65 protein-coding genes, 2 pseudogenes and 2 riboswitches (1 of these 69 running past the window's edge) are annotated in these 57,671 nt (G+C 40.3%); of the genes and pseudogenes, 56 read left to right on the top strand and 11 right to left on the bottom strand.

What is annotated here, in order from left to right; genetic code table 11:
• A protein-coding gene (locus V7201_RS14580; protein ID WP_335377470.1) for a hypothetical protein crosses the window boundary here: on the top strand, positions 1–213 show its 3' portion. 165 nt of this gene lie to the left of the window's left edge; only the last 213 of its 378 coding nucleotides appear in the window; the start codon falls outside the window, past its left edge; the stop codon is at positions 211–213.
• A 96-nt stretch (positions 214–309) separates the two neighbouring features.
• Positions 310–774, top strand: a complete 465-nt coding sequence (locus V7201_RS14575; RefSeq protein ID WP_335377469.1) for a GyrI-like domain-containing protein — start codon at positions 310–312, stop codon at positions 772–774.
• A gap of 44 nt (positions 775–818) precedes the next feature.
• Here V7201_RS14575 and V7201_RS14570 read toward each other — a convergent pair whose 3' ends face one another.
• On the bottom strand, positions 819–1,337 hold the full coding sequence (locus tag V7201_RS14570) for a gamma carbonic anhydrase family protein (protein ID WP_335377468.1): 519 nt from the start codon (positions 1,335–1,337) through the stop codon (positions 819–821).
• 312 nt (positions 1,338–1,649) lie between these two features.
• Between V7201_RS14570 and V7201_RS14565 the strand changes: the two genes are divergently transcribed.
• The 24 genes and pseudogenes from V7201_RS14565 (at position 1,650) to V7201_RS14455 (ending at position 26,704) form a co-directional block, all read left to right on the top strand.
• A complete protein-coding gene (locus tag V7201_RS14565; protein WP_335377467.1) occupies positions 1,650–2,597 on the top strand; it encodes an NAD(P)H-dependent flavin oxidoreductase in 948 nt (315 codons plus the stop codon).
• Between the two features lie 349 nt (positions 2,598–2,946).
• A complete protein-coding gene (locus tag V7201_RS14560; RefSeq protein ID WP_335377466.1) occupies positions 2,947–3,945 on the top strand; it encodes an ABC transporter substrate-binding protein in 999 nt (332 codons plus the stop codon).
• An 18-nt stretch (positions 3,946–3,963) separates the two neighbouring features.
• Positions 3,964–4,995: an ABC transporter permease gene (locus tag V7201_RS14555; protein ID WP_335377465.1), complete on the top strand. Its 1,032-nt coding sequence runs from the start codon at positions 3,964–3,966 to the stop codon at positions 4,993–4,995.
• Entirely contained in the window at positions 4,970–5,764 is a 795-nt protein-coding gene (locus V7201_RS14550; protein WP_335377464.1) for an ABC transporter ATP-binding protein, read from the top strand. The genes V7201_RS14555 and V7201_RS14550 overlap by 26 nt, the downstream gene beginning before the upstream one ends.
• Before the next feature lie 198 nt (positions 5,765–5,962).
• Positions 5,963–6,346, top strand: coding sequence for a thioesterase family protein (locus V7201_RS14545; protein WP_335377514.1), 384 nt, complete (start codon positions 5,963–5,965; stop codon positions 6,344–6,346).
• A gap of 67 nt (positions 6,347–6,413) precedes the next feature.
• Complete coding sequence (locus tag V7201_RS14540) at positions 6,414–7,520, top strand: Leu/Phe/Val dehydrogenase (protein ID WP_335377463.1); 1,107 nt, start codon at positions 6,414–6,416, stop codon at positions 7,518–7,520.
• Positions 7,521–7,566: 46 nt separating this feature from the next.
• Positions 7,567–8,637, top strand: coding sequence for a pyruvate dehydrogenase (acetyl-transferring) E1 component subunit alpha (pdhA, locus tag V7201_RS14535; RefSeq protein WP_335377462.1), 1,071 nt, complete (start codon positions 7,567–7,569; stop codon positions 8,635–8,637).
• Positions 8,634–9,629 carry an alpha-ketoacid dehydrogenase subunit beta gene (locus V7201_RS14530; protein ID WP_335377461.1) on the top strand — a complete coding sequence of 332 codons (996 nt, stop codon included), beginning with the start codon at positions 8,634–8,636 and terminating at the stop codon, positions 9,627–9,629. The genes pdhA and V7201_RS14530 overlap by 4 nt, the downstream gene beginning before the upstream one ends.
• Positions 9,630–9,640: 11 nt before the next feature.
• The gene (locus V7201_RS14525) at positions 9,641–10,996 is read left to right on the top strand and encodes a dihydrolipoamide acetyltransferase family protein (protein ID WP_335377460.1); all 1,356 of its coding nucleotides are present in this window, start codon (positions 9,641–9,643) and stop codon (positions 10,994–10,996) included.
• Positions 10,997–12,430, top strand: coding sequence for a dihydrolipoyl dehydrogenase (gene lpdA / locus V7201_RS14520; RefSeq protein ID WP_335377459.1), 1,434 nt, complete (start codon positions 10,997–10,999; stop codon positions 12,428–12,430). It begins immediately after the preceding gene.
• Between the two features lie 491 nt (positions 12,431–12,921).
• Positions 12,922–14,037: a 4-hydroxyphenylpyruvate dioxygenase gene (gene hppD / locus V7201_RS14515; RefSeq protein WP_335377458.1), complete on the top strand. Its 1,116-nt coding sequence runs from the start codon at positions 12,922–12,924 to the stop codon at positions 14,035–14,037.
• Positions 14,038–14,109: 72 nt separating this feature from the next.
• A complete protein-coding gene (gene hisC, locus V7201_RS14510; protein ID WP_335377457.1) occupies positions 14,110–15,201 on the top strand; it encodes a histidinol-phosphate transaminase in 1,092 nt (363 codons plus the stop codon).
• A gap of 3 nt (positions 15,202–15,204) precedes the next feature.
• On the top strand, positions 15,205–15,816 hold the full coding sequence (locus V7201_RS14505; RefSeq protein WP_335377456.1) for a flavin reductase family protein: 612 nt from the start codon (positions 15,205–15,207) through the stop codon (positions 15,814–15,816).
• Positions 15,817–15,824: 8 nt separating this feature from the next.
• Positions 15,825–16,748, top strand: a complete 924-nt coding sequence (locus V7201_RS14500) for a fumarylacetoacetate hydrolase family protein (RefSeq protein WP_335377455.1) — start codon at positions 15,825–15,827, stop codon at positions 16,746–16,748.
• Between the two features lie 15 nt (positions 16,749–16,763).
• Positions 16,764–17,921: a homogentisate 1,2-dioxygenase gene (locus V7201_RS14495; protein WP_335377454.1), complete on the top strand. Its 1,158-nt coding sequence runs from the start codon at positions 16,764–16,766 to the stop codon at positions 17,919–17,921.
• Between the two features lie 197 nt (positions 17,922–18,118).
• Complete coding sequence (locus V7201_RS14490; protein WP_438825055.1) at positions 18,119–19,726, top strand: ribonuclease J; 1,608 nt, start codon at positions 18,119–18,121, stop codon at positions 19,724–19,726.
• Positions 19,727–19,933: 207 nt separating this feature from the next.
• Entirely contained in the window at positions 19,934–20,485 is a 552-nt protein-coding gene (locus V7201_RS14485; protein ID WP_335377452.1) for a cysteine hydrolase, read from the top strand.
• Positions 20,486–20,614: 129 nt separating this feature from the next.
• Positions 20,615–21,028, top strand: a complete 414-nt coding sequence (locus V7201_RS14480; RefSeq protein ID WP_335377451.1) for an SRPBCC family protein — start codon at positions 20,615–20,617, stop codon at positions 21,026–21,028.
• 1 nt (position 21,029) lies between these two features.
• A complete protein-coding gene (locus V7201_RS14475) occupies positions 21,030–21,353 on the top strand; it encodes an ArsR/SmtB family transcription factor (protein WP_335377450.1) in 324 nt (107 codons plus the stop codon).
• Between the two features lie 22 nt (positions 21,354–21,375).
• The gene (locus V7201_RS14470; RefSeq protein WP_335377449.1) at positions 21,376–21,771 is read left to right on the top strand and encodes a VOC family protein; all 396 of its coding nucleotides are present in this window, start codon (positions 21,376–21,378) and stop codon (positions 21,769–21,771) included.
• Between the two features lie 320 nt (positions 21,772–22,091).
• A complete protein-coding gene (locus tag V7201_RS14465) occupies positions 22,092–25,274 on the top strand; it encodes a DEAD/DEAH box helicase (protein ID WP_335377448.1) in 3,183 nt (1,060 codons plus the stop codon).
• Positions 25,275–25,393: 119 nt separating this feature from the next.
• Positions 25,394–25,804: pseudogene (locus V7201_RS23235) on the top strand (peroxiredoxin family protein); the annotation flags it as partial.
• 75 nt (positions 25,805–25,879) lie between these two features.
• Positions 25,880–26,332 (top strand): annotated as a pseudogene (locus V7201_RS23230) (methyl-accepting chemotaxis protein); the annotation flags it as partial.
• A 114-nt stretch (positions 26,333–26,446) separates the two neighbouring features.
• Complete coding sequence (locus V7201_RS14455; RefSeq protein ID WP_335377447.1) at positions 26,447–26,704, top strand: hypothetical protein; 258 nt, start codon at positions 26,447–26,449, stop codon at positions 26,702–26,704.
• Positions 26,705–26,806: 102 nt separating this feature from the next.
• On the opposite strand, the gene V7201_RS14450 is transcribed toward V7201_RS14455, so the two are convergent.
• The gene (locus V7201_RS14450) at positions 26,807–27,652 is read right to left on the bottom strand and encodes an STAS domain-containing protein (protein WP_335377446.1); all 846 of its coding nucleotides are present in this window, start codon (positions 27,650–27,652) and stop codon (positions 26,807–26,809) included.
• A 224-nt stretch (positions 27,653–27,876) separates the two neighbouring features.
• On the opposite strand from V7201_RS14450, the gene V7201_RS14445 reads away from it, so the two are divergent.
• Complete coding sequence (locus V7201_RS14445; protein WP_335377445.1) at positions 27,877–28,317, top strand: SRPBCC domain-containing protein; 441 nt, start codon at positions 27,877–27,879, stop codon at positions 28,315–28,317.
• Between the two features lie 143 nt (positions 28,318–28,460).
• Positions 28,461–28,928, top strand: a complete 468-nt coding sequence (locus tag V7201_RS14440) for a GNAT family N-acetyltransferase (RefSeq protein WP_335377444.1) — start codon at positions 28,461–28,463, stop codon at positions 28,926–28,928.
• A gap of 59 nt (positions 28,929–28,987) precedes the next feature.
• Here the strand turns inward: V7201_RS14440 and V7201_RS14435 are convergent, their stop codons facing one another.
• Positions 28,988–30,244, bottom strand: coding sequence for a cation:dicarboxylate symporter family transporter (locus V7201_RS14435; RefSeq protein ID WP_335377512.1), 1,257 nt, complete (start codon positions 30,242–30,244; stop codon positions 28,988–28,990).
• A 114-nt stretch (positions 30,245–30,358) separates the two neighbouring features.
• Positions 30,359–30,499, bottom strand: a riboswitch (cyclic di-AMP (ydaO/yuaA leader).
• Positions 30,500–30,830: 331 nt separating this feature from the next.
• Between V7201_RS14435 and V7201_RS14430 the strand changes: the two genes are divergently transcribed.
• Both V7201_RS14430 and V7201_RS14425 read left to right on the top strand, forming a co-directional pair.
• Positions 30,831–31,355 carry a GNAT family N-acetyltransferase gene (locus tag V7201_RS14430; protein ID WP_335377443.1) on the top strand — a complete coding sequence of 175 codons (525 nt, stop codon included), beginning with the start codon at positions 30,831–30,833 and terminating at the stop codon, positions 31,353–31,355.
• A 227-nt stretch (positions 31,356–31,582) separates the two neighbouring features.
• The gene (locus tag V7201_RS14425; protein WP_335377442.1) at positions 31,583–32,125 is read left to right on the top strand and encodes a GNAT family N-acetyltransferase; all 543 of its coding nucleotides are present in this window, start codon (positions 31,583–31,585) and stop codon (positions 32,123–32,125) included.
• Here the strand turns inward: V7201_RS14425 and V7201_RS14420 are convergent.
• Positions 32,122–32,634 carry a phosphatase PAP2 family protein gene (locus tag V7201_RS14420; protein WP_335377441.1) on the bottom strand — a complete coding sequence of 171 codons (513 nt, stop codon included), beginning with the start codon at positions 32,632–32,634 and terminating at the stop codon, positions 32,122–32,124. The two genes, V7201_RS14425 and V7201_RS14420, sit on opposite strands and share 4 nt — an antisense overlap.
• Before the next feature lie 122 nt (positions 32,635–32,756).
• On the opposite strand from V7201_RS14420, the gene V7201_RS14415 reads away from it, so the two are divergent.
• On the top strand, positions 32,757–32,897 hold the full coding sequence (locus V7201_RS14415; RefSeq protein WP_335377440.1) for a hypothetical protein: 141 nt from the start codon (positions 32,757–32,759) through the stop codon (positions 32,895–32,897).
• 121 nt (positions 32,898–33,018) lie between these two features.
• On the opposite strand, the gene V7201_RS14410 is transcribed toward V7201_RS14415, so the two are convergent.
• Positions 33,019–33,348, bottom strand: coding sequence for a DUF4257 domain-containing protein (locus V7201_RS14410; RefSeq protein ID WP_335377439.1), 330 nt, complete (start codon positions 33,346–33,348; stop codon positions 33,019–33,021).
• 279 nt (positions 33,349–33,627) lie between these two features.
• On the opposite strand from V7201_RS14410, the gene V7201_RS14405 reads away from it, so the two are divergent.
• The 14 genes from V7201_RS14405 (at position 33,628) to V7201_RS14340 (ending at position 43,458) form a co-directional block, all read left to right on the top strand.
• Complete coding sequence (locus tag V7201_RS14405; RefSeq protein WP_335377438.1) at positions 33,628–34,071, top strand: NUDIX hydrolase; 444 nt, start codon at positions 33,628–33,630, stop codon at positions 34,069–34,071.
• A 135-nt stretch (positions 34,072–34,206) separates the two neighbouring features.
• Positions 34,207–34,806 (top strand): kinase, encoded by a 600-nt coding sequence (locus V7201_RS14400; RefSeq protein WP_335377511.1) that lies wholly within the window; start codon positions 34,207–34,209, stop codon positions 34,804–34,806.
• 79 nt (positions 34,807–34,885) lie between these two features.
• Complete coding sequence (locus V7201_RS14395; protein ID WP_335377437.1) at positions 34,886–35,446, top strand: chloramphenicol phosphotransferase CPT family protein; 561 nt, start codon at positions 34,886–34,888, stop codon at positions 35,444–35,446.
• 19 nt (positions 35,447–35,465) lie between these two features.
• Positions 35,466–36,089, top strand: coding sequence for a DUF4253 domain-containing protein (locus V7201_RS14390; RefSeq protein WP_335377436.1), 624 nt, complete (start codon positions 35,466–35,468; stop codon positions 36,087–36,089).
• A 4-nt stretch (positions 36,090–36,093) separates the two neighbouring features.
• Entirely contained in the window at positions 36,094–36,438 is a 345-nt protein-coding gene (locus tag V7201_RS14385; RefSeq protein WP_335377435.1) for a hypothetical protein, read from the top strand.
• Positions 36,439–36,473: 35 nt separating this feature from the next.
• Positions 36,474–37,502 (top strand): DUF2332 domain-containing protein, encoded by a 1,029-nt coding sequence (locus V7201_RS14380; RefSeq protein ID WP_335377434.1) that lies wholly within the window; start codon positions 36,474–36,476, stop codon positions 37,500–37,502.
• Positions 37,503–37,534: 32 nt separating this feature from the next.
• Positions 37,535–37,768: a hypothetical protein gene (locus V7201_RS14375; RefSeq protein WP_335377433.1), complete on the top strand. Its 234-nt coding sequence runs from the start codon at positions 37,535–37,537 to the stop codon at positions 37,766–37,768.
• A gap of 9 nt (positions 37,769–37,777) precedes the next feature.
• Positions 37,778–38,260: a GNAT family N-acetyltransferase gene (locus V7201_RS14370; protein WP_335377432.1), complete on the top strand. Its 483-nt coding sequence runs from the start codon at positions 37,778–37,780 to the stop codon at positions 38,258–38,260.
• 17 nt (positions 38,261–38,277) lie between these two features.
• On the top strand, positions 38,278–38,739 hold the full coding sequence (locus V7201_RS14365) for a GNAT family N-acetyltransferase (protein WP_335377431.1): 462 nt from the start codon (positions 38,278–38,280) through the stop codon (positions 38,737–38,739).
• 93 nt (positions 38,740–38,832) lie between these two features.
• Positions 38,833–39,387: a DUF402 domain-containing protein gene (locus tag V7201_RS14360; protein WP_335377430.1), complete on the top strand. Its 555-nt coding sequence runs from the start codon at positions 38,833–38,835 to the stop codon at positions 39,385–39,387.
• A gap of 32 nt (positions 39,388–39,419) precedes the next feature.
• Positions 39,420–39,728, top strand: a complete 309-nt coding sequence (locus tag V7201_RS14355; RefSeq protein WP_335377429.1) for a hypothetical protein — start codon at positions 39,420–39,422, stop codon at positions 39,726–39,728.
• Between the two features lie 15 nt (positions 39,729–39,743).
• The gene (locus V7201_RS14350) at positions 39,744–40,283 is read left to right on the top strand and encodes a DJ-1/PfpI family protein (protein ID WP_335377428.1); all 540 of its coding nucleotides are present in this window, start codon (positions 39,744–39,746) and stop codon (positions 40,281–40,283) included.
• A 440-nt stretch (positions 40,284–40,723) separates the two neighbouring features.
• Complete coding sequence (locus tag V7201_RS14345) at positions 40,724–41,149, top strand: GNAT family N-acetyltransferase (RefSeq protein WP_335377427.1); 426 nt, start codon at positions 40,724–40,726, stop codon at positions 41,147–41,149.
• A gap of 377 nt (positions 41,150–41,526) precedes the next feature.
• Complete coding sequence (locus V7201_RS14340; protein WP_335377426.1) at positions 41,527–43,458, top strand: ATP-dependent DNA helicase; 1,932 nt, start codon at positions 41,527–41,529, stop codon at positions 43,456–43,458.
• A 72-nt stretch (positions 43,459–43,530) separates the two neighbouring features.
• On the opposite strand, the gene V7201_RS14335 is transcribed toward V7201_RS14340, so the two are convergent.
• Positions 43,531–43,752, bottom strand: coding sequence for a hypothetical protein (locus V7201_RS14335; RefSeq protein WP_335377425.1), 222 nt, complete (start codon positions 43,750–43,752; stop codon positions 43,531–43,533).
• Between the two features lie 230 nt (positions 43,753–43,982).
• On the opposite strand from V7201_RS14335, the gene V7201_RS14330 reads away from it, so the two are divergent.
• Positions 43,983–44,129, top strand: a complete 147-nt coding sequence (locus V7201_RS14330; protein WP_207498161.1) for a DUF3934 family protein — start codon at positions 43,983–43,985, stop codon at positions 44,127–44,129.
• A gap of 121 nt (positions 44,130–44,250) precedes the next feature.
• On the opposite strand, the gene lexA is transcribed toward V7201_RS14330, so the two are convergent.
• Positions 44,251–44,874, bottom strand: coding sequence for a transcriptional repressor LexA (lexA, locus tag V7201_RS14325; RefSeq protein ID WP_335377424.1), 624 nt, complete (start codon positions 44,872–44,874; stop codon positions 44,251–44,253).
• Between the two features lie 153 nt (positions 44,875–45,027).
• On the opposite strand from lexA, the gene yneA reads away from it, so the two are divergent.
• The 5 genes from yneA to V7201_RS14300 all read left to right on the top strand — a co-directional run bounded on the left by yneA (position 45,028) and on the right by V7201_RS14300 (position 49,325).
• Entirely contained in the window at positions 45,028–45,345 is a 318-nt protein-coding gene (gene yneA / locus V7201_RS14320) for a cell division suppressor protein YneA (RefSeq protein WP_335377423.1), read from the top strand.
• Between the two features lie 28 nt (positions 45,346–45,373).
• Positions 45,374–46,036, top strand: a complete 663-nt coding sequence (locus tag V7201_RS14315; protein ID WP_335377422.1) for a YneB family resolvase-like protein — start codon at positions 45,374–45,376, stop codon at positions 46,034–46,036.
• A gap of 61 nt (positions 46,037–46,097) precedes the next feature.
• Entirely contained in the window at positions 46,098–46,331 is a 234-nt protein-coding gene (locus V7201_RS14310) for a DUF896 domain-containing protein (RefSeq protein WP_335377421.1), read from the top strand.
• Between the two features lie 238 nt (positions 46,332–46,569).
• Positions 46,570–48,579 (top strand): transketolase, encoded by a 2,010-nt coding sequence (tkt, locus tag V7201_RS14305; RefSeq protein ID WP_335377420.1) that lies wholly within the window; start codon positions 46,570–46,572, stop codon positions 48,577–48,579.
• Between the two features lie 320 nt (positions 48,580–48,899).
• Entirely contained in the window at positions 48,900–49,325 is a 426-nt protein-coding gene (locus V7201_RS14300; RefSeq protein ID WP_335377419.1) for a VOC family protein, read from the top strand.
• Between the two features lie 45 nt (positions 49,326–49,370).
• Here V7201_RS14300 and V7201_RS14295 read toward each other — a convergent pair whose 3' ends face one another.
• The 4 genes from V7201_RS14295 to V7201_RS14280 form a co-directional block, all read right to left on the bottom strand.
• Complete coding sequence (locus tag V7201_RS14295) at positions 49,371–51,308, bottom strand: ABC transporter permease (protein WP_335377418.1); 1,938 nt, start codon at positions 51,306–51,308, stop codon at positions 49,371–49,373.
• A complete protein-coding gene (locus tag V7201_RS14290; RefSeq protein WP_335377417.1) occupies positions 51,298–52,059 on the bottom strand; it encodes an ABC transporter ATP-binding protein in 762 nt (253 codons plus the stop codon). The genes V7201_RS14295 and V7201_RS14290 overlap by 11 nt, the downstream gene beginning before the upstream one ends.
• Positions 52,060–52,158: 99 nt before the next feature.
• The gene (locus V7201_RS14285) at positions 52,159–53,163 is read right to left on the bottom strand and encodes a sensor histidine kinase (protein WP_335377416.1); all 1,005 of its coding nucleotides are present in this window, start codon (positions 53,161–53,163) and stop codon (positions 52,159–52,161) included.
• Positions 53,156–53,851, bottom strand: a complete 696-nt coding sequence (locus V7201_RS14280) for a response regulator transcription factor (protein WP_335377415.1) — start codon at positions 53,849–53,851, stop codon at positions 53,156–53,158. Before V7201_RS14280 ends, V7201_RS14285 begins: the two co-directional genes overlap by 8 nt.
• A gap of 155 nt (positions 53,852–54,006) precedes the next feature.
• On the opposite strand from V7201_RS14280, the gene V7201_RS14275 reads away from it, so the two are divergent.
• From V7201_RS14275 to V7201_RS14255, 5 genes are all read left to right on the top strand, one after another.
• Positions 54,007–54,753 carry an SDR family NAD(P)-dependent oxidoreductase gene (locus tag V7201_RS14275; RefSeq protein ID WP_335377414.1) on the top strand — a complete coding sequence of 249 codons (747 nt, stop codon included), beginning with the start codon at positions 54,007–54,009 and terminating at the stop codon, positions 54,751–54,753.
• 102 nt (positions 54,754–54,855) lie between these two features.
• Complete coding sequence (locus tag V7201_RS14270; RefSeq protein WP_335377413.1) at positions 54,856–55,542, top strand: lysozyme family protein; 687 nt, start codon at positions 54,856–54,858, stop codon at positions 55,540–55,542.
• Positions 55,543–55,903: 361 nt separating this feature from the next.
• Positions 55,904–56,893 (top strand): phosphotransferase enzyme family protein, encoded by a 990-nt coding sequence (locus tag V7201_RS14265; protein ID WP_335377412.1) that lies wholly within the window; start codon positions 55,904–55,906, stop codon positions 56,891–56,893.
• 122 nt (positions 56,894–57,015) lie between these two features.
• Positions 57,016–57,076, top strand: a riboswitch (Fluoride riboswitch).
• A gap of 53 nt (positions 57,077–57,129) precedes the next feature.
• Complete coding sequence (gene crcB / locus V7201_RS14260; RefSeq protein WP_335377411.1) at positions 57,130–57,507, top strand: fluoride efflux transporter CrcB; 378 nt, start codon at positions 57,130–57,132, stop codon at positions 57,505–57,507.
• A partial coding sequence (locus V7201_RS14255) for a fluoride efflux transporter FluC (protein ID WP_335377510.1) occupies positions 57,504–57,671 on the top strand: 168 nt, incomplete at its 3' end. The genes crcB and V7201_RS14255, both read left to right, overlap by 4 nt.

The raw sequence follows: 57,671 nt of genomic DNA, 5'->3' as shown, positions 1-57,671 counted from the left end.
GCTGAGAATGTAGAATGGGTAAAGCAGCAGGAATATGAATTAGGTGAACAGGTTGGTGAAATCATCAAACAAACATCGGATTCATGGCGTTTTAAAGAAAGCACTGCTAGTAAACTTCCGGTTGGAACAAAAATATATGAAACGGATGCTCCGTTTTATATCGCAATTGTCGATGGGGAAGAAAATGCCTATATAAAACTAGTAGAAGGTTAAGACCTGACGAAAGTCTATTTTTTTCATCAAAACAGGAGAATGTACGTTCGGTGAAGAAGTATAGATATGTAAATAATTTTAAAAGGTGGATGTTTAATGGAATTCAGAGAAGTAACGAAAAATGCGTTTGTTCTTGTCGGCTACAGTGCGGCGGGCAAGTGGGGAGCTGAAATGGATTATCCTATTCCAGATTTATGGGGAAAAGCTGCCAGGTTTATTAAAGATGAGAAGGCAAATAAGATTGTTGGAGTTTGCCTGCCGCCAAGGAGCGATGATTATTATTATACTTGTGGTCTTGAATTGGCAGAAGTTGATTATTATAAAGTCGAAAGCGGAATGACTCTGCATACATTTCCAGAACATAAATATGTAGTGTTCAAACATACTGGCCCATCTGCAGAAATACCGAGTACATACGGTCAACTATGGCAAACATTTGACCGTGAAGGATACAAGATTAAGAAAGGAATGCCTGAAATAGAGGTTGTAGAAGCTATGATGTTTGGGAAGGAAGACTTGCCGGAATACGAGATGGAAATTTGGGTGCCGGTTGAATCATAAAAAAAAGCCTGAAATTTCTTCAGGCTCTTATGTAACGAGATAACCTAAACACTCTTTAAGTGCTCTCGGTATTCCTTGCCCTTTTGGACATATGTATCGATCGATAACTGAATCAACTCCAGATCTTTTTCGCCAATTTCCCTGACGACCTTTCCAGGTGCTCCAACCACTAAGGAGCGCGGGGGGATTTTCTTCCCTGCGGGTATCAGAGTATTTGCTCCGATGATACATTCCTCGCCAATTTCAGCGCCATCAAGAATTGTCGAGCCCATGCCAATGATACATCTTTTTCTGATGGTGCAGCCATGAAGAATGGCGTTGTGCCCAACGGTCACTTCATCTTCAATGACCAGAGGCGAACCTTCATACAAGTGGCAAGTTACATTGTCCTGAATGCTGCAGCTTTCTCCGATAGTAATCGTATCCTCATCTCCGCGCAAAACAGCATTGAACCAGACACTTGAATTTCTGCCAATTTTCACGTCGCCAATAATATAGCTCCCTGGTGCCTGGAACACAGTTTCATCGACTGAAGGTTTTTTATCCAGATAAGAAAGAATCATGTAACCACTCCTTTTCCTTATTGTCTAGCTGCAGCGCCTAGCCAGTTTTCACCCTGAGTTTGCTTCTGCGAGTATCTTGCGAGAAGCGTTAGCTTTGAGCAGCTCGGGTCATAAGCCGTCTCTCTACAGAAATCAGGATTTCTTGTGAGAGCCGTCTTATGCCTATCGGACTTGCCTAGGATGGGCTGGCGTCGATGTTGCCACAGGACGTGGCGTTTAGTCGACGTTCCTTTATTCAAGGCGCTTTCGCTTTTCTTAATTGTCTTAATTTTAAAATTAGTATAACATTATTATAACGAAGGGGGAATTTTTGTGAATGGGATTACTTCTGTTCTGGGCATAAAATATCCAATCATCCAGGGTGGAATGGGGAATATCAGCAATGCTGCTTTAACCGCTGCTGTTTCAGAGGCGGGAGGTCTTGGTACGATAGGTGCTGGAACGATGTCTGCCGATGAGGTGGAAAAGATAATAGTTGAAACAAAAGCCAAGACATCCAAGCCATTTTCTGTGAATGTGGCATTAAGTGTATCTCCCAATGCGGTGGAAGTGTTGAGACTTGCTGTCAAACATCAGGTTTCTGTGGTAACTCTTTCCGCAGGCAATCCTGCGCCTTTTATTCCAAAACTGCATGAAGCTGGTATAAAAGTGATTGCCGTTGTGGCTTCAGTAAAACAGGCAAAGAAAGCGGAAGGGGCCGGAGCAGATCTTTTAGTAGCGGAGGGATATGAGGCAGCAGGCATCAATTCAAATCTTGAAACTACTACTCTTGCACTTATTCCGCAGATTGTCGAACAAGTCAATATACCTGTTGCTGCAGCTGGAGGGATAGGGGACGGCAAAGGTCTTGCTGCCATGCTGGCATTGGGCGCTTCTGGGGTGCAAATGGGAACAAGATTTATCGCTACCAGGGAAGCTCCATTTCATGAAGCCTATAAGCAAAAATTATTGCAGGCAACCGATCATGAAACGGTCATTGTGGGGAGGTCTGTTGGAAGAATCCGCAGACTGTTGAATACACCATACGCAGAGAAGCTGCTTGAGGCTGAAAAGCAGGGAATCACCGCAGATGAGTTTGCTGAGCTGACTTCGGAAGAACTGCATAAAAAAGGAGCGTTCGAAGGGAATACAGAACGAGGTTTCATGAATGGCGGACAGGTCTCTGGTTTGGTTTCCGATATTCCTACTGTTCAGGAACTGCTGGATCGTATGGTTAAAGAGGCGCAGGAACGTCTGCGAATTTCACTAGAGTTAATATGAATGATCAAGCATGCTTCGAAAAGGGGCGTGCTTTTATTGTCTATGGAAAAATTTTTATTATTTTCGTAAAACATATTGCTAGTTCAGCAAAGTGATGGTTTAATTAATAATTAAAAATCTAAACATACTAAATGTTCGGAATATTATTGACACTATTTTTACCTGGTGTTAATATAACGTTATATTTACGGTATCTATAGTGAATATCATACGTTTTGAAATCGTTTTCAAAAAACTTTACAAGTTTAGTACAATTACTGTTTCAAAATTGGTGCGTTCCGGCTGCCTGCAAGTTTTAAGTCTACATAGTAGTTATTGCCGGTTTATAAAAATATCAAGGGGGATCTTTATGAAAAAATCAGTTAAAGCTATTTCTCTTGTCCTTGCCAGTGCTCTATTAATGGCTGGATGCGGAGGAAAGGAAGCATCAAACGGCGCTTCTGACAAAAAGCAGTACAAGATTGGATTGACGCAATTTGCAGAGCATCCATCACTTGATGCTGCAACAGAAGGGTTTAAAAAAGCGCTTGAAGATAAGGGGTTCAAAGAGGGCGACAATGTGAAGTATGACTTCCAGAATGCACAGGCTGATATGAACAATACAGCAACGATTGCAAACAACTTTGTTGGCGACAAAGTAGACCTTATTTTTGCCAACGCAACTCCAAGTGCAGTTGCAGCACTTAATGCAACAAAAGATATTCCTATTATCTTTACTTCGGTAACGGATCCTGTAGGTGCAGGCCTTGTCGAATCATTTGATAAGCCTGGCGACAACATTACTGGTACGACTGATAATCACCCTGAAGCAACTAAAAAGACGATTGATTTTATGACAAAGGAAGTCGGGGCGAAGAAGATCGGCGTCATCTACAATGCTGGTGAGCAAAACTCTGAAGTTCAGCTGAAAGAAGTCAAAAAACTGGCTGAAGCAAATGGTGCGAAGGTAGTGGAAGCGTCCATTTCAACATCTGCTGAAGTAAAACAGGCAGCTGAATCTCTCGTTGGCCGAGTCGATGCGATTTATGTACCGACTGACAACACAGTCGTTTCTGCTCTTGAATCAGTCATTTCTGTTGCGAATGGAAAGAAGATTCCTTTATTCGTAGGAGAACTTGATTCCATGAAGCGAGGAGCGGTTGCTGCAAGCGGATTTAACTACTACGACATCGGTTACCAATCAGGGCTGATGGCTGCAGAAATTTTATCAGGCAAAAAGAAAGCATCTGAAATTCCTGTTGAGCTTCCTGATTCTTTGACACTGACAATCAACAAAAAAGCAGCTAAGGAACAAGGCGTCGAAGTGAAGGAATCTTGGGGAGAAAACGCTGAATTTTACGAAGAATAAGAGAAAGGATGATACATCTTGTTTACTGCAATATTCGGAGCATTTGAGTCAGGTATCATTTATGCGATCATGGCTCTCGGCGTATATTTATCCTTTCGGGTACTAGATTTTCCAGATTTGACGGTTGACGGCAGTTTCGTAACAGGAGCTGCGGTTGCCGCCATTATGATCGTGAACGGAGTAAATCCATTTGTTGCGACAATGACCGCGCTGATTGCAGGGTTCATCGCTGGTTGTTTAACGGGGATTATCCATACAGTCGGAAAGGTCAACGCACTATTGTCAGGTATCCTGATGATGATTGCCTTGTATTCTATCAATCTCAGAATTATGGGTAAATCGAATGTGCCTTTGTTAAATACAGATACTGCAATGACTGCTGTAAGAGACTTCTTCGATAAAACAGGCATTGATTCATTTTTCAACGGTATCCTGACAGCAGCTGGACTTGGTGACAGCCTCCCAAGAACCTGGGGAATCCTTTTGTTCATGGTGATTGTAACTTTTGCTCTAAAATTCATTACCGATGCATTCCTAAAGACTGAAATCGGTTTGGCTATTCGTGCTACAGGAGATAACAAAAGGATGATCCGGAGCTTTTCTTCCAATACGAACTTAATGATTATTCTCGGCCTTGGCCTTTCGAATGCGATGGTTGCTTTTTCTGGAGCATTGATTGCCCAGCAAGGCGGCTTCGCGGATGTTGGGATGGGAATTGGGATGATCATCATAGGTCTTGCTTCTGTTATTATTGGTGAGGCACTTTTTGGGACAAAATCGATTGCGAGGACTACACTGGCTGTCATCGGTGGTTCGATCATTTACCGAATCGTTGTAACGCTGGCACTAAGGGTAGAATTCCTTGAGCCAGGAGATATGAAGCTGATTACAGCAGTCATTGTTATCCTTGCGTTGACTGCACCTAAAATGATTGATAGCTACAAAGAGAAAAAACGGAAGGTCAAAAGGCAGCTTGAAGGCTTGCAAATGGTAAACTTGCCTTCTGAAGGAAAGGGTGAGGCTGGTGCTGCACTTAAATCAGATTCATAGAGTCTTTAACGAGGGTACGCCAGACGAAAAGATTGCCCTTGATAATATCAATCTCACTTTGAAAAAAGGGGATTTTGTTACGGTAATCGGAAGTAACGGTGCCGGCAAATCAACGTTGATGAATATCATTTCCGGCGTGATGCTGCCTGATCATGGGCAAGTATCACTGGACGGAAGAGATGTCACGTATATGTCTGAGTACAATCGCTCAAAAATGATTGGCCGTGTATTCCAGGATCCGATGGCTGGAACCGCACCAAGCATGACAATTGAGGAGAACCTCGCAATTGCTTATTCAAGAAACAAGCGCCGTTCACTCGTGCCGGGTGTGACGAAAAAGCGCCGTGAACTATTCAAAGAAGTACTGGAATCACTGCACCTCGGTCTTGAAAATAGGCTGAATGCTAAAGTAGGATTATTGTCTGGAGGAGAGCGGCAGGCTTTGTCACTGCTGATGGCGACATTCACAGAGCCATCGATTCTCTTGCTTGATGAGCATACTGCTGCCCTTGATCCATCCCGTGCTGAGCTGATCACGAATTTAACAAAAGAAATTGTCGACAAATACCATTTAACGACACTGATGGTCACGCACAATATGCAGCAAGCATTGGATCTTGGCAATAGACTGATTATGATGGACAAAGGACAGATTATCTTTGAAGTGAATGAGGAACAAAAGGCAAAGCTGACAATCGAAGACTTGCTCAATGAATTCCAGCGCATTCGCGGAACTAAGATGGCAAGCGACCGGGCATTGCTCAGTTAACAGATGAAGGATCAAGCAGCTATATGGCTGCTTGGTCCTTTTTTTGCACTTTCCGTGAAAAGGGAGAAAATTATATCACGATTACTTTTGAGAAAATACCAAAATTTCTTACAATTTATTGACCGTTTATTTAACGAAATGTTATGATAACGTTAAATAAACGTTATACATATTTACAACTTGGAAAGGTGGGATATGATGCACGATGGCTTAACAGCAGGGCAATCGGCCACCATCAATGTCATCGTTACACCCGAAATGTTTGCCAGCTTTGAAGGAAAACTTATTCACCCGGTATACTCTACAGTATCAATGGTCTATCACATGGAATGGGTCTCAAGAAAAATTATCCTTCCGTTTTTGGAAGATCATGAAGAAGGGATGGGCGGAGCGGTTACTGTGAAGCATATTGCCCCATGCATTGAAGGTGCAGAGGTGTTGATTACTGCGACTGTTACTGATGTGCATACGAATCTCATTATCACGAACGTGAAGGCTGAAAGCAGTGGTCGGCTCGTTGGGGTTGGAGAAGTGAAGCAAGTCATCCTTCCGAAAACGAAAATAACTGAATTGTTAACATGAAGCCAAAAATTTTTGCGCTAAAATGAAAGCGCTAACACGGTTTAACGGAATAAAGGGGGAAAGAGAAATGGATATGTTTGAACAAATCAGGGAGCACGAGCAAGTTGTATTTTGTAATGATGAAGCAACAGGGTTAAAGGCGATTATTGCGATTCACAGTACAAGATTAGGACCTGCCTTAGGCGGATGCCGGATGTATCCTTACAAAACAGTCGATGATGCATTAGAAGATGTGCTGCGACTTTCAAAGGGAATGACCTATAAATGTGCAGCTGCAGATGTAGATTTTGGCGGAGGTAAAGCGGTGATTATCGGTGACCCTGCCAAGGATAAGAGTCCGGAGCTATTCAGGGCATTTGGACAATTTGTTGAATCGATCCAGGGCCGTTTCTATACAGGCACGGACATGGGAACCGATCCAGAAGATTTTGTACACGCATTAAAGGAAACAAACTGCATCGTAGGTGTGGATGAAGTATATGGAGGCAGCGGGGATTCTTCCGTTCCGACCGCACAGGGCGTTATATATGGATTGCAGGCAACCAGCAAAGCACTTTGGGGAACAGACGATTTATCTGGAAAAGCCTACGCGATTCAGGGTTTAGGGAAGGTTGGCTACAAAGTTGCAGAATACCTGCTTGAGAATGGTGCCGATCTATTTGTGACAGATATCAACCAGAAGGCAATCGACCAGATTGTGATGAAAGCCGGGGAAATGGGTGCAGGAATCAAAGTAGTAGGCAGTGATGAAATTTACTCCCAGCCAGCTGATATATTCATTCCATGTGCAATGGGGGGAATTATAAATGATGATACAATCCCGCAGCTTCAAGTCAAAGCAGTTGTAGGATCTGCAAATAATCAGCTGAAGGAAGTGCGACACGGCCTTGTTCTTCAGGAAAAAGGGATTCTTTATGCTCCAGACTATATCGTCAATGCCGGGGGCTTGATCCAGGTAGCCGATGAACTCTATACGCCTAATAAAGAGCGTGTCCTGAAAAAGACAAAAGCGATCTATAATTCTCTATTGAATATATACAGCCAGGCTGAACGTGAAGGAATCACAACAGTAGAAGCGGCTAATAAGTTCTGTGAAAACAGGATTGAGGCAAGAACGCGACGCAATAGCTTTTTCTCTCATATGAAACGTCCAAAATGGGCAGTGAGAATGTAATAGATTCATAGTATTTTTAAAATTGACTTTATAAAAGGGTGATCTGATGGATAAACATTTTCCGATTTTTCAGGTAATGGATCAAAACGGAAATATCGTGTCCGAGGAACATAAATATTTTGTTACAGAGGAACGAGTTAAGAAATTCTTTTCAGAAATGGTCAGGATCCGTATGTTTGACCGAAAATCGATCAGCCTGCAACGCCAAGGAAGAATTGGGACGTACGCTCCATTTGAAGGCCAGGAGGCTTCTCAGGTGGGTACAGCCCTTGCGCTGAAAGGTGATGACTGGATGTTCCCGACATACCGCGACCACGGCGCGGCGATGGTATTTGGCCATTCACTAAGAAACATTTTATTGTTCTGGAATGGACGGAATGAAGGCTGCGTGCCGCCGGATGGGAAAAAGATTTTCCCTCCCGCTATACCGATCGCAACGCAGATCCCGCATGCTGCGGGTGCAGCGTTTGCAGAAAAACAAAAGGGAACGAAGAATGCCGCAATCTGCTATTTTGGCGATGGTGCAACATCCGAGGGCGATTTTCATGAAGGCTTGAATTTCGCAAGCGTCTTTAAGTCTCCGGTTGTTTATTTTAACCAGAATAATCAGTATGCGATTTCGGTCCCAATCAGCAAGCAGATGAATTCCGCGACGATTGCCCAAAAGGCGATTGCTTATGATATCCCGGGTGTAAGGATTGATGGGAATGATGTATTTGCTGTTTATCTTGAAACAGAGAGAGCACTTGAACGTGCCCGTAGCGGGGAAGGTCCTACATTGATTGAATCGGTGACGTGGAGATATGGGGCCCACACGACAGCGGATGATCCAACAAAATATCGAGACCAGGGAGACAGTGCAGTTAGGCGGATGGAAACAGACCCTTTACTTCGACTTGAACGCTGGATGAAAAATGAAGGCATATATGATGAAGCATGGGTTAAGGGTATCGAAGCGGAAGCGAGTGCAGAAATTGATGCTGCTGTCCAGGAAATGGAGGACTTCCCGTCAGCTGATCCTGCAGTGATTTTTGATTATGTATTCGAAAAACCGACATGGACGATTGAGAAGCAAAAGCGGGAATACCTTGAGCTAATCGGGGGTGAGGCGCAATGAATACAGCTGTTCAAACAAAGACATTGACACTTGTTCAGGCGATAACAGATGGTCTTGATACGATGCTTGCAGAAAGCAAGGATGTCATTTTACTTGGAGAGGACATCGGAAAAAATGGAGGAGTGTTCCGTGCAACTGACGGACTTCAGGATAAATACGGAGAAGACCGTGTTGTCGATACTCCTTTAAGTGAAGCAGGATTTGTCGGAGCAGCAATCGGCATGGCGGTAAATGGTTTCCGTCCCGTAGTTGAAATCCAGTTCCTTGGATTCATCTATCCGGCGTACGAACAGATTATGACTCATGCATCTAGATTGAGAATGCGGACATTGGGCCATTTTACGGTGCCAATGGTAATCCGTGCTCCTTATGGCGCCGGAGTTCGCGCACCGGAAATCCACTGTGACAGCACCGAATCTCTTTTTACACATATGCCAGGCATGAAGGTTGTTTGTCCATCCAATGCTTATGATGCAAAGGGTTTGATGATTGCCGCAATTGAAGATCCAGATCCAGTTTTGTTCCTTGAACCGATGAGGAGCTACCGCTCTTCAAGGGATGAGGTACCTGAGGGCAAGTACATCGTGGAAATCGGGAAGGGCAAGAAGCTTACCGAAGGAGAAGATGTCACCGTCATCGCATGGGGAGCAATGATACCTGTTGCCATGAAGGCAGCTGAAGATATGAAAAATAAAGGGATCGACTGTGAAGTGCTTGATTTAAGGACTCTTTATCCAATTGATAAAGATCTGGTCATTGAGTCTGTCCAAAAGACAGGTCGCACAGTCATTGTCCATGAAGCACACGCGACCGGAGGAACAGGCAGCGACCTGATTTCCCTGATTAATGATGAAGCTTTCCTTTATCAAAAAGCTCCTGCAGAACGGGTGACCGGCTATGATACGCCCGTGCCTTACTTTGGATTCGAAGACCATTATCTGCCGACCCCGAAAAGAGTCGCAGCTGCAATTGAGAAAGTGATGAAGTTTTAGGAGGCGTGCCAATGGTTGAAGTTAAGCTCCATGATATTGGGGAAGGGATGACGGAAGCGGATATTAACTGTTACCTCGTTAAAGCTGGTGATTTTGTTAAGGCTGATGACCCATTGGTTGAGGTTCAGACAGATAAAATGACCGCAGAAATCCCTGCTCCTAAATCAGGAATTGTAAAACAAATCCTTTTAAGCCCAGGTGAAACCGTAAAGGTTGGAACCACACTATTGATTATGGAGGATATGCCTTCAAACGATGCAGAAACCTCTGTCGAAAAGCTTGATTTGAAGGATAGCCATATCAAAGCAGAAGCTCAGCCCAAGCAAGGACTGAATTTGCACAATCGGCCTATGAATGGTGTGTTACCAGAAGGTGATAGCAAGAAGCCGAATCGTATTTTAGCATCACCATATACGAGGAAAATTGCCCGGGAAAATAACGTCAATATATTAGATGTTGCCGGTTCAGGACCTGCCGGGCGAATTGTTGATGAAGACATCTTTACTTTTATTAAAAGAAGAGATTCAAAGGTTGCGAACCATTCGGAAGCTGCTTCTGAATTAAACGTTCCGAAGGTTTCAGAACATGGTTCCGAAGCAAAGGTTCTGAATGACTCGGAAGGTGGTTCTGAACTGGCTCGGAATGAGGTTCCGAAGCATTCAGGAGCAACGCATTCAGATATATTGCCTTTTAGAGGCCGCAGGAAGCAGATTGCAAAAAAGATGGTCCAATCGCTTTACACGATTCCGCATTGCACTCATTTTGAAGAAATCGATGTAAGTGAGCTGATCAGCTTCAGGCAGGAACTTAAGGATGTAGGCAAATCGATTTCTGCCACCGCTTTTTTTATCAAAGCCTTGTCAATTGGGTTAAAGGAATTTCCGGTTTTCAATGCACAGCTTGATGAAGAAAACGAAAGCATCCTGCTTTTGCGTGAGCACCATATCGGAATCGCGGTCGATACCCCTGATGGACTGATCGTTCCAGTCATAAGAAATGTTGAGCAGAAAAATGTAAAGCAAATCCATGAAGAAATGAAGAGGCTGACAAGGCTTGCATTAGACGACAAGCTTACGGTCAAGGATATTTCTGGTGGAACCTTTACGATCAGCAATGTGGGACCGCTTGGCGGAAGCATTGGGGCGACACCGATTATCCAGCATCCTCAGACAGCTCTCGTTTCCTTCCATAAAACGAAGAAACGGCCGGTTGTGACTGAGCAGGATGAAATAGTGATCCGTTCAATTATGAATCTATCAATGGCGTTTGATCACCGGGTAGCGGATGGCGCGACAGCTGTTGCTTTTACAAACCGTTTTGCCCGGTTGATTGAGAATCCGAAAATGATGCTGCTGGAGTTGATGTAAATGGTCGTGGGTGAACTTGCACATGAAAAAGATCTAGTCATCATTGGCGGCGGACCTGGCGGATATCATGCGGCAATCAGGGCAGCGCAGCTTGGAAAAGATGTCACTTTAATAGAAAGAGACCAGCTTGGCGGCATTTGTTTGAATAAGGGCTGTATACCTTCGAAGGTGATGGCCCATGGCGCTGAAAGGCTAATGGCTGCCAAGCAAGATGCGATGCTTGGTATTGAATCTTCCGGGCTGCATTTTGAGATTCAAAAGCTTCGAGGCTATAAAGATCAAGTCGTCAAGCAGCTTCGTGATGGAGTCGAAGCATTATGTAAGGCGAATAAAATTGAAATGGTGAAGGGCAGCGCCTTTTTCCTAACGGATGATAAAATCGGGGTTGAAAATGAAGACAGCTATGAGGTTTTTCGATTCAATGAAGCCATCATCGCAACTGGAGGTACTCCAGTAAAATTGGACGGTGTACCAGGTACTGATGAGAGAATAATTGATATCTGGTCCATCGCCGATCTCGCTGAAGTACCGGAAAACTTCATTGTGATTGGAAATGACAGTATCGCATTGGAAATGGCGATGGCGTTCCAGGCATTTGGTTCAGACGTCACACTCGTTTTAAATGAAGGAAAAGAGGATTTTTCATTCGACGCAAGCATTAATAGAGAATTGAACAGAGTGTTAAAGAAGTCAGGTATCTCAATTGTTAAAGGCTTCTCGTTTGTTGGAGTCAAATTAACAGAAGAGGCTGTTACGGTTAACCTTGAAGGATCAAAGGGTCATAAAACGGTTGAAGGCAGTCATTTGTTTTATTCTCTTGGGGTCAAGCCTCAAATCGATCACTTGGGTTTAGACAGGCTTGGAATGAAAAGGTCCGCAGACGGTTTTATTTTAACAGACCAAACAGGCCGGACTTCGATTGAGAGAATCTTTGCAATTGGCGATATAACAGAAGGACCACAGCTTGCAGTTAAGGCAATTAAACAAGGCAAGGTGGCTGCGGAGACAATTTGCGGCAGACCTAGTGAATTTGACCTTACTTTTATTCCACATATTGCACGGACGCGACCGCCGATTGCCTGTGCTGGGTTAACGGAACAGGAGGCTGAGCTGCAAGGATATGAAGTTGGCGTTGGTGAATTTTCAATGTCTGCCAACGGGTTCGCGACGATTCTTGGTAAAAAAGAAGGCCTTGTAAAGGTAGTCTTTGATAAGGAAAGCGATTTGCTGTTAGGCGTCCATTTGATTGGCCATGGTGCAGTTGAATCGATTTCAAACGGGATCCAGGCTTTGGAGATGGCAGCGCGTGATGAGGATATAAAGTTCCCGTCATACCCGCATCCCAGCATAAATGAAGCATTGCTTGAGGCTGTAGAGGCGTTTAAAGGGGAAGCGATTCACAGCGTGCCGAAGAAGCAGAAGGTGAAGGTGTAGAGCTAGGTTTTTAGGGACTGCCCTTGTGCAGGTTTTCGGCTGGGATTTGGCAGTCCAACTAGTCATCTCAATTTATAAAAAAGATCCAACTATTTAAAAACAGCTCAACAAGTAATAAATTCGTTTCTACTGGTAATAAATCCGTTCTTACTGGTAATAAAATTGATCTTACTGGTGATAAATCGAAATCTACTGGTAATAAATCAAATATTATCTAGGATCCAGGTGAAAAAAAGCTCTACTTAACTAAAATGTTAAAAATAAAAGATAGATTTATAGTTGCAAAGTATTTTTTTCTTCAAAATCTCAATAATGAAACTATTAAATATTAAGCTGTCGTTTACCTGATTCATGGTCGATCTTGTCACCTATGATAAGATTCCTTCACCACGTAAAAGCATTATAGCTTTACATCGTGTTCTTGAGAGCATGGTAATAGTTAATGTAAAATAATTTTTAATATTATAAATATTTTATTTGGAGGTTTTAGGATGCAAGAGAAAGTAATGGTTTCTGGCCAAACGAATGAAGATTTTTTTCCTGTTAAGGATGTAGATTATCTAGAACTTTATGTAGGAAATGCAAAACAGACGGCTCACTTTTTCCAGACAGCTTTTGGCTTCAAGGTAGTAGGTTATTCAGGGCTTGAAACGGGCAATCGTGAAACGACTTCGTATGTTCTTCAGCAGCGTAAAATTCGCCTTGTGGTGACGGGCACATATAGTGACTCCACTCGTGTTGCTCAGTTTGTAAAAACTCATGGCGACGGTGTTAAGGATATTGCGTTGGCAGTTGATGATGTTGAAAAGGCTTATCAATCTGCAATTAGCCGAGGCGCGATTGAAATCCAGCCACCGCATGAGCTTTCAGATGAGCATGGCACTTTGAAAAAGGCGATCATCGGAACTTATGGTGACACGATCCATACGCTTGTTGAAAGAAAAGATTACAAAGGATTTTTCATGCCAGGATTCGTAGAGCATGAATCGAATGTACCTTTCGAGGATGCTGGCTTCATCGGCATTGATCATGTTGTTGGCAATGTTGAGAGAATGGAAGAATGGGTTAACTATTATGCAAATGTCATGGGCTTTAAGGAAATGAAGCACTTCACAGATAAGGATATTGTGACTGAATATTCAGCACTTATGTCTAAGGTTATGCACAACGGCGGAAGAATCAAATTCCCAATCAATGAGCCAGCTGAAGGAAAGCGCAAGTCACAGATCCAGGAATATCTTGAGTTCTATAACGGCCCTGGTGTTCAGCACCTGGCGATCCTGACTGAGGATATCGTCAGCACAGTAGCTACTCTGCGCAAAAACGGCGTAGAATTCCTAAGCACTCCTGATTCTTATTACGAAATGCTGTCAGAGCGCGTTGGAAAAATTGATGAAGAAATAGATAAGCTTAAAGAGCTTAGCATTTTAGTAGACCGTGACGATGAAGGCTATCTGCTGCAAATTTTCACTAAGCCAATCGTCGACCGTCCAACATTGTTCATTGAAATCATCCAGCGTAAAGGCGCACGAGGATTTGGTGAAGGAAACTTCAAAGCCCTATTTGAATCAATCGAGCGTGAACAAGAAAGACGCGGCAACCTTTAAAGCCGGTACAAAAGGGGGCAATCGCTCCCTTTTCGTCTTATTATAGAGTGCTATCAAATTAGGGGGATTAACATGAATGTAAGTGCACGAGCAGAACTAGAAGGAATTACACCATATGCCCTCGGCCAGACAATAGAGGAAATCAAAGAGCAATATGGAATCACCACAGTAAGAAAGTTATCCGATAACGAGAATGTGTATGGTACTTCACCATTGGTCCGACAGGCAATCATTCAAGAAACAGCGAATCTTTGCTTGTATCCGGATGGAGTGACCTCGAAGGTAGTTGAGAAATTATCCTCACATTATCAAATAGAATCTAAGCATTTTCTTGTATCAAATGGTTCCGAGGAAATCCTTAGACTGCTTACAAGAGCGTATATCGATAAAAATGATGAAGCCGTAATGGCTGAGGTGACTTTCCCGCGTTATAAAACGAATGTGTTGATCGAAGGCGGCAAGGCTGTCACCGTGCCAATGATAAACGGCAGGCATGATCTTGAAAAAATGCTAGTAGCAATCACTGAAAAAACAAAATTGGTATTTGTCTGCAATCCGAATAACCCAACTGGAACGATCGTGGCCAAACAGGAGCTGTTGACTTTTATCGACAGTGTTCCTTCTAATGTTCTAATCATCATGGATGAAGCCTATTTCGAATATGCAGATTCAAAAGACTATCTAGATACGATGTCGCTGCTGGGTCAATATGAAAACCTTGTGATCCTCAGGACTTTTTCGAAAATTTATGGTCTTGCAAGTCTTCGCATCGGCTATGGAATCATGCATGAAGAAGTCGCAAAGGAACTTCATAAAGTACGAGATGTTTTCAATGTGAACCAGCTGGCGCAGGCAGCAGCTCATGCAGCTCTTGAAGACCAGATTTTTGTAAAAGAATGCTCAGCTAAAAATAGCATTGAAAGAGACTTTTTGAGCGCTAAATTCAAGGAGCTGGAAATTGACAGTTTCCCATCACAATCGAACTTTTTATATGCGTTCACGAACAAACCAGTTATCCAGAAACTTACCGAAAATGGCATACTTGTCCGCCAGATGCAGCTGCCTGGCTATCAGGAAGCGTTCCGGATTACGCTCGGAACTCGTGAGGATCATGAATTCATATTGCAAGTTGTCGGCCAGCTTTTTCATGAAAGGGCGGTGTAGGCTTTGGAAATCAAAACGGACTCCCTTGAATGGAGAGACGCGTATAAACTGCTGCAAGGCTCAATTCTTCCTCGGCCGATTGCTTTCGTATCAAGCCTGGATGAGAACGGCAATGCCAATCTTGCTCCATTCAGTTTTTTTACTGCGATCAGTGCCGATCCGATGATGGTCTGCTTTTCGCCGATGAGAAGAGGGACAGATGGCGCGAAGAAAGATACGTTGAAAAATATTGAAACGACAAAGCAATTTGTCATCAATATTGTCGGTGAGGAATTCGTTGGGCAGATGAACGAGTGCGCGACAGAGTTCGCTTCAGAAGTGGATGAATTCGAAGCCTCAGGTCTTACAAAGGAAAAGAGCGCAGCAGTCAAAGCGCCTAGGGTCAAGGAATCTCAGGTTCATCTCGAATGTGAATTGGATCAGGTCCTCCATTTCGGCGGAGATCATGCAGGTGCCGGAAGCCTGGTAATTGGCAAAGTGATTCATGTCCATGTGAATGACGATTTATACGAAAGCGGCAGGATCAACTCAGAAAAATTAAACCCTGTCGGAAGGCTTGCTGGTGCTACTTATACGCTCCCTCTGGCAAAAACGTTTGAACTGCAAAGAAAATAGGTGATGTCATGAAATTCATTACGTTTATGAAAAAAGATGGCTCGGTCAGTGCAGGATGGATTAATTCGAGAAATATGGCAGTGGATATGCATGAAGCCTCAAATGGGACTCTGCCGGATAATATGCTTGCCTTTATCGAGAATCATGAAAAGTTTATGGAATATATCGAACAAAATAAAGGGTTAATTGAAACGGGGAACGGCTCTTATCCATTGGAGGATGTCTCGTTAAAAGCTCCGTTGCCCAATCCAAAAAGTGTACGTGATTTTTACGCGTTTGAACAGCATGTAAAAACGGCACGTGAGAACCGCGGCCTGGAGATGATTCCAGAATGGTATGAGATTCCTGTATTTTATTTTACCAACCACCTTGCAATCAAGGGGCCAGAAGAAGAGGTCAGAAGACCAAAGGCATGTGAATGGCTCGACTATGAGCTTGAAATTGCCTGTGTCATTGGCAAGGAAGGCCGAAATATCAAGGCTAAGGATGCTGAACAGCACATTTTTGGCTTTTTTATCATGAATGACTGGAGTGCTCGCGATTTGCAAAGGAAGGAAATGGCCGTTGGACTGGGCCCTGCAAAAGGGAAGGACTTTGCGACGTCCTTTGGTCCATATTTGATTACAAAGGATGAACTTAAATCGCTTAAAGATAAAAAGGGCTATGATCTCGAAATGACTGCAAGAGTAAATGGCAAGGTGCTTTCAAAAGGGAATATGAAGGACCTTTACTATTCCTTCGGAGAAATGATTGAGCGCGCTTCTGCAGGCACGACCCTTTTTCCTGGGGAAGTCATCGGATCTGGTACTGTCGGGACTGGCTGCATTCTGGAGCTTGGAACGGATGTGCACCGCTGGCTTGAGCCAGGGGACGATGTTGAACTTGAGATTACAGGACTTGGTGTCCTGAAAAATAAAATCATAGAAGATTAGAAGGAAGGTGTTTTCATGTATTACCGCCAGCTTGGAAAAATCCCGAAGAAACGGCATACCATCTTCAAAAAAGAGGATGGTTCTCTTTTCAGGGAGCAGGTGATGGGAACGAAAGGCTTCTCTGGATCTCAATCGATCCTTTATCATCACCATATGCCGACAGAAGTTGCGAAAAGTGAATTGATAGGCAGTTATCTTCCTGAATATGAAGAGCAGGGATCTTTGAATCACAGGCATTTTTTAACCGATCAAATCACGAAAACCGGGGATGCCCTCAATGGAAGGGAGTATATTCTCGGCAATGATGATCTGTTGATTGCAACTGCGAATATCACGGAGCCGATGAAGCAGTTTTACCGCAATGGTGATGGGGATGAGATGCTTTTCATCCACCATGGTTCGGGACAGGTGGAAACAATGTTTGGAACATTGGACTACCGCCCTGGCGATTATGTTGTGATTCCGATTGGAACCATTTATCGAGTTGTGCCTAATACTGCGGAACTCACCAAGGCTCTGATTGTTGAATCGTTCAGCCAGATTACGACACCTCGCCGCTACCGGAATGAATATGGGCAGCTGCTTGAGCATAGCCCGTTCTGTGAACGTGATATCCGTGGACCTGAGACGCTTCAAACATTTGCGGACAAAGGCGAGCATGAAGTCATTACCAAGACACGCGGATATCTTCACCGCCACGTTTTGAACCACCATCCGCTTGATGTAGTTGGCTGGGATGGCTATCTGTATCCATGGGCCTTCAATATCGAGGATTTCGAGCCAATAACGGGACGGATCCATCAGCCCCCGCCAGTACATCAGACATTCGAAGGCCATAATTATGTTATTTGTTCATTTGTACCGAGGCTTTACGATTACCATCCAGAAGCGATTCCGGCACCTTACTACCACAGCAACGTCAACAGCGATGAACTTCTGTACTATGTGGAAGGCAATTTCATGAGCCGCAAAGGAATCAAGGAAGGATCGATCACTCTGCACCCAAGCGGAATCCCGCATGGCCCGCATCCTGGTAAAACAGAAGCGAGCATAGGCAAGAAGGAGACGTTGGAGCTTGCTGTGATGATTGATACCTTTAAACCGCTAAAAACAGTTAAGAAAGCGAAAGATATTGAAGACGAACAGTATATGTATACATGGATTGAAAAATAATTCATAATGCGCACACCTTAAGATAGGGTGTGTATTTTTTATTCTGGAATTGGTTATTTTCACCTGAACGGAGGGAAATCCATAAATAAACCATATTATCTTTGGAAACACTAACAAAATCCATTTCGGTTTAGGAGGATTTGACAGTGACTTTATCTATATTTGCCTTAGGCGGCATTAATGAAATCGGCAAAAATATGTATGTTGTTCAGTATGATGACGATATTTTTGTCGTCGACTGCGGTGGTAAATTTCCGGATGAAAGTTTGTTAGGGATTGATTTAATTATCCCTGAATTAACCTATCTTGAAGAAAATAAAGAAAAAATCCGTGCTCTTATAGTAACACATGGGCATGAGGACCATATTGGCGGGGTTCCATATTTCTTTAAAAAATTAAATGTTCCTATTTATGCGACTGATTTTACATTAGGACTAATCGAACTGAAATTAAGCGAACATAGGCTTTTAAGAGATACTGAACTCATCAAGGTTCATTCTGATTCAAAGCTCGATTTCGGCCAGGTCAAAGTTTCATTTTTCAAAGTTAGCCACAGCATTCCAGATTGCCTGGGAATTGTATTCCACACACCAGAGGGAAATGTTGTACATACGGGAGATTTCAAATTTGACCTGACACCAGCAAATGATGAGCAGTCTGAGATTCATAAAATGGCCCAAATCGGGACGGAAGGTGTAACGGTTTTATTATCAGAAAGCACAAACGCAGAACGGACAGGATTGACACCATCGGAACGAATGGTTGCAGGTCATCTGGAAGAAGCCTTTATGAAGGCGGACGGTAAAATCTTTGTTTCTACTTTTGCATCGAATGTAAATCGGGTACAGCAGGTTGTTGAAGCTGCAATCAAGACCAACAGAAAGCTTGCATTACTTGGCCGGAGCATGGTGAATGTTGTAGATGTCGCAATCGAACGCGGATACTTGTATGTACCAGAAGGCATGCTGATTGAGCCAAAGGTCGTCGACCAGCTGGATCCTGAAAAGGTAGCGATTTTATGTACGGGAAGCCAGGGAGAACCAATGGCAGCTCTTGCCCGGCTGGCGACCGGGAATTTCCGCGATGTCTCCATTTACCCTGGTGACACAGTAATCATGGCAGCGTCCCCGATTCCAGGAAATGAAAAAGATGTATCGCGAATCATCGATAATCTGTTTAAACTAGGTGCAAAGGTCATATACGGTTCCGGCAGCACTACAGGAATGCATGTATCTGGCCATGGCTACCAGGAAGACTTGAAGCTGATGCTTACGTTGATGAAACCGAAGTATTTCATCCCGATTCATGGGGAGTACAGAATGCTGCATCACCATCGTTTGCTGGCTGAATCTGTTGGAGTGGAGAAGGGGAATACTTTTATCATAAAAAATGGTGATGTCGTTGATATTGAAAATTCAACAGCGAGACAAACCCGCAGCATTCCTGCTGGAGATACGTATGTTGATGGTGTAAGCGTTGGTGATGTTGGGGAAATTGTCCTTAGGGACAGGAAACAGCTGTCTGAGGATGGAATGCTCGTCATAGTGTTAACGCTGAGCAAATCAGAACGGAAAATAATTTCAGGACCTGATACCATCTCGCGTGGATTTGTCTTTGTTAAAAACTCAGAGGATTTAATGAGAGATGTAAACAGAATTGTCTCGAAAACAGTGACGGAAATGCAGGAAGATAATATATACAGATGGAACGTAATCAAACAAGGCATCAAGAAAGCAGTTGGCCAGCATATATTCCAGCAGACAAGAAGAAAGCCGATGATTCTGCCGATTATTATTGAAATTTAATATCAATTTCTGAGGTCCAAATCGTAAATGATTTGGACTTTTTTTCTTTTCAGGGTTTTTTTATTTTTGCACCTAATGATAGGTGCATAGGCTCACTTGAAGTTTCCGGAAAGCTAGTGCCTGCTGAAAATCAATTGCTTTGTGATTTTAGCTAAATAAAGGAAATGTCTGAGATTGCGTCGAATAAAAAAGTCAGATGAGGTGAATGTGTATGGAATCACATTATTCGTATTAGATGTCCAAAGGGACTTTACAGACCTTGAAGCAAGGTTTCCTGTTGCAAAGAATCAAGTAAAGCCAATGATTGAGAATACCAATAAAATCATCAGCAATATGAATCATGAAAAAATGCATATTATTTATATTGGAAACGAATTTGAGAGAAATCAATTTATATCAAACTGGTTTCGCAACCATGCTTCTTTAAAAGGAAGTCCCGGTGCACAATTAAATGTACAACTTAGGATTGTAAACAATAATTACTTTGCCAAAAATCAAGGTGATGCCTTCTCTAATTCATCTTTAGTGGACTATATTCAAGATAACAATATAAAAAATATTTTTATTGCAGGCTTGTTTGCTGAAGGATGTGTAACGGCAACGGCTAAAGGAGCTAAGAAAAGAGGCTTATCCGTTTTCGTTTTAGAAGATGCGGTTGCTGGTGCAAATGATCGAAAAAGGGATATGGCGCTGCGAAATCTTTCATTGATGGGAGTTACTCTCATACAAACTGAGGATTTATTAATTAGGAACGCGTAACTATCATAGAAACCTTTTGGGGAGAATTGAATTTAGATAAAAATATTGTTATTAGATTGACATAACACTAAAAGGTGTTACAATCTCATTATGACACTAAAGGTGTTATTAAAATTTGGAGGTTTTAGAATGCAAACATTACCTGAAATCCGCAAAACTATTTTACTCAATGCCCCAATTGAAAAAGTATGGAAAGCTGTTGCTACTTCTGAAGGGATTGCTGGCTGGTGGATGCCAAATACATTTTCACCTGAACTGGGCAAAGAATTTATTCTTCATGCAGGTCCATTCGGAGATTCTCCTTGTAAAGTAACTGAATTGGATCCCCCAAACCGCTTAGGCTTTGATTGGGGAAAGGATTGGCATCTTGTATTTGAACTGAAACAGATTGATGAAAAAACGGAATTCACTCTGATTCATTCTGGCTGGGATCCTGAAAAAGCTACTGAGTTCGGACAGCCTCATTCAATTGTTCAGGGTATTATGGACAGTGGCTGGGATAAGATTGTGAAAGAAGCGCTTCCTGCCTATCTGGAGGCGTAGCATGGGTGCCGCTGAGGCAAAGCATGATGTCTTTCAGGCAATAGCTGATCCAACCCGCCGCAAAATATTAAAATTGCTAGCCGACCAGGAATTGCCGATCGCTTCCATAACTGATAGCTTACCTATCACTCGAACCGCTGTGAACAAACATCTTTTTGTTCTGTCAGAGGCAGGGCTGGTTTCGAGCAGGAGGATTGGAAGGGAAACTCGTTTCTCACTTCAGCCGGAGCCGCTGCAGGAATTAAAAGAATGGTTATCCTTTTTTGAACTTTATTGGGATAACAAACTTACTGCACTGAGGAACTTCGTAGAATCTGATGAATAACCGAAAAAGGAGTTAGGTAAATATGGAGAAAGTAACCCCGTTTTTAATGTTTGAGGGTCATGCTGAAGAAGCGATGAAATTTTATACTTCCTTAATAGAAGACTCGGAAATTACCAGCATTGCACGATATGGTGCAGAAGGACCTGGTAATGAAGGAAGTATTATACAGGCTACCTTCACCCTTAAAGGACAGGAATTCATATGCATAGACAGCAATATTTCACATGAGTTTACCTTTACACCGTCATATTCCATGTTTTTGACCTGCAGCAGTGAACAGGAAATTGATGATCTTTATGATAAATTATCCGAAGGCGGAAGCACCTTGATGCCATTAGGGGATTATTCCTTTAGTAAGAAATTCGGCTGGATCGTGGACAAGTTTGGCGTTTCCTGGCAGCTTACTCTTCCATTTTAAAAGTAAAGCATGGAGTCATTCTTCATGCTTTTTTTGTGCATTCATACTTAACAAATGTTCAGATAAGGTCTACACTAATAACATTGATTCCAAAAAGTATTTTCATGAATTTCTACATGCTTTATTAGAAGGCTGTGTTAAAGCTAAATGGTGATTTTTATAACCCTGTTGATTGTAGTGGAAGGTGCGTAGACTCCTGCGGGCTCAGTGCCAGCCCCGCGGAAAGCGAAGCGCCTGGAACGAAAATCAACAGCCTTGTATAACAGAGCCTATTAGAAAAGAGTTTTATAAATTAAAGCATCCTAAGAAGGGAGCAGGTCATGGACATAAAATTGAACCATAAAATGATAAAAGATTTGTGCGGAACTGTTTCCTTCAAGCGTGGGGATGCTTTTTTCCGTGCAGATAAAGTGAAATTTGAAACATATAACCATGAACATGTGGAAGCGTCCGTGACAGGTGCGAATGAATTCCATGTCACTGTTAAAACCGTTGAGGATGGTGGATTCATCACAGCTTGCACTTGTCCGAAATTGGCTTCCGTGAAAAATGAATGCCAGCATACCGCAGCTGTTTTATTGGCGATGATGGATCAACAAAAGCAACACCCGACAGCTGCTTCTTATAATGACGATTCATTCAATGGTCTAGCAGAAGGCTTGCTGTCTATTTTCAGTGAACAGCCACGGAGGTCCAGCGGGTACCAACGGCATTTCGAAACAAGAAAAGTGCTAAATGCAGAGTTCCTATTAAAGCCTATTGAGGCTGGCGACAAGCAAAGCATCATTGGTATTTCGATGAAGATTGGTTCACTACAAATAAAGGACATTAGTGGGTTCTTAAAGTGTGTAAAAGAAGGGAAAGCAAATTCGCTTTCAAATTTGTTCACATATAATCCAATGCTGCATTGCTTTCAAAATGAAGCAGATGCCATCATACAAAAGTTGATTCAGGTTGCATTGGACTCCGACTCAATGCCGAATGGCTTAGAGAGCAATGATGAACATTTAATCATACCGCCGACGATCTGGACCCAATTGCTGCCATTGCTAATAAAGGCTCCGCATGTAAAGCTGGAGCATAATAGTGAATTATTTGATGCTCTTTCTATAACTAATGGCAAATTGCCATTAACATTTAATTTTGAAGTAACAGAGCAAAAGGATTATCGACTGAAAATAAAGGGATTAAAACAGCTTACAGTAATGAACATATATGGGTCTGTTTTACATCGTGGCCAGGTAACACAGCTTGAAACGGCGGATTGTGCTCGTTTGTTTGAGCTAAAACAGATGATTTTGGCAACAGGTACTGAACAGATTCTGGTTACGAGGGATCAAATCGGCTTCTTTGTAGAAAAAGTGGTTCCTGGCTTAAGGAGACTCGGTGAGGTCCAAATAAATGGCGATATCTCGAAGCAGTTTATGAAAACATCGCTTACTGCGAAATTGTACCTTGATCGTGTAAATAATCGCTTGCTTGCGGGACTGGAATTTCACTATGAGAATATCGTTCTCAATCCATTTGAGGGCAGGGAACCAAAGACAGGTTCATTGTTGGTCAGGGATACGGAGAAGGAAGATTTAATCCTTGAAATGATGGAAGAGAGTTCCTTTGCAAAAACGGAAGGCGGATATTTCCTGCATAATGAAGATCTTGAGTATGAGTTTTTGTTTCATATGATGCCAAAGCTTCAGAAGCTAGTGCAAATATACGCCACCACTGCGGTGAGGAATCGGATATTCAGGGAACCAGCACGTCCGCAAATCAGGGTAAAAGTGAAAAAAGAGCGGACCAACTGGCTGGAGTTCAAATTCGAAATGGACAGTGTCCCGGAGAGCCAGATTCGCGAGCTTTTGGAAGCACTGGAGGAAAAACGGAAATATTTCCGATTGCGTAATGGTTCCCTGATGTCACTTGAGACAAGGGAATTTGAAGAAATCCAGCGCTTTTTAAAGGCTGGCCCCATCCAAAATGAGGACTTAGAAAAGGGCTTGAACCTTCCGCTGATCCGGGGAATGCAGGTCCTTGATTCGGTCGACGATCAAGCTGTATTTATGCTGGAGGAATCATTCAAAGAATTTTTAGCTGAAATCAGCCGTCCAGGAAGCAATAAATTCAAATTGCCTGAAAAACTGGATTTGATTTTGCGGGATTACCAGAAACAAGGGTATCAATGGATGAAAACTCTCGCTAGCTATGGATTTGGCGGCATCCTTGCAGATGATATGGGACTAGGAAAGACGTTACAAAGCATTGCCTACATTGCCTCTGTACTCCCTGATTTGAAGAAAAGGAAGCTCCCAGTATTGATTGTTTGTCCATCATCTTTGACGTATAATTGGCTCAGTGAGTTTATGAAATTTGCGCCTGAAATACAGGCTCTCATCATCGATGGCGAAAAACAAGAACGGGCAAAGCTGTTTAAAGAACTCGATGATGTGGATGTAGTCATTACATCTTATATGCTTTTGCGGAGGGACATTCATTTGTATGAAAAACTGTCCTTCCATACGATCTTTTTTGATGAAGCGCAAGCCTTCAAGAATCCTGTTACTCAGACAGCCAAGGCTGTGCTAAAGTTGCAGGCTGAACATCGCTTCGCACTTACAGGTACTCCTGTTGAGAATTCGATAGAAGAATTGTGGTCTATTTTCCGGGTTGTATTCCCTGAGCTCTTTAAAGGGTTGAAGGAGTACAGCCATTTGCCAAGAAAAACAATTGCACGGCGGATCCGCCCCTTTTTACTGCGGAGGATAAAGGAAGACGTTCTTGGAGAGCTGCCGGAAAAAGTAGAGTCGATTGACACGGCCGAATTGCTGCCTGAACAAAAAAAGCTTTATGCGGCATATCTTGCAAAGCTTCGCCATAAAACCCTGAAGCATCTTGATAAAGATACAATCCGGAAGAATCGGATTAAAATCCTGTCTGGCCTGACGAGACTAAGGCAAATTTGTTGCCATCCCGCCCTGTTTGTGGATGGGTATAAGGGGAGTTCAGCCAAATTTGAGCAGCTTCTTAAAATCATCGAAGAAGCAAGACTTTCCGGCAGAAGAGTCCTTATTTTCTCACAGTTTACAAAAATGCTTGGACTGATAGGAAAAGAGCTGACATACCAGGGCATTCCGTTTTTTTACCTGGATGGGCAAACGCCTTCTGAGGAACGAGTGGAGACATGCAATCGATATAATGAGGGGGAGCGGGACTTTTTCTTGATTTCGCTGAAGGCTGGTGGGACCGGTTTGAATTTGACAGGTGCCGATACAGTGATTCTCTATGATTTATGGTGGAACCCAGCGGTTGAGGAGCAGGCTGCAGATCGTGCTCACCGGATGGGTCAAAAAAATACGGTACAGGTAATTAAGCTCATTGCCCGAGGTACAATCGAGGAAAAAATGAATGAACTTCAGGATCGAAAAAGAAATATGATTGAAGAGATTATAGAAGAAAAGGCAACCGCATCACTAACTGAAGAAGATATCCGGGAAATCTTGATGATTTAGAGCTTATAGAGAGTTGTGACTTTAAGATTAAAAAATATAAGCCGATAATAATGCTGATGTTCTTTTCAAGACTGAATGCATAAAGAGGAGAGAATTTATTGGCTAATAAAGGATTGAATGTGGGAAAACAGGCACCGGATTTTACTTTGCCTGGCACGAACAATAAACAATATACCTTATCAGACTACAGTGAGCAGCCGGTCATTCTCATTTTTTTAAGGGGAACGTGGTGACCGAATTGCCGGAATCAGCTGGTCCAGCTGAACGAATTTTATGAAGTTTTAATAGAAAAAGGGATCCAGATCCTGGGGATTGCCGGACAGAACTTAAATGGAATTCAGGCATACGTGGATAAGGAAGGAATCGAGATACCGATCCTTTCGGATGAAAAAAGAGCAGTCATCAAAGAATACGAGGTATTCGTCCCAATTAAATGGGATAGCTTCCGAATCGCGATCCCAAGTACATACGTTTTGGATAAAAACCATACAATCCAGTACAGTTATATTGGAGATTCTCAATTTGACCGTCCTGCGGTAGAAGAAATTATCCAGATAGCCAAAAATCTAGAGGGCACATCTGAAGGATCAGGACAAGCTGCAGATATGAGCCAAGCTTCGGTTTTTGTTGGAGCGATGAAGGAGACATTCAACGACATTGTTTTCTCGACCCAAACAATCAAGCAAAGCGTTAACCACAATTTATCTTCAATTGACGAGCTAGCTGCTCAGTTCGAGCAGAATAATGAGGCACTTTCACAATTTTTCTCTGTCTTCGAGCAGATGGAATCCAAAATAAATACGTATAGTGATACGATTCGCAGAGTGGTAGAGGAAACGTCGGCTATCTCTGCAGATAATAAACAGGCTTCAGCGCATATGGCACAGACTTCTGAATTGCTTAAGGAGCTTGTGAGCCTGACGCAAATGGTCGGCAGCATAAGTTCAACGATTTCTGGGATTGCCGCCCAGACGAAAATCCTGGCCCTTAATGCATCAATCGAGGCAGCACGTGCCGGTGAGCATGGAAAAGGGTTTTCTGTAGTGGCAAAGGAAGTTTGAAAGCTTGCGACTGCATCAGCCGAAGCTTCGCAAGATATTTCAGCCCAGCTCAATGGAATTGAAACTAAAATTAACTCAAGCTTTGATTCATTTAAGGATTTTGATGGTCTAATGCATCAAATTGATGCCAAGGTTCAAGGTCAAAACAAGGAATTAAATGATGTATCTTCAGGAATCCGGTCCATTCGCAATGAAAGCTCTGAGCTTGCTGAAAGCCTTAGAAAGATGACAGAACAGCAGCAGATGCAGCAGAAAAGGATTTTGTCTGTCAAAGAGCAGGAGTATACAATTGCGTCTGAAATAGAAGGAATCCACAAGGACATAGAGGAAAATAATAATCTTCTCCTAGAATTGGATAAAAGGGTTTAAGATTTATTGGCGGAAAATCATTTAGTGAACTTGAATTAATCGATAATTTTTCACCAAAAACCCCCTTGTGCTATACAAGGGGGTTAACTTGTTTCTTTTAACTTACATCATTTTTTCAATATCAAGATAATGCCTTAGGGTTTGTTGCAGTGTTCCTCTTGTCTCTGCCTTCTGGACAAAGTTAATTCCTGTATGAATCATATTTCTCACTAGCTCAGGGCGCATTCCTGTAATCACAGCCTTTGAGCCCATCATGTTGATGCCATTCAATACTTTTTGGAAATGGTCAATGACGTTTTTTTCCATGTCAGCAATACCGGATAGATCCATAATCAGAGTTTGGACTTTAAGACGGGAAATATCCATAAGGACTTTTTCCTCGATAATCTGCATACGGTATTCATCGATCATGCCAATCAAAGGCAATACTGCCACTGAAGTGCTGATTGGAATGATCGGAACAGATAAATGTTCAACTAATTTCCTTTGAGAGTTCAAAAGCTCATCCTTATATTTGGTATAGCTCAGGAAGAATGTATTCAAAAATTGGTCAACCTGGTCGTTTATTCTCTTTTCCAGCTCGAAGAAATCGTTTTTATCACTAAATTTCCCGTTCATAATTTCAAACTGATTCAAAAATTGCCATAATGTACGTCTGATTGCCTGGATCCATTCCAGCTTGAAGGCTACAGTCAAGGAATGTTCTGCCCAAGCAACGCCCTCTATTTCGGCAAAAGCAATTAGACTTTCTTCATCCTGTTCTACAATATATCCCACTAATTTTTCAGCGTTTTTTAAAAGGTCGATGTTGCCTCTCTGCAAAATATCATGGATTTTGGATGCTACATTAACAGCTTCTGATAATAACTTCTTTTCGAAAATTTCCCTGTTAGCTCTAATGAATTCGATTACATCATCTTTTTGAACATAGGTAGCTTCGGCTTCCATTATGTGCACTCCTTAGAATAATCAATTTTATAAGTAAATGAAGAAATATTAGTTTACACCATCGATATAGGTAAAACCTTCCTGCTTGCTACTTTAACAAAGCCTGTTTGCAAATTCAAATATTTGCAGGATTCCGCTTTAAATTAGTAGTTTGGAAGGAATTCAGCTGCCTTTAAGCGAAATGATTATGAATAAATTATATCGTAAATTTGGGTGGAATTAAAATGATACTAACTGTCAACGTCGAGAAGGTTATTTCCAGGGACTGTGATGAGGTCTTTGAAGCCCTATCTAACCCAGCACAGATGCGCCATTATTTTATTTCAAGTAGCAGCGGCAAGCTAGAGGCAGGCAAGGATGTAATCTGGAGATGGGAGGATGTGGGCGCTGAATTGTCCATTAGGGTTTTACAGGCAGACAAGGCAAGTAAAACCATCGAATTTCATTGGGATGCAAGTGGAATTAAAACCAGGGTTAAAATCACTTTAGAGCAAGCTGGGAAGAAAACAGTAGTCAAAATATATGAGACAGGCTGGGAAAGTAACGAGGAAGGGATTCAGCGTTATGGACAGCAAATCGAGGGATGGGTTGACATGGTTACATGCATGAAAGCTTATCTGGAGTTTGGAATTAATTTAAGGGCAGGCAAAGTAGTTGGGGAATGAATGACTGGTAAATTTCATGTTATTGAGTGTAAATGTTATCTTAGTCTGACCAACGATTAAGTAATAATAGTTAAAGATCATGGAATGATCCTGAGCTGTTGGTGTAGGTTTCATAAAAAAAAGAATAGAATGGGAGATTTTAAATGAAAGTTACACTAAAACCTATTACAAAAGGAAACTGGGAAGAAGCCAGCAATTTAACTGTTAAAGAGGAGCAAAAGCATTTTATCGCTTCAAATTTATATTCGATTGCAGAGGTCCAGTTTCTTGAAAATTTTAAGGCATCGGGAATTTATTCTGATGAAAAGATGATTGGATTTGCAATGTATGGCATCGACCCGGAGGACAATAATTTTTGGATTTACCGTTTAATGCTTGATCAGGCATATCAGGGGAATGGTTTTGGAGCAACAGCAGTAAAATTAATTGTGGATGAGATTAAGAGCAACAACTCTGCTTGTATTCCTTTTATCATGATTGGCTACCATCCAGAGAATGATGGGGCACGGTATGCATATAAAAAGGCTGGATTTGTTGAAACTGAAATGGCGCCTTGGGGAGAGCAGCTCGCTGCGTATAAATTAGGTGAATCGATAGAAGCAGCGGAATAAAATGCAGAAAATAAAGAAAGCCAGCATGTGGTTTATACCAAGCTGGCTTTCTGTCTCTATTATGAAGCTTTATTGATAACAGATGGAGATTTTCCTGGTTGGAAGACGCCTTCCCATTTGGCAATGACAATTGCAGCAAGAGAATTTCCAACGACATTCACAGCAGTTCTTCCCATATCAAGGATTCTGTCAATACCTGCTATGAATGCCAAGCCTTCGACAGGTAGTCCTACTGTACCGAGTGTTGCTAAGAGAACGACGAAGGAAACACCAGGAACTCCGGCGATTCCTTTTGAGGTCACCATTAATACAAGCATTAAGGATACTTGCTCACCTATACTCATATCGATACCGTACATTTGGGCAATAAAAATCGCAGCCAATGCCTGGTAAAGTGTGGAGCCATCCAGATTAAAGGAATAGCCAGTTGGAATAACGAAAGAAGTAATATGCTTAGGAGCTCCTTCTTTCTCCATTTTATCCATAATTCTAGGCAATACCGTTTCGGAGCTTGCCGTTGAGAATGCTAAAATTAATTCATCTTTTAGAGTTAAGATTAATTTGAAGATGTTGTAGCCTGCGATTTTAGCTACAAGGCCCAGCACACCGATCACAAAGAAAATCATTGTTCCATATACTGTCAGGACCAGTTTACCGAGAGGAATCAAGGATTCTAATCCGAATTTAGAAACAGTTACACCAATTAGGGCAAATACACCAAAAGGTGCGAACTTCATGATTTGGTTTGTTGCATAGAACATGGCATCAGCCGTTCCCTGGAAAAATGCGATAACAGGCTTTCCTTTATCACCAATTGCGGAGATCCCTAGTCCAAATACGAGGGAAAAGAAAATGATTGCAAGCATGTCGCCGTCTGCAATCGCTGCGATTGGATTGGTTGGCACGATCTCAACCAATGTAGTAATCATCGATTTTGTTTCCTGCGTTTCTGCAGTATTTACATAACTAGCAATATCGGTTTTATCGAGTTGGCTCATATTTACTCCAGCACCTGGATGGAATACATTTGCAGCAATGAGCCCTACGATGATCGCAATGGTCGTGATGATTTCGAAATAAAGGAGCGTCTTACCGCCAATCTTTCCTAACTGCTTAATGTCGCCGACACCAGCTACAGCCACAATGATACTGGCAACAACGATCGGCACGACAATCATCTTAATCAACCGGAGAAAAATATCTCCAATCGGCTGCAGGTATGTAGCAACCGCAGGATTTCCAAAGAATACTGCCCCCGCGATTATACCAAGAACCAGTCCGATAAAAATTTGACCAGCTAAACTGATTTTTTTCATCTGCATTTCCTCACCTTCTGTAAAATTCTATGCTGAAAAAGCAATTGGCAAGGGAAACAAGATTTATTCCTCCGCAAAAAAAGACACTATGGGTGCCTTTTACAGAGTATTCTCCTCTGTTCCCTTAGTCGCTTACGAGGTTAGCTGCCGGGTTAGGAATTGGAAACACAAATCCCCTTCGTAAAGAATTCACCCCAGGCGGAAACCGCCGATTGGTTCCCCCGTTCTTTTAAAAAGATTAAGCGGTAAAATATATTGGTTTATATTATATCAATATTATAAATATGTAAATGTTAATTGATTTCCAGAGTATAGTTTCCTATTGAAGAATAAGAAATCAGTGGATAAGTTTGATATTCTATATGTGGACTTTGAGGCAGGAAGCATTTGGAAAATAGCGATTGTTGCCGATGTATAGGTAAAGTCGACTGGATGAGAGAAGCAGAAGCGATAGATGTAGAGGCGTATATCACGAGTGGAATTCATTGAAAAAATACTATACCTTTTTCAGCAGCCATCTTTTTCCCAGGCAATCAATAAAGTCCGTAAAATAAATAAAAACTTTTCAACAAGGAGATATGTAAAAATGAATGATCAAGTATATTTAATCAAACCAACAGTTGAAATGGAAAAGGAATATTTAGATTTTTACCTTGAATGGAAGGAAAGCGGGGAAGTGATGATTCCTTGGGTGATTGAAAAGGATCCAACTGATTTTCATGGCATGATCGAGTTTTTGCGGAAAAGTGAGAAAGGTGTAAATCTTCCAGAGGGCTGGGTTCCTGATTCTACTTATTGGCTGGTGAATGGAGATAACCGGGTCTTAGGTGCAGTGAACATTAGGCATGCACTTACAGAAAGACTATTTAATAGCGGCGGACATATTGGCTATGGAATCCGACCGACTGAACGCCGCAAAGGCTTTGCAACTGCAATATTATCTTTAGCATTAGAAAAGACAAGGAAACTAGGGATTGATAAAGTACTAGTTGTCTGCGATGCGACCAATATTGCATCAGAGCGGACAATATTAAAAAATGGCGGTCAGCAGGATGTTAGTTTTACAGAGGAAGACGGCAATATTGTTAAACGGTTCTGGATAGAACTTTGATGGCCAGCCTGTCAACTGGAGAAAAAACGAGGTGCACTGCTGAAAAAATGAGTACAAATTGGAAATAAGCGCCACTAACTGGAGAAAAAGAATTAATTATTCTGTGTGACTATTTATAGTTCATGGCAGGAAGAAGTCACAAGCAATATTGCAGGGGTTTTATTATCCTCTTTGAAGACAAAAGTTGTCGTGAAAATGATATTTGCTTAATAAAAAGGAGAATTTTAATGCTGTTCCAATGCGGAAAGTTAAAAGTGCGAGAATTAGAAAATAAGGATGCTGCTTTATTGGCTAAGTGGCTTTCGAATCCGGCAGTACTTGAGTTTTACGAAGGACGAGATTGTTCTTTTGATTTGGAAAAGGTTAGGGATGTGTTTTTTACATCCGATTCTGGTGAAACGCGATGCATTGTTCTATTTGAGGACCAAGAAATAGGCTACATTCAATTTTATGAATTGGCAAAGTCGGACTGCTATAATTTTGGTTTATACATATCTGATATCATATACGGAATAGATCAGTTTATCGGGGAAACGGAATATTGGAACAAAGGTATCGGACAGATCTTAATGCGCTCAATGCTTGACTATTTGCTGGGTCAAAAAGGAGCGGACCTTGTTGTTGTCGATCCGCAAACCTGGAATGAAAGGGCAATAGCCTGTTATGCAAAAGTGGGATTCACAAAGTACAAACTCTTGCCTAAACATGAATGGCATGAAGGAGAACTTCGGGACAGCTGGTTGATGCAATATAAAGCAAAAAAAGGTTAATTTTCCTGGCCAGATCTTTTACCAGAAAATATGTGTGTAACGATGCTGGAAAACGAGCCTAAAAACGCGCTGCCAATTATATCGGACGGATAATGATGTCCAACCCATATCCTTGAGAAACCTGTTATCGCAGACATGCTGAACATGAAGATTCCTAGTGTTCGATGATACAAGAAAATGGTTGTAGAGACAGCAAAGGCTAGCAGTGTATGTTTGCTTGGGAAGGTTGAATCCATCTTTGAGGGAATGAGGATCCCTACGCGTCTTTTCTGAAAAGGACGGGGTTTATAATTAAATAATTTAAATAAAATATGGATAAATAATGCGGATAAGATTGAGCCGGCGGTTTCAAAAGTAATCCTCTTTTTAAATCGGTTTTTGATCAAAAAAATAACTATTAGCGAAATATATATATAGCGAATTCTTTTGGAAATGAGAATCATCAATTTATCAACGATCAAGTTGCGTCCTGACAGCTGATTGATTAACTGAAAAAATCTAAGGTCCATCGGAGAGCTCCTTCAAGTTGTTTTGGTTATTTTCTCCGGAAAGTTATGAAACATGTATGGAAACAACCTTCAATAGCTGGATAAATCAGGATAACAACTGAAGTTTCAGGAGGGGACGAGCAATGATGGAATTGAGAAGGATAAAAGACGTTAATGAAAAAACAGATCTTATTGCCAAATCACAACGGCATTATATTCAATCATATAAAATGGCTGGATTTATTGAAAAACATTATCTGCCTTTTTGTTTTTGGATCAAGTAGGTAATGAAGATAAAAGTGGATTTTAAGAAGAGGTTTAAAAGTTTCCCAAGTTCATTTTCACCAAAAAAAAATCAAGCACTCGTGTAGCTGCTTGAACAATAATGCAGCAAACTTCTTTCTGTCATGCTGAGGTATTGGTTTTTTCATTGCCGATATCCTCCGCGCCTCGGTTACTGTTGTCTACTCTAAACAATTCAAGCCCCCTTAGTAATGCATCTCCACCAAAGCCAGCCATAATTGACATCAAAAATACTCTTAAAAGTGAATCAGCCTCTGACGATACTACGAGCAATGCAGCAGTTAAGGACCCCGTAAGAATTTCTTCTAAAAAACCAAGATAGATGAACTTCTTCGTTTTTCTGGGCATGATGATCTTGCCTCGTTTTCTTACATGGCCCGTCAATCCAACAAAACCACCAATCAACATTGCGAAAATAATGTTTTCTGACATTCTTCCTCACACTCCTAAAGTCTAAATTTTTTTTGGCTGACCTTAGGTAACTCTTGGTGTATTACTATTATACAAATATCAATAGGAGAAAAGCATGTGTAAATTTAACGAATTTTCAGTATATTAAAATTAGTAAAAACTATGTGTAACTTTTTCCGATAATGCTTTTTTAATGTAATAATCGGACGTCCTGAAAAAGTTACAGGTCTTTAGACTCAAAGGAGGAATTAAGATCAGGTTAGGAGAAGATTTATAAAACAAAATATAAAGGAGCTAAACATGTTCATTATTAATGTTGAGGGTGCTATATATAGGAACGGAAAGTGGCTTATCATTGAAAGAAGCTTAAAAGAAGAACACGCAGGAGGCCAATTATCATTAGTAGGCGGTACTGTTGAGAATGAGGGCAATACAAAGGGCTTACTTGAAAGAACATTAAAAAGAGAGTTGTATGAAGAAGTCGGAGTTACGATTAAGGAAAAAGTTCAATACGTTCGCAATACAACTTTTATGATTGGAGATGGAAAAGAAGTCATGGATTTTGTATTTCTTGCTGAGATCGAGTCTGGTGAACCTTTTGCAAAAAGCACGGAAGAAGTTGAAGAGGTATTATGGCTTACAGCCGATGAAATTTATACCCATCCAAAATCGCCAATCTGGCTGAAGGAAAGCATTCAAGAGGCTGAGGTAATAAAACGGAGCAAGGAAGCAATAAATCTTTAGCTGCCTGGTTAGGCAGCATTCTTTATGAAAAGGAAATATAAGCCATTGTGGAGAAATATTATATAAATATTGTCTGCTAGCGTTATTCAGAAGAAAATTTAGTTGTGAAAGGTGAGAGGAGCTGCAGTGGATGTCATACAACAATTCACATCACTATTTAAGTCAGTGAAACGAGGAGAGCGGTTTGTTTTAGGAATTGATGGCTTGAGCAGGTCAGGAAAAACCACACTTGTTAAAGGGCTCGCCAAGGTATTAGAGAATTTGAACATTCCGTATCGCATCCTGCATATAGATGATTTCATTGTAGATAGGTCAAAACGTTATAATACCGGGAAGGATGAATGGTATGAATATTATTCTCTCCAGTGGGATGTACTCTGGCTTAAAGAGCATTTTTTTGAAAAACTTCTTATTTCGGATACACTTTTACTGCCTTTTTATGATCATGAAAAAGACCAGCAAGAGTTGAAAGAGGTAGGGTTGAAAGATGCAGCAGTAGTCATTGTAGAAGGCGTTTTCCTTTTAAGAGAGGAATGGGGAAGTTTATTTGACTATACTGTATTTCTTGATTGTCCAAGGGAATTCAGGTTTTCCCGTGAAAATAGTGATACGCAACGAAACCTTCAAAAATTCGAAGAGAGATATTGGAGGGCAGAAGATTTTTATTTGGAGACCGAATCACCGAAGGATAAGGCTGATTTGATTATTTCTTGTCAGTTATTAAATATGACTTGAGATAGCAACTGATAACAACTATTCAGTGACGCTTCGTCATTCTATGCAATATTTAAAAAGAAATCATCGGAGGGACAATATGAATAAAGGTAAGATTATTTTGTTGAACGGGGTATCTAGTTTTGGTAAATCTTCTTTGTCTAACGAACTTGTAAAGCTGCTGCCGGAATTTTTCCATTTTAGTATTGATGACTTTGATACCATCATCGAACGGATGGAAGATAGAGAGTATGAAAGATTGATACCAGTTCCAACTGAGCATTTTTTTCATAGGAATCTTGCAATGTTTTCGGAAAAGGGAGTCAATCTGATCGTAGATCATATCCTTCATGATGAGGATACTTTTAAGGATTGTATAGCGATACTCGAGCATTATCCCGTGTTTTTTGTGGGAGTGCATTGTCCTGCTGATGAACTTAAACGGAGAGAAATAGCCAGGGGTAATCGGACGATTGGCCAAGCTGTTAGACAACTGGATTTTGTTCATCAGCAAAAAGAGGTTTATGACGTTGAAGTGGATACGTTTCAAATGAGTTTGCAATCAGCAGCAAAAGTGATTGCTGTAAAGTTGGATGAGATGAAGGCACCTGCAGGCTGGAGTAATACTGTTGAGAATTTCAAGCAAACAAACCTTTCATAGATTAGAAGGTGATGAATAAATGGGCTGGAAGGAACTATTTAGCTTCGCTAAAAATGAGGCAAAGCAAGTGAACGCAGAAGAATTAGCTGTTCAGTCAGGATTTGTAGAAGAAGTGATAAAAGTTATAAAAAGTGCTGCAAATACAGATATTCAGCCTTTTTATTATAAAGATTTACATTCAGAAGGTGCTGCCAAAGCAATTGGATTATCTTTTAATACGAAAGAGGAAACTGCGGAAGGTCAGCTTTATAAACTGAAAACAGAATTAAAGCCTTTGGGCGCCTTAGCATTTATAACTGAAAGAAAAAACAAAACAGCTAGTGTGGCTATTGTTATGGGTAACGACCAGTTTGACATCATTAAAATCCAGCAGACGAATGGAGAAAACTACGACATTAGTAATATTGAAGTAATAGTTAAATTGAAGGAGTGGCACAACCGATATTCCTTTACCATAATTGGCGCGAATCATGATTGGGTAGAAGCGGATTTTATCGAGTTGCCGAATTCTAAAGATCTGAAATCTTTCGCAAAAGAAATTTATCAATTTTGCCCAGACATAGTCGACCAGGGAACTGGGAGTTTGGAAGGTCTTATTGAAGAGCTGGAAGAGTCAAAAAAGTTGTTTTTGTGGTGGGATTAACGGTATGAGAAAGATGAAAATAAAAGTTCATCAGAGCTTATTATTCTTTTCTTTTGCTATTGGATGGATAGCAGTATCGATCACACCATTGTTTGATACCGTTATCGTTACTACAGAATATGATTTAACAAAGCACAGACTTGGTTTTCCCTTGCCAATCATAGAACAGCATACATCGTTAACGCCGCTCGAGGATGCATATCCGTTTCAATTAGGAATGGTAAATCCCCAAGGGCATCCTACTTCCCTGCTAATAGGGAACTATGCATTGCAGGTCATTTTTGCAAGTATATCCGTTTATTTATTAATGAGGATTATTGCTAATTTATTCAGAACTTATAGAAGATAACGAAACCATTATTGGTTAACAGGGTGGTGGAAGATTTGAGTGCTATTCATCCAGCTGAAAAATTTAGAGATTTCGCAATGAATGAGTGCAGGAATTCAAGTCCATTATATGAATTTCTTGCGATGAAAATAGCTGAGGACAAGGAAATTCTTCGTATCGCTTCAAAAGTAAGGGAAGGCCAGCCTATCCCGAATCTGCTTTTTGGGGCAGTTCATTATCTATTGTTAAAAGGATATGAGCATGAGTTGACAAAGTTTTACTCAAGCCTGGTAAAAAAACCTATAGAGTTCGAAGAGTCCTTTGAGTATTTCAGGGATTTCTGCATACAAAATTCCGTGGAAATCAACGAAATATTTAAAAGCAAGATTGTGCAAACAAATGAAGTCAGAAGGTGCTCCTATCTTTATCCAGCTTTTAGCTATATATACAGAAATACTCAAAGACCTCTGGCTTTAATTGAAATAGGCACAAGTGCCGGGCTTCAGCTCTTAGTTGAGAAATACAGATACTCGTATGATACGGAGCAGAATTATGGCTCTGAAGATTCAAGTGTACATATTTCAGCTGAAATAAGGGGTGAACATAATCCCTTAGATCAGTTAAGCAAATTCAAGGTGGCTTCTAGAATAGGAGTAGATCTTCATATAAATGATGTATCAGATGATGAAGATTTTTTATGGCTTAAAGCACTTATCTGGCCTGAACATCATGAAAGACGCGAGCTTTTCGAAACGGCAGCAAGCTACGTAAGGAATAACCCCGTAAAATTAATCGAGGGTGATGGAGTTGAAATACTCAACAGCCTTTCAAACAATATTCCGGATGATCAGATTATTTGTGTGTTCCATACTCATGTTGCCAATCAAATGCCTTTGAAAACGAAGGAAAGACTCCTTCAGAACATAAGAAATATCGGAGAGAAGCGGGACATTTTCCACCTGTATAACAATATTCAGGACAGGGACCTTCACCTTGATTCCTACTTGAATGGAAAAGAAAGCTTAAATAAAATAGCGGAAACTGAAGGGCATGGCAGATGGTTTAAATGGCTTATGAGGGAATAGTTCTGTAAATTTTAACCAATGGAGGCTTTATCATGATGTTAAACGTAAGTTTGATATTTTGGACACTGGTGAGTGCCGCGGGTATTTTATTTGTTATCGGTATAAGAAACAAATCTTGGAAAGCATTTATGTGGAGTGGAATCACCATTTTTCTGCCTGCCATCTATTTCTTTGGAGCAGAGAATTGGTTTTTGCTGCTCGGATTCGTGCCCTTGATTCCGCTTGGGATTGCTTTTATCATGACAAAAAAACGTATAACAGATTGAGGTGGTTTTGTGCTGGAGACAGAACGATGTGTGCTAATTGATTTAAAGCGTGCTGATTTTATTGATATTAAAAATCTTTATTTTAACCATGAAGTTAGAAAGTATTTAGGCGGTATTGTTGATGAAGCATATTTGCTGAAAGCTGCAGAAGGTATGCTTGAAAATAAGGGAGAATCTCATTTCTGGGTAGTAAGAGAGAGAATTTCTGGTTCATTCATGGGCTTAGTTACTCTCACTCCTCATCATGATGGCGAGTATACCGAGGTGTCCTACCAGTTTATGCCGGAATGGTGGGGGAAGGGTTTCGGGAGAGAGGTCGTACAAGTGGTCATCAAATACGGTTTCATGGAATTGAATCTTCCAAAAATAATCGCAGAAACACAAACAGCCAATGAGGCTTCCTGCAGACTTCTAGAATGGGCTGGCATGGAAAGGGAAAAAACGCTATTCCGGTTCGGAGCAGAACAGGCTGTTTATACAATCCAGAGATGATAATCGGGGGGAAGATTGTGAAAGTAAGATTAGCACAAGAAACAGATATAGATCAGCTTATTAAAATGAGATGGGATTTTACCCTTGAGGATTATCCTGAAATGGGAGAGAGGACCGAATACAGCACTTTTCAAAAAGAGTGCGGAGATTTCCTGAAAGAAGCGATCGTCAGTGGCGATTGGTTTATTTGGATAGCAGAAAACGACGGTAGAATTCTTTCTCACATTTATATTGAATTGTTAAAAAAGGTACCCCGTCCAGGCAGAATTACTCATCCTTTTGCTTATATGACAAATGTTTATACTGTGCCAGAATACAGAGGCCAAGGGGTCGGCAGCAAACTTCTATCTAAGGTGGACGAATGGGCAGCGGATATGAAATATGAATTCATTATAGTATGGCCGAGTGAAACCAGTATTGAATTTTATGGCAGGAACGGATATACACATTGCGAAGAGCCTATGGAGAAGCATTTTTAGTTCATTCTCAGCGATTCTTCAATAGTGGGAATCGTTTTTTTTATAAATGCAAAATATCCCGAAACAAATTAAAGGATTTGTTTGGAGGTAACGATGTTAAAAAGAAAATATGGTGACCGTTCAGAATGGACCCGTGTAATAGACAGAAGGTTTACTCAAGCATATCTTGATGAAGTTGAGTTTAAAGGATTTATAACCTATCTAAAGGTTTTGAAGGTTACTGATCCTCTATTCGTCCAATATGGAGAGAAAAAAGTATGCATTGTAGATGATGGTTATACCTGGCTGCAGCATTTCCCGCAGGATGAGCAATTTTCTATTACAACTATGTTCGATTCGGATGGAGAAATAGTTCAATGGTATATCGATATCTGTTATCAAATTGGAATCGAAAATGGAAGGCCATGGTTGGATGATCTGTTTTTAGATATTGTTGTATTACCAACTGGGGAAATTTTTCTAATAGACGAAGATGAATTAGAAGAGGCGCTTGTTAAGAGAATGATTGATCTACCTTTATATGAACTAGCTCGTTCGAAGTCAGAAGCTATTACCAGAATGATTGAGGTAAATAAATTTCATCTACTTGAATTAACAAAGATCCATAAAGTGCATTTGCAAAGATTGATAGAAAAACAGAATGTATAGTCGGTTCACATTGACCTACATTGGAGGATCAAATGTTTATTAAAGTTTATACATACCACGTAATACCTGAAAGAGAGCAGGATTTTTTAGAAATACAAGCACAGGTTGAAAATGTATATTCACGGTATGTAGAAAAACAATCACTTTTTTTAAAAAGTAAAGATGGCAATACGAAGTGGAGGGAAATCCAGATCTATAAGGATGAGACGAGTTATAATGAGAGCATCAAAATCATTGATCAGCAAAAAGAAATCATTGATCTATACACCAGGTTTATGGAGGTGATTATTTCAAAGGAAGAATTAATTGAAGAAAATTATGAGCAAATATTAATTACGTAAGTAAGGAGTGATATTTTGAAAAAAACTGCCGTATTATTATATCCGCAGTTCAGCGAATATGAATTGAGTGTAGCGTTATCCATTCTGATGCAAGGAGAAAAGCCTGTCAAAACTGTTAGCTTAGATAAGTCGCCAATAAAAGGTGAGTCGGGTTTGACTTGTATACCAGATATGTCCTTTGAAGACTTGAATTTGGATGAGATTGATAGTCTTTTATTGCCTGGATGCATGGATATTTTTTCGCTGGAAAATAAAGAGAAATATAGCGAGTTTGTCAAGCAAGCTTCAAAGGGAGAATTGGTGATTGCGAGTATTTCGAGCTCTCCAATGCTTTTAGCAGAAGCGGGTGTACTCGTAGGACGAAAGTACACTGTTGGCCTCATGAAAGAGTCCATGGAGGAGTCAGGTGTATTCGAAATGGAAAATTACTCAGATGAGCTAGTCGTTCAGGACGGAAACATTATTACTGCACGCGGAAGAGGCTTCATCCGATTTGGCTGTTGTTTAGGTAATGCCTTAGGTCTGGCATTTAATGAGAGATGGTACAGGGAATAACTAATGAGTCTTTAGCAGCAAAAGAGACCTTTAATCATTTTTCGATATTTAGAATTGAATCGGAACTGCTATAGGACAAGCAATTTGATGGAAAGACAATCAGGCGCACGATAATATTTACGATGATTGGTTTCTCGATAAACTCAAGATCAATACCAATAAGATAAGTGAAATCCGGATCAAGTGATCTTTTGTAACGGTTTTTTTAAAGAGCAACAAGGGCGATTCCAATCAGCGGGTTTTCCTCTACCTGCAAAATAACAATTATATCTAATAATGCCAGGACCATGTCAGCTGCAAGTTCCTTTATGGAATCATCCATTCGTCAATCTCCTCCAATCCTGGCTAGCCTATCTTGTGTCGTCCTTTCGTTGCCTGTGTTTAAATGAAGGAATATTTGCATCAAATCCCAGAAAATATTGCAAAAAGGTGTGATCCGAATGGAAAATATAAAGGAATTGACCAATAAGGAACAGTTAATTGAAGCATACCCAGTTATGAAACAGTTGAGGACTGACTTGACAGAGGACATGTATTTTGAACTGCTTACTCAAATGATAGAGGAAGGGTATCATTTGTTCGCATTGTATGATGAAGAAAAACTAGTCTCTTTGGCTGGACTTAGCTGGAGGACAAATTTTTACAATAAAAAACACATATATATTTATGACCTTATTACAGATGCTTCTGGTCGGTCCAGAGGTTATGGTGAAAGGCTGCTAACATTTATCCATGACTGGGGGAAAGAAAATGGAGCTGAATTTGTCGCTTTGGAGTCAGGCATTCAGCGAAAGGATGCTCACCGGTTTTATGAAGAGAAATTAAACTATGATAAGTGGTGCTATTCATTTAGGAAGACATTGTAGCAAGGGTTTTATGGATTAATGGATAAAAAGTGCTTAAAGGCACTTAAAGGCACTTTTCCCCCCCCACTTTCTATGAAATAGCGTTAAATGTACTGATTTTGTTTTTCAATTATTTATTATTTCTCTCTTAAACTAGTTCTTGTTTCGGGAATTTTCTTCTGTAAACTCCTTATACTACTGTCTTTCGTTGTCTCCGTGAATTCATAAAAAATAATCCACATTCATTTTAGCAGTATATTCCGTATGTTGAATCGAGGATTTGAAAAAAGATAAATTTTGTTTCATCTTTTGAGCGAAATGTTTATTTTTCTGTTATGATAAAAGCTGGCTTTTTTGTGCCAAGAATGAAAATGCGTATTTTTTGAGGAGAAGAATGCATGACTAATACACTGCCATTTACCATTACCAAGGATGATACCTTTTTTGATTTATTAGGTGATTATATTGGTGATGTTTTTTATGATATTTTGCCTGAAAAAGGCTATGAACTGCGTGATGAACAAATTTACATGGCTTTCCAGGTAGAGCAGGCTTTTAAAAATAAGGGAATTATTTTTGCTGAAGCTGGAGTGGGGACAGGCAAAACATTCGTTTATTTAATATATGCTATCCTTTATGCCCGTTATATGAGAAAGCCGGCGATCATCTCATGTTCAGATGAAACACTTATTGAACAGCTTGTTAAAGAAGGCGGAGATATTGAAAAGCTTGAGAAAGCACTTGGCCTGAATGTCGATGTTCGTTTGGCAAAAGCCAGAGAAAATTACGTCTGTGTAAAGAAGCTGGACAATCTTTCAAATACAACGAATGAAAAAGAGATTCTCGATGTTCATGACCAGCTGCCTGACTTCATTTTTGATGAAGGGATATCCATGAATTCATTCAGCCGTTACGGTGATCGTAAGGAATATCCATGGGTTTCGAATGAAAAATGGTCAATGATGGCTTGGGATCCACTGCAACAGTGCTCCACTTGTGAATGGCGCCATCGTTGCGGCCAAACCTTAAATCGTGATTACTACCGTCATGCTGGCGATTTAATTATTTGTTCACATGACTTTTATATGGAACATGTTTGGACAAAAGAGTCTCGTAAAAGGGAAGGGCAAATGCCGCTTCTGCCTGAAGCGAGCACAGTCATTTTTGATGAGGGTCACCTGCTTGAGTTTGCAGCACAAAAAGGACTTACTTATCGGTTTAACTCCCAAACGCTGACGACCGTCCTTACAGGATATATGCATCAGGATGTTAGGGAAGAGTCGCTTTATTTAATCGAAGATATTTTAGAGCTTCACGATGCTTGGTTCGATCTGCTTGTTGATAACTCAGTGGCAGTAGAAGGATCTAATCGTAAAGAAGTACCGCTTCTTGCTAGTATCAGGAAAACTGCTGAAACCCTTGAGAAAAAGGTAAGTGATTTAATGGATCAGCTCGTTTTTGATGCTGAATTATTCGTCATTGATGATTACCATTTGAAAATCATGGAAGAGTATTTGGAGTTCTTTGCATATGGTTTAGGAATTTTCCTTAAAAATGATGAAGGGATCTTCTGGCTTGAGGAGAATGAGGTTCAAACGTCATTGGTAATTATGCCGCGATTAGTAGAAGAAATTTTGAAGAAGGAAGTCTTCTCGCAAAATATTCCTTTTGTTTTTTCTTCGGCTACATTATCACAGGCTGGGGACTTTAGTTATATTGCTAAAAGCCTTGGTATTGAACAGTTTTCTTCATTTACAGTGGCGTCTCCCTTTGATTACGAAGAGCAGATGAAGATGGATGGACATATTCAGACAGATGAAACGAATAAATGGGAGCAGATTGGGGCCGACTTATTAAGCCAAAACGGAAAATCTCTTGTGTTATTTTCCTCCTCTCAGGAAATGGAACGATTTAGGACATGGGCTGGTCATCAACAATGGCCATTTTCCCTTCTTTTTGAGGGAGACAGAGAAATAAGTGAAACCGTAAAGGTCTTCCAAAGCGAGCAAACAACAGTACTATGTTCTTATAGCCTGTGGGAAGGTTTGGACGTTCCAGGAGAATCATTAATGCAGGTGATTATTTCATCCTTGCCGTTCCCTCCTCATGATCCTGTTTTCCAGGCAAAACGGAAACATGCAGCGAACGCTTCTGCAGAGATAGATCTTCCATATATGCTGCTGCGTTTAAGGCAGGGAATGGGCCGATTGATTAGGAGCAGCCAGGATTCTGGCATTGTGCACCTGTGGTTAACAGCGGAGCAAAAGGAAGCCTATTTAAATGAAATCGTAAAAGTTCTTCCTGTTCAGAACGTAAACTGGCACGAATAATATCACAATGAAAAAGAATCCCGGAAGAAGAATATCACCGGGATTCTTTTCAGCTAATTAGGTGGAGTTAAATTAAAACAAGCATCCACATCTTCTGTGGCGGCGGTGATCGCGATCGTCACGATCATCACGATCACGATCATCCTGAATTCCTTCTAAGTCCTCGATAATACAACGGCGAACTGCACGGCAAAGATCATCAAAGTCAATTGTTGCTTTTACTTGGTTACGGTCCCTATCCCGGTTAGGGAAAAAAACATTAGAAACATCGTTGTTATTTCGGTTGCATCCCATTTGTTTCAACTCCTTCCTTTGTTGATACAATATGTTATGTAATCAAGGACAAGATGCTAGGGGTTCTGCCTACTTTATCGCAAAATGTGCTACTCTCACAGGGAGAGACCTTATATTTTAAGTAAAAAGTATACCTGAAGAGGCATTGGGACATAAAATCGTTGTAGCGGACAATAGTAATAAATACATGCAGCATAAATACGGGAATTAGAATGAAGGAGTGTATAAAAATGAGTAAAGCGAAGAGTAAAGGCGGAACAGGCCGAGGTACAGGTAAAAAGGGATGGAACAGATGGCAATCAAGCGCGAATAAAGCTAAAAGCGCCAAGCCTTATAAGAGTAAAGGTGTAAAACATCAGGATAAAACAGAAGAATAATGAAGAGGCTAATCTGCAATTGACAGGATTTATGGAGAATCAGAAGTTGCCATTATTGGAAAAACACCTCATTTTAATAGATTCATATTAAAAAAAGCAAGCGGAATGCCGCTTGCTTTTTTTAATGCATATGACGGTATACTCCGATCACTTTGCCCAGGATTGAAACGTTCCGGAGAATAATAGGATCCATGGATGAGTTTTCTGGCTGAAGCCTGAAATAATCCTTTTCCTTGAAGAACCGCTTAACTGTTGCTTCGTCTTCTTCTGTCATCGCAACAACGATATCCCCATTATTGGCTGTTTTCTGCTGCTTAACGATGACATAATCGCCATCAAGGATACCGGCTTCAATCATACTGTCTCCCATGATTTCAAGCATGAACACTTGCTCATCATGAGGGACTAGACGATCAGGAAGAGGGAAGTACTCTTCAACATTTTCGATTGCCGTAATCGGCATACCCGCAGTTACTTTACCAACGACCGGTACGTTGACAACATTATATTTAGGGATACGGCTATCATCTTCTATTTCAAGGATTTCGATAGCACGCGGCTTTGTAGGATCGCGTCTGATCAAGCCCTTGCTTTCAAGTCTAGCTAAATGTCCATGGACAGTGGAGCTGGAGGCAAGGCCAACCGCTTCGCCAATTTCGCGTACGGATGGTGGATATCCTTTTTTCTTGACTTCACCTTTAATGAACTCAAATATGTCTTGTTGCCGTTTCGATAACTTCGTCATATTCACGCACCTCGTATAATTTCTTGTCCTTATTATACCATGTACTATATTGAGATACAAACATAAGTTCGAATATTTAGTTGACAGGAAACAAATGTTCGTTTTATAATAAAATCAAATAAACGAACATACATTCGCTAAGAGGTGCTGAACATGAAAAAACTTTGGGAAAACTATTCCTATGCCATCATCCTGCTTGCTGTCAGCTTGATTTTTTCGCTTGTGGCGAAAGCTCATTTAAATAATACCGACGATGCTTACATAACTGTTACTATAGAAGAAGGGCAATCGTTATGGGAGATTGCCGAAACATATGCAGATGAACATAATCTTTCAGAAAACGAGTTCGTTAGCTGGGTTCAGAAAAAAAATGGAATAGCAGGCGAAGTAATCTATCCTGGCGATGAACTTGTCATCCCTGTGATGGCTGAACAATTAGAGCCTACACAGATTGCAGGAGCAGAAAGATAAATTAAGCAAAGCGAAATAAGGTGACATCATGAAAGCAATTATTTATTGCCGCGTAAGTACGACTAAAGAAACACAGGAAACCTCATTGACGAGGCAGGAGGAGGAACTGATCCGCCTTGCTGACAGCTGCGGCTTCGAGGTAGAAAGAATCATTAAGGAACAGGCAAGCGGATATGATCTTGAAAGAGAAGGTATATTGGAACTTCTCGAACTTATAAAAGATAAAACAATCGGAGCTCTTTTGATTCAGGATGAAACCCGTCTTGGCAGAGGAAATGCTAAGGTCGCCATTCTACACTGCGTATTAAAAGAAGAAATTAAGCTATACAGTATTTCGCACAATGGTGAGCTTCAGCTTTCAGAATCAGATTCGATGGTGCTTCAAATTGTGAGCATGGTCGAAGAATATCAAAGAAAAATCCACAATATAAAAATTAAAAGAGGGATGCAGAGGGCTATTGAGCACGGATATAAGCCTCAGCGGAACTTGAAAAATCAAGGTGATCATTCTGGGAGAGAACGGAAAGATATGCCAATCGAAGAGATTGTCAAGCTCAGGAATAATGGTCTTACCTTTGCCGAGATTGCAGCAACATTAAGAGGATTTGGATTCAATGTTTCAAAAGCAACTGTTAATCGCAGATACCTGGAATACATAGAGTCTATCGATGAGGAATCTCCTTCCTTGTAAAAATCGCCTGTTTCTAGTAACATGACTGTTAACGTAACTTTTTTACAAAGGAGCTTTACCAATGCTATCTAGTGATAAAATTGCCAGAATTAATGAATTGGCACGAAAAGCAAAAGCATCAAAGTTGACTGACGAAGAGGCAAAGGAACAAACGAAGCTTCGTGCAGAATATCTGCAATCCTTTCGTTCTTCCATGCTTAATACATTAAAAGGTGTAACCATTGTTGATCCAGCTGGGAATGATGTTACTCCTGGTAAGTTAAAAGAATTTCAAAATAAAAATAAGCTTCATTAATAGAGGTCATTCAAAGGGATACATATTATTTGTATCCTTTTTCTTTTTTAAAGGCAGTAAGAACAGTATGTTAAACAGTGTAACTGTGTGGGTTCTGTTACATAACTTTAAGGCATTTGTGTCAAAATAAATAACTATACGGCCTTTTCTGTCTCCTTCAGGCACAATTTGTTGTATAATAATTATTCTCGCTATAATATTAAGATTGTAGTCAGTACTTATAGAAAGGATGTATTTAATGTTTAATAAAATTGATATGCTTTCAATTGATTCAATTCGTACTTTATCGATTGACGCAATTGAAAAGGCGAATTCCGGACACCCTGGCATGCCAATGGGAGCAGCTCCGATGGCATACACACTTTGGACACGTTACATGAACATCAACCCTAAAAATCCTGAATGGTTTAACCGTGACCGTTTTGTATTATCTGCAGGTCACGGATCTATGTTGTTATACAGCTTGTTGCACCTTGCAGGTTATGACCTTACAATGGATGACGTTAAGCAATTCCGTCAGTGGGGCAGCAAAACACCAGGCCACCCTGAGTTTGGCCACACAGCAGGAGTCGATGCAACGACAGGTCCACTAGGACAAGGGGTTGCTATGGCAGTAGGTATGGCAATGGCAGAACGCCACCTTGCAGCTGTATACAATAAGGACAACTATAACATCGTTGACCACTATACATATAGCATTTGCGGCGATGGGGACTTAATGGAAGGTGTATCAGCAGAAGCAGCATCTCTTGCAGCTCACCTTAAATTAGGCAGATTGGTCGTTATGTATGATTCGAACGACATTTCATTGGATGGAGATTTAAATAAGTCATTCTCTGAAAGTGTTGCTGACCGTTTTAAAGCATATGGATGGCAGTATATTCGTGTAGAAGATGGCAACAACCTTGAAGAAATCGCTAAAGCACTGGAAGAAGCAAAGACAGATGAGAATCGTCCTACATTAATTGAAGTTAAAACAGTAATCGGTTATGGTTCACCTAACCTATCTGGTAAATCTGATGTTCACGGTGCACCTCTGGGCGCTGACGAACTTAAGCTTACTAAAGAAGCATACAAATGGACTTTCGAAGAAGACTTCCATGTCCCTAGCGAAGTGTATGACCACTTTAAACAGCAAATTGCTGATAAGGGTGAACAAACTGAGCAGGAATGGAATGAACTTTTCGCTAAATACAAGAGTGAATACCCTGAACTTGGTGCACAGCTGGAAAAAGCAATGAATGCTGAGCTTGTAGAAGGTTGGGATAAGGACATTCCGGTGTATGAAGACGGAAAGAGTCTTGCAAGTCGCGCATCTTCAGGCGAAGCTCTTAACGGCATCGCAAAAAACCTTCCTTATCTAGTTGGTGGATCTGCTGACCTTGCTGGATCTAACAAGACGATGATCAAAGGAACAAGCGATTTCTTCCCAGGTTCATTCGAAGGCCGCAACATCTGGTTCGGAGTGCGTGAATTCGCGATGGGAGCAGCAATGAACGGAATGGCTCTTCATGGCGGATTAAAAGTATTCGGCGGAACATTCTTCGTATTCTCCGATTACCTCAAGCCTGCAATCAGACTTGCAGCATTAATGGGATTGCCTGTGACATATGTATTCACACATGACAGCATTGCAGTAGGAGAAGACGGACCAACACATGAACCAGTTGAACAACTTGCTGGTCTTCGCGCAATGCCAAACCTGTCAGTGATCCGTCCTGCTGATGGAAATGAAACTGCAGCGGCTTGGAAAATAGCTGTTGAATCAACAAAAACGCCAACTGTGCTTGTGTTGACTCGCCAAAACCTTCCTACCATTAAAGATACTGCTAAGAATGCTTATGAAGGCGTATCAAAAGGTGCATACGTAATTTCACCTGCAGGAAAAGAAACAGCAGATGCAATGCTTCTTGCAGCTGGTTCAGAAGTAGGCCTTGCTGTTCAGGCTCAAGAAGCACTTGCTTCTGAAGGCATTAATGTCTCAGTTGTCAGCATGCCTTCATGGGATCGTTTCGAGCAGCAGTCTAAGGAATATAAGGAAAGTGTCATTCCTAAATCAGTGAAGAAACGCCTTGGAATCGAAATGGGATCTTCACTTGGCTGGCACCGCTATGTAGGCGATGAAGGTGAAGTATTAGCCATCGATACATTTGGAGCATCAGCACCGGGTGAAAAAATCATGGAAGAGTATGGCTTCTCTGTGAACAATGTAGTAGCTCGTGTGAAAGCATTATTAGAACAACACTAAAAATGAAAATAAAAAAAGAGTATGAAACCGAACAGGTTTTATACTCTTTTTTTGCGTTAACTGATTCATATTAAAAGGTAATTTATGATAATTTTGGGGTTTTGCAGCTGTACGAAAGAGTTTGAAAAATTGAATAAGGATATTATGTTATTTACTAAAAATTTTATGTCCAACATCTTGTTCCAAATTATAAAAATAAATTGATAAAAGTTTTTTTATATTTTTATTTTTAAAGGGCAAAATAATTTATTGTTGTATTAGGAAATATATAGTAAAATAAAAACGAACATAAGTTCTATAAAAAGCGAAGAGGTGCTGTCATGGTTACAGGAATTGTCCCTTATCTAGTTACGAATGGCAACGGTCAAGAAGCAGTGAAATTCTATCAGCATGCATTAGGAGCAGAAGTGATTAGTCTTTCTACTTTTGGTGATATGCCAGAAGGTCCTAATCAACCCACTACTCCTGAAATGAAAAATCTTGTAATGAATGCTCAAATAAAAATTGGTGACTCCCTTTTAATGCTTTCTGATAACATGCCAGGCCAGCCTTATCAGCTAGGATCCCACGTGACAGTTGCCCTTATGGTCAGCAGCACAGAGAAGGCTAAAGAAATATTTGATAAGCTGCAGGATGGCGGAGAGGTAACAATGCCTCTTCAAGAAACGTTCTGGAGCCCCGCCTATGGCCAGCTGACAGATCAATTCGGCGTTGCTTGGCAAGTATCGACTGATCCAGAAAAATAAAATAGAAAGCCAGGCTGCAGGAGCAGTCTGGCTTTTAAGATTACACTAGAGTGAATTATTGATAATCTTCTTAGAATAGAGCACGGAAAGTACACCAAAAATCGAGTAAAGTGCTGTGTAAAGTACCATGACAATCAGCATTGGCCACCATAATTCTGTGCCAAAAAAGAACCACCCAGATTTCACTGCAAAATAACTATGCATCAGGCCAATCACTAAAGGGATGCCAAAATTAAAGGTTTGTTTCGCCTGGATGCCTTTAAGCAAATCTCCCTTTGTAAATCCAAGTTTTCGTAATATCGTATAGTTGGGCTTTTCATCCTCGCTTTGATCCATTTGTTTAAAATATAGGATGCAGCCCGACGTGACCAAAAAGGTCAACCCAAGGAAGCCTACTATGAACATGATTAGGCCCATTTGGCTTTTTTGTTGATTTGTTAAATCAAGTCTGGATTCATTTCCATCCACTTCACCTAACTTCAGATCATTAAACAATCTATTCACATTTTCAAGATTCTTTTCATCCTTAATATTAATACCTATATAAATGGATGATTCATATTGTATGGAAGGATTCAAATCTTCCTTTAAGGTATTAAATACTTTTTGATCAACGACTGCTACTGGAGAACTGCCAAAATACCTTGAAACAGGATATTCCTTTTTCATGCCAATATAATTCAATGGGATGGCATTTGTTTTTCCTTTTATATCAATTGGGCCCGACTCCCTCATCGATATGAACTTCATCATAATATCACTGTAACCTGTTAAATAAGCCTCGTCTTCTGCTACATCATAATTAACAGACCTTTCGCTAATAACAGAAACACTCATTGATTCTGGGTCCTGGGTATAGTCCTCCATTTTTAAACCGATGATTTCCTCAGCGTTCATTAACGCTTGAAGAACTTCAATTCTATTTTCACTAAAAGCGATATCATCCGACACTAAAACGGCTTTAAAATCCTCAGCAGATTTGGTATTTGCAAACGCGAAATTAGCCGGAACATTATTGATCGCCATCTTTTCAGCTGAATAATAGGAGATGTAGCTTAATGATAATAAACCGATTGCCAGCGCTGATACGGTCGTGATAACAGTTAATAAAACAGCGTTTGATTTCATCCGGAACATGATTGAAGACAGCGATAATACTTCATTTATATTTAAATAACCATTCTTCTTTTTTCTAATCAAATTGGCAATGAAACTGACTGATGCTTTATATAAAAGGTAGGTCCCGATAATTACTGAAGCCAATATGAATACCATAGCCAGGAACAGTTCATTCATCGTTGTAAAATCTCCTTCAAATAACAAGGAGGAAACATAATATCCAGAACTGATAAGAGCAACACCTAAGATTCCAATCAACATCTCCCAGACAGATACCTTCTTCATTTTGCCTTCAGCAGATGAAATGAGTCTGAACAAAGATAAAATGCTTTGTCTTTTAATGAAAAAATAGTTCAACAGCATGATAATTACATAGATAACTGAAAATACAATCAGTGTTTGAACAAATGCTGTCCCAGAGAAATGAAGAGTTGCGATTCCGTCAACCTGTGTAATCTTAAACAAAATCATAATCATTAGCTTAGAGGCTGAAAAGCCAAGGAAAACTCCAATGATTAAAGAACTATAGTAAAGGATGAAATTTTCGGCACTAAGAATGCGGAAAATCTTGTTCTTAGTCATTCCAACCAATTGAAATAAGCCGATCTCTTTGCTTCTTCTTTTGATGAATATATTGTTGGCATACATTAGAAAAATGGATACAATGGCCACGAGCAAAACGGAAGCTGCCTTTATGGAAGCTGCTCCTTTTATTCCATCATTTGTTTGATCCAATGCTGGATCATATTGAAGTGTGACAAAAGCGAAATATAGAGCGACGCTGAATACAAGCGTAAATACATACAAGTAATAATTTTTAATATTCTTTTTGAGATTTCGCAGCATGAGCTGATTAAAGTTCATTTTGGACACCGCCCAGCACACCTTGGGTTTTCATTATATCTTGGAAGAACGCCTGCCTTGATTGGTCACCTTTATTTAATTCTGTGTATATTTGTCCGTCCTTGATAAAGATGACACGGCTGCAGTAACTAGCTGCTACAGGATCGTGAGTGACCATGACGATAGTAGCCTTTAATTTTAGATTTAATTCGCTCAGCTTATTCAGCAGGTCAGAAGCCGACTTGGAATCAAGGGCGCCTGTCGGTTCATCAGCGAAAATGATGCTTGGTTCGTGAATGAAGGCTCGTGCGGCTGAGGTACGCTGTTTTTGACCGCCGGATATTTCATTTGGATATTTATTTTTAATATCAGAAATGCCGAGTTCACATGCTACCAGGTCGAATTTTTGTTCCGCTTCTTTTTTCGGCGTTTTGCTGACAGATAACGGTAATAGGATATTTTCCTTTACTGTCAATGTATCAAGAAGGTTATATTCCTGAAAAATAAATCCTAGATGGTTCTTGCGAAATTGTGCAAGCTGCTTTTCCTTGAGATCAGTAATTTCTTGTCCTTCAATTTTAATGGAACCCTTACTTACTGTATCAATGGAAGAGAGGACATTCAACAAGGTCGTTTTGCCAGAACCAGAAGCACCCATTATGCTGACAAACTCTCCTTTGTGAATTTTAATATCTAGGCCTTTCAGTACCTCTTGCTTATTAAATTTATTGCCATATGTTTTATGGAGTTTATTTGCTTCCAAAACGATCATATCAGCACATCCTTTCTTTTATAGCTTCATTATAGAATCAATGCACGAAGTGATTCCTTCGATTCACCGAACAATCAGCAAAGGCATGTGACATTTTTGTCACATGCCTGTTATCCTGACAAATTCATTCGTTTTTGGGAAGGTTAGAGTAAAAGTAGTGCCATTGCCAAGGACAGACTCTGCACTGATTTGGATCATTAGTGGTTTAGCAGCTTTTTTGGCCAGATATAATCCCATCCCGGTGGCAGCGTTATCATGATGATAGGCAGTTGATGTGAAACCTTTATCAAATATGCGATGAAGATCTCTTGGATCAATCCCTCTTCCCGCATCTTCAATTTGCAAGATTGTCTGATTGTTTACTTGAAAGCTTCTAACGATAATATCTGAAGCGTCACTATATTTAATCGCATTTGTCAGCAGCTGTCTTAATATGAAGGCGAGCCATTTTGCGTCAGTTAATACATCTTCGATCTCTAAATCTACTTCAATGCCGACCCCTTTTTGAATGCACCATGATTGCAGCGTTTTAATCTCTGAATAAATTAATCCTTCTAAAAAAGTTTGTTCTATATATAAGTCATTATCCATATAAGGAATCCGTTTTTGATGAAGCTGCTGATCGAGCAAGAGATGAATTCTCAGCCATTCATATGTCATATCTTTTTTCAATGATGGATTCTCGATTCGGTCAATCATTAAGCTAAGTGCAGTAAGAGGAGTTTTTACTTCATGAATCCAGGACAACATGTCATCCTTTTCCTGTTCAAGCTTTATCTCACTGGTATCAGCCGATTTCTTCAGTCTTTGTGTATGAAGATTGAAGCTTTCAGCAACAATTTCTTCAAAAGGGGAAACAGCTTCAGGAATACAGGGAATGTCTATATCAACATCACGTTCCTTTAGTGCCAAGTAGAATTTCGTTTCTTTTATAAAGCGAAAAGCAAGAAAGATGGTAAAAATGATAGTTGATAAAAAAATATAATAGAGAATAGGGCGGACGGATATGGCTGAATCTATGTAGGTGATAAAGACAACCAGGCCTTGCAGGATTAAAAAGATAAAAATCCAGCTTCGTCGCTCTTTCAAATAAGTGTTAAACATTTGTGATATCCTCTTCAATGGCCATATACCCTTGTCCGACTTTGGTGATAATTTTATTGCCTAAGCCGATCTCTTCCAATTTTTTTCGAAGACGGTTCACATTAACGGTAAGAGTATTATCACTGATGAACCTTTTATCATCCCATAAGCGGTTGATAACCTCATCCCGAGTGACAATTTGGTTTTTCTTTTCGATCAGCAATTTTAATATAAAAATCTCATTCTTAGTTAAATCAATATAGCCGGTTTGATTTGAGATGGTGTTTTTATCGTAATCAATAGTGGCTCCGCACCATATTTTAAGCTTATTTTGGATGGAACTGTAATTATAGACCCGACGTAGAATTGCCTGGATTTTGGCAATAAGCACATCAAAGTGAAAGGGTTTTTGAACGAAATCATCTGCTCCAAGCTGCATCGACATTACCATGTCAGTAGGGTGATCGCGTGATGAAAGGAAGATAATCGGTACATTTGAATGGGAACGAATCATCCGGCACCAGTGGAAGCCATCAAATTTAGGCAACTGGATATCAATAATAATCAAATCTGGTTCAATTGTTGCAAATTCCTTCATTACATTGGCGAAATCTGATACGCCATAAACTTCATACGACCATTGCGTAAGCCGGTCCTTGACTTCATTAAATAAAGATGTGTCATCTTCGATTAGCATAATTTTAAACAAAATTTACACCACACTTATTTGCATTATCTATAATTATTGTAAAGGAAAATATTGCTACATGCCATAAGACCTCAAAAGTTTATATTGAGTAAGGTTGAGTGTATTTGAAAAAAGGTATAGTAATATATAGAAGATTTATGAAGGGGTTGAAATGAATGATACAGAATTTCACAGGGAAAACAGTCATCATTACCGGTGGTTCTAATGGAATTGGCAACGGTATTGCAAAAGCTTTTGGAAAAGAAGGAGCGAATGTTTGCATTGCCGACCTTGAAGAGAAAAAAGGTAATGAAGTTGTTGAAATGATTATAAACGCTGGAGGGAAAGCAGCATTTTACCAAACAGATGTAAGGAGAGAAGATGAAATAATCAATCTTTTAGACAAAGTGCTCAAGGATTTTGGTACCATTGATATCTTAATCAATAATGCAGGAGTTTCAAGATTTAAGCCTTTATTTGAATTATCAACTGAGGAATGGGAGGATGTCGTTTTTACCAATCTCCGGAGTGTGTTCATAGGGTCACGTGAAGCAGCGAAAAGGATGACCCAAGGAGGAAGGATCATTAATATGGCATCGACCAGAGCGACTATGTCGGAACCAAATTCAGAAGCATATGCTTCTTCTAAAGGTGGGATTGTCGCATTGACACATGCACTGGCAGCATCTCTTCAAGAAAAGGGAATTACGGTTAACTGCATTAGTCCGGGCTGGATTCAGACAGAAGATTATCAAGAACTTCGAGAAAAAGATCATCTTCAGCACTGGTCCAACCGGGTAGGAAAGCCAGAGGATATAGCGAAAGCCTGCCTATATCTGGCTGACCCAGCTAACGATTTTATCAATGGCCTGAATTTGATTATTGATGGCGGCATGACAAGGAAAATGATTTATGAAGAATAATCACTTACAAGGGAGCTGCTGGAATGTCGGCAGGTCCCTTGTAATTTTCCGCCATTCTTTTATAAAATAGAGAAAAGAGAGTTTATAAATTGGGAGAGAACTATGAAATACAACACTAAGAAACCCAAAAAGAAGAAACAAATCCAAAGAAACTTCAATATTGTCATTCTGCTGTTATCAGTTTTTGTTGGATTTTTCCTGCTTGATAGATTCCTAGATTTATCCAATCAAAATTTATTAAAGATAAACAGCGGGGTAAATAGTTCAATCGGTGAAGTGGCGAAATATACTCCCTATATTCAGGAAGAATTAAAAAAGGTAGGCCTTGATGAACATACTGTCACGGTTGCTGCATTAATGATGCAAGAGAGTAAGGGTAAAGGCGGAGATCCGATGCAAGCCTCGGAATCCGCGGGACTTTCACCCAATGCTATAAAAGATCCTAAACAAAGTATTCACCAGGGGGTCAAATACTTTCAAAGAGCTTTAAATTACGGGAATCAAAAGCAAGTGGACTTTCCGACGGTCATTCAGTCCTATAACATGGGGATTGGGTACATTGATTTCATTGCAAAGAATGGCGGTAGGCACAGCGAGGAGTTAGCGAAGAAATTTTCGATGATACAGGTGGAAAAAAATCCGCAAACCTACGATTGCGGTGGGGATAAAAATAACTTTCGCTATCCATACTGCTATGGTGATTTTACTTATAGTACAAAAGTAGCGAAGCATATTGAATCGATCACAGTTAGCAATCAATCTCTCATTTCTTCAAAAAGGTCATTTTGAAATGGTTGACTTTTCCAATCTGAATAAAATATAATTTACTTATTAAATAGAAGGGAGTGAGATGTCGCAATGCCTAATTTGAAGAAGATAACCTTGGGAATAATATGCTTGCCGCTCACTCATACGGATAATTGACATTCAATCAATTATATTTATTAGTATGCAAAAAAAAGGAGCCACGAGGTTAGAAAATAATCTCGTGGCTCTTTTTATGTTCAGAGGTGCAAATATTTTATTCCAGTTATTTTTTTGTTAGATGGCTATCATGATATTTTGTGTGCGCAGAAAAATAAAAATCTGCATACGAACTTATTAATTAAATATCTAAACAGCCTAAAATAATGAACTGGAGGAAAACGTTATGATGAAACTAAGTTCAATGGTAAAAGTGGTAGAGACAGTAACTGATGAATGGAAAAGCCCATTAGCGGAAAAAATTCTGGAGAGATGGGGATATGATAAGGGTACGGTGTATTACTTCCGTTCAAGTGCGAACTTTTTGTTCGTTTTTAAAAGGAACGGTAATTCATATTTTCTTAGGTTCATCGATTCAAGCGAAAAAGATTTTTCACAAATAGAGAGTGAGATGGAAATCCTTGAATATTTAAGGAATCAGCCTATCCGCGTAGCTCTTCCAGTAGCGTCCCTTACAGGGAATTTGATTGAAACAATTGAAACAGATATTGCCACGTTTCACGCAGTAGTATTTGAAGCCCTTGCAGGGGATCAATTTGAAGTAGAGGACTTGCAGCAAAATGACTTCAATCTATGGGGAAGGCAATTAGGCAGACTCCATAAAATTTTTAAAGCGATGCCTATGGAGTGTAGGGAAAGCCGAATGAATTGGCAAGAACAATTATCTTTAGCCGAAAAAGCTTTGCCAGAACATGAAGAAGCAGCAAGAAAAGAATTAGCTGAACTGAAAGAGTGGGCTGAAGGATTACCCATCTCTAATGAAAATTTTGGCTTGATTCATTACGATTTTGAACTCGATAACCACCGGTGGTTAAATGATGATATCGGAATATTGGACTTTGATGATTGTATGACTCACTGGTATGTCGCAGATATTGCATTTGCATTAAGGGAATTACTAAAAACGGATGCAGGCCCCAAGAATCCGAATGTTATAGAATTTATTAATGGATATCAAGAGGAATGTCAGCTTGATGCTCAATTAATAGCTGATTTTCCGAATTTTATTCGGATGCATAATTTTTTAACATTTGTTGGCTTACTGCGGACGGTGGATATTCAGGAGTCCGATCGTCATCCTGAATGGCTTGGTAATTTAAGGGCTAAGTTGGTGGAATATATAAACTATTATCGATCTGCATTTATGAAAATATGATTAGAATCAGGCTCACAAAATAAACCTTTTTTATTTTGAGTACGCGCATAGGAATATTCAGTTCGTGCTCTCCTTTGTGATAAGGAGCTCTATATTTTAAATTCAGCCATATTATGATTAAATAATGAATAGGTGATGGAGTTCGCCTTTAACCGCCATTTGGCTTATGACTCTTGTCAGTAATTTTAGCTGGCAGGAGTTTATTATTTTTCAGTTGAGATTCGGAGGCATTTTTAATGGCTTACTTATGGATTGGGATAGCAGGTTTCTTAGGGGCAATTTTAAGATATAGTATTGGGCTTTTTTTGTTCGATGAAAGTCAGGTTTTCCCATTTGCTACACTTACAGTCAACCTATTAGGCAGTTTTATTTTAGCCTGGTTCACCACGGTTTTTGTAAAAAGATTTACAATTCCTGACCATATGAAGGCAGCCATTGGAACGGGATTCATAGGTTCTTTTACTACTTTTTCTACGTTAAGTGTAGAAACCGTGACTTTAATTCACAATAATGAAATATTATTAGCCTTTATTTATGTACTTGTTAGTATATCAGGTGGACTAATTATGAGCCGGTTAGGATATCGTGCAGTAAAGGAGGAAGCGAACCAATGAGCATGCTTAATGTCTTTTTAGTGGGGATTGGGGGATTCTTTGGGGCAGTCTCTCGTTTTTCTGTCAGTCAATTCATTAATAAGAAGTTTTCTTTTAAATTCCCAATAGCTACACTATTTATCAACTTACTAGGCTCCTTTCTTTTAGGTTTGATAATCGGGGTG

This window comes from Bacillus sp. JJ1122, assembly GCF_036964885.1.
Lineage (GTDB): Bacteria > Bacillota > Bacilli > Bacillales > Cytobacillaceae > Mesobacillus.
This window is presented reverse-complemented; position numbering and strand designations above follow the sequence as displayed.

Bases quoted from the DNA above. Each gene is read 5' to 3' on its own strand.
- V7201_RS14405 (WP_335377438.1), top strand. From the start codon at position 33,628: ATGTTCATTATTAATGTTGAGGGTGCTATATATAGGAACGGAAAGTGG.
- V7201_RS14430 (WP_335377443.1), top strand. From the start codon at position 30,831: ATGAATGATCAAGTATATTTAATCAAACCAACAGTTGAAATGGAAAAG.
- V7201_RS14480 (WP_335377451.1), top strand. From the start codon at position 20,615: ATGCAAACATTACCTGAAATCCGCAAAACTATTTTACTCAATGCCCCA.
- V7201_RS14385 (WP_335377435.1), top strand. From the start codon at position 36,094: ATGAGAAAGATGAAAATAAAAGTTCATCAGAGCTTATTATTCTTTTCT.
- V7201_RS14465 (WP_335377448.1), top strand. From the start codon at position 22,092: ATGGACATAAAATTGAACCATAAAATGATAAAAGATTTGTGCGGAACT.
- V7201_RS14570 (WP_335377468.1), bottom strand. From the start codon at position 1,337: ATGATTCTTTCTTATCTGGATAAAAAACCTTCAGTCGATGAAACTGTG.
- V7201_RS14375 (WP_335377433.1), top strand. From the start codon at position 37,535: ATGATGTTAAACGTAAGTTTGATATTTTGGACACTGGTGAGTGCCGCG.
- V7201_RS14455 (WP_335377447.1), top strand. From the start codon at position 26,447: ATGCATCAAATTGATGCCAAGGTTCAAGGTCAAAACAAGGAATTAAAT.
- V7201_RS14265 (WP_335377412.1), top strand. From the start codon at position 55,904: ATGATGAAACTAAGTTCAATGGTAAAAGTGGTAGAGACAGTAACTGAT.
- V7201_RS14275 (WP_335377414.1), top strand. From the start codon at position 54,007: ATGATACAGAATTTCACAGGGAAAACAGTCATCATTACCGGTGGTTCT.
- V7201_RS14530 (WP_335377461.1), top strand. From the start codon at position 8,634: ATGAATACAGCTGTTCAAACAAAGACATTGACACTTGTTCAGGCGATA.
- V7201_RS14345 (WP_335377427.1), top strand. From the start codon at position 40,724: ATGGAAAATATAAAGGAATTGACCAATAAGGAACAGTTAATTGAAGCA.
- V7201_RS14290 (WP_335377417.1), bottom strand. From the start codon at position 52,059: ATGATCGTTTTGGAAGCAAATAAACTCCATAAAACATATGGCAATAAA.
- V7201_RS14490 (WP_438825055.1), top strand. From the start codon at position 18,119: ATGTATGTTGTTCAGTATGATGACGATATTTTTGTCGTCGACTGCGGT.
- V7201_RS14495 (WP_335377454.1), top strand. From the start codon at position 16,764: ATGTATTACCGCCAGCTTGGAAAAATCCCGAAGAAACGGCATACCATC.
- hppD (WP_335377458.1), top strand. From the start codon at position 12,922: ATGCAAGAGAAAGTAATGGTTTCTGGCCAAACGAATGAAGATTTTTTT.
- crcB (WP_335377411.1), top strand. From the start codon at position 57,130: ATGGCTTACTTATGGATTGGGATAGCAGGTTTCTTAGGGGCAATTTTA.
- V7201_RS14435 (WP_335377512.1), bottom strand. From the start codon at position 30,244: ATGAAAAAAATCAGTTTAGCTGGTCAAATTTTTATCGGACTGGTTCTT.
- V7201_RS14360 (WP_335377430.1), top strand. From the start codon at position 38,833: ATGTTAAAAAGAAAATATGGTGACCGTTCAGAATGGACCCGTGTAATA.
- V7201_RS14300 (WP_335377419.1), top strand. From the start codon at position 48,900: ATGGTTACAGGAATTGTCCCTTATCTAGTTACGAATGGCAACGGTCAA.
- V7201_RS14525 (WP_335377460.1), top strand. From the start codon at position 9,641: ATGGTTGAAGTTAAGCTCCATGATATTGGGGAAGGGATGACGGAAGCG.
- V7201_RS14285 (WP_335377416.1), bottom strand. From the start codon at position 53,163: ATGTTTAACACTTATTTGAAAGAGCGACGAAGCTGGATTTTTATCTTT.
- V7201_RS14415 (WP_335377440.1), top strand. From the start codon at position 32,757: ATGATGGAATTGAGAAGGATAAAAGACGTTAATGAAAAAACAGATCTT.
- V7201_RS14575 (WP_335377469.1), top strand. From the start codon at position 310: ATGGAATTCAGAGAAGTAACGAAAAATGCGTTTGTTCTTGTCGGCTAC.
- V7201_RS14560 (WP_335377466.1), top strand. From the start codon at position 2,947: ATGAAAAAATCAGTTAAAGCTATTTCTCTTGTCCTTGCCAGTGCTCTA.
- V7201_RS14395 (WP_335377437.1), top strand. From the start codon at position 34,886: ATGAATAAAGGTAAGATTATTTTGTTGAACGGGGTATCTAGTTTTGGT.
- yneA (WP_335377423.1), top strand. From the start codon at position 45,028: ATGAAAAAACTTTGGGAAAACTATTCCTATGCCATCATCCTGCTTGCT.
- V7201_RS14540 (WP_335377463.1), top strand. From the start codon at position 6,414: ATGGATATGTTTGAACAAATCAGGGAGCACGAGCAAGTTGTATTTTGT.
- lexA (WP_335377424.1), bottom strand. From the start codon at position 44,874: ATGACGAAGTTATCGAAACGGCAACAAGACATATTTGAGTTCATTAAA.
- V7201_RS14390 (WP_335377436.1), top strand. From the start codon at position 35,466: ATGGGCTGGAAGGAACTATTTAGCTTCGCTAAAAATGAGGCAAAGCAA.
- V7201_RS14420 (WP_335377441.1), bottom strand. From the start codon at position 32,634: ATGGACCTTAGATTTTTTCAGTTAATCAATCAGCTGTCAGGACGCAAC.
- V7201_RS14425 (WP_335377442.1), top strand. From the start codon at position 31,583: ATGCTGTTCCAATGCGGAAAGTTAAAAGTGCGAGAATTAGAAAATAAG.
- V7201_RS14500 (WP_335377455.1), top strand. From the start codon at position 15,825: ATGAAATTCATTACGTTTATGAAAAAAGATGGCTCGGTCAGTGCAGGA.
- V7201_RS14475 (WP_335377450.1), top strand. From the start codon at position 21,030: ATGGGTGCCGCTGAGGCAAAGCATGATGTCTTTCAGGCAATAGCTGAT.
- V7201_RS14270 (WP_335377413.1), top strand. From the start codon at position 54,856: ATGAAATACAACACTAAGAAACCCAAAAAGAAGAAACAAATCCAAAGA.
- V7201_RS14330 (WP_207498161.1), top strand. From the start codon at position 43,983: ATGAGTAAAGCGAAGAGTAAAGGCGGAACAGGCCGAGGTACAGGTAAA.
- pdhA (WP_335377462.1), top strand. From the start codon at position 7,567: ATGGATAAACATTTTCCGATTTTTCAGGTAATGGATCAAAACGGAAAT.
- V7201_RS14545 (WP_335377514.1), top strand. From the start codon at position 5,963: ATGCACGATGGCTTAACAGCAGGGCAATCGGCCACCATCAATGTCATC.
- V7201_RS14410 (WP_335377439.1), bottom strand. From the start codon at position 33,348: ATGTCAGAAAACATTATTTTCGCAATGTTGATTGGTGGTTTTGTTGGA.
- V7201_RS14335 (WP_335377425.1), bottom strand. From the start codon at position 43,752: ATGGGATGCAACCGAAATAACAACGATGTTTCTAATGTTTTTTTCCCT.
- lpdA (WP_335377459.1), top strand. From the start codon at position 10,997: ATGGTCGTGGGTGAACTTGCACATGAAAAAGATCTAGTCATCATTGGC.
- V7201_RS14315 (WP_335377422.1), top strand. From the start codon at position 45,374: ATGAAAGCAATTATTTATTGCCGCGTAAGTACGACTAAAGAAACACAG.
- V7201_RS14340 (WP_335377426.1), top strand. From the start codon at position 41,527: ATGACTAATACACTGCCATTTACCATTACCAAGGATGATACCTTTTTT.
- V7201_RS14355 (WP_335377429.1), top strand. From the start codon at position 39,420: ATGTTTATTAAAGTTTATACATACCACGTAATACCTGAAAGAGAGCAG.
- V7201_RS14295 (WP_335377418.1), bottom strand. From the start codon at position 51,308: ATGAACTTTAATCAGCTCATGCTGCGAAATCTCAAAAAGAATATTAAA.
- V7201_RS14445 (WP_335377445.1), top strand. From the start codon at position 27,877: ATGATACTAACTGTCAACGTCGAGAAGGTTATTTCCAGGGACTGTGAT.
- hisC (WP_335377457.1), top strand. From the start codon at position 14,110: ATGAATGTAAGTGCACGAGCAGAACTAGAAGGAATTACACCATATGCC.
- V7201_RS14450 (WP_335377446.1), bottom strand. From the start codon at position 27,652: ATGGAAGCCGAAGCTACCTATGTTCAAAAAGATGATGTAATCGAATTC.
- V7201_RS14440 (WP_335377444.1), top strand. From the start codon at position 28,461: ATGAAAGTTACACTAAAACCTATTACAAAAGGAAACTGGGAAGAAGCC.
- V7201_RS14310 (WP_335377421.1), top strand. From the start codon at position 46,098: ATGCTATCTAGTGATAAAATTGCCAGAATTAATGAATTGGCACGAAAA.
- tkt (WP_335377420.1), top strand. From the start codon at position 46,570: ATGTTTAATAAAATTGATATGCTTTCAATTGATTCAATTCGTACTTTA.
- V7201_RS14470 (WP_335377449.1), top strand. From the start codon at position 21,376: ATGGAGAAAGTAACCCCGTTTTTAATGTTTGAGGGTCATGCTGAAGAA.